Raw genomic sequence first — 49,656 nt, 5'->3', positions numbered from 1 at the left:
TTCAATCAACAATGAACAATCTGGTGTCATTCTGAACAAAGTGAAGAATCTCACAAGGTAATGGCTTTCGCATCTTGCTTCGACTTCCTGACCATCCGGCAGGCAGGTGCTCAGCATCTCCACGGAATGACAATGTGGACCTGTTATATCATTTCGAACGCATGTGAGAAATCTAGTTTTTTGGTAAATGTTGAAGGGTGTATGGCAATGTTCAATTAACAATAAATAATAATCGAACAACGAGAAACCGATAACGAACAACTGTTAACTAAGCCACACTAATGCCACCTATTCACTCGAATCAATTAAAACTGAACATTTAGCACTTAAAACTATTTCTTGGCTCCTGGTTCTTGATTCTTCGATTTTTGGAGTGTTGGATATTTGGATTCTTCGTTCTGGTATCTGAAAGGTATCGACACGAATGACACCTATTCACTCGAACCAATTAAAACTGAACATTTAGCACTTACAACTTATTACTTATCACTATTTCTTGATTCTTGATTTTTGGATACTTGGATTCTTGGATTTTCAGCGCCTAATAATAGGTTTATTGATTGTTTGTTTGAAGGTTGGTTTCTTAACCCTTAACCCCAAACTCCGGCTTCTTGATTCTTGGATTTTCAGATTCTTAGCTCTAACATCCAATATCTTAAGTCTCACATCTCACATCAGACGTCTGAGCTATCAACGTTGAAAAACAAAAAACCACCGGTTGCCCAGTGGTTGTTTTCTTAAGGTTCGATGACATTTCATTTTCTACTCTTCCATATACTTTTCTACAATAATAGTAATGGGAATGTCAGTGTGGTTATGGCCATCAAATGCGGTTACCATAATGCTGTGTTGCTCGGCACTGTCAAAATTAAGTTGCTTGCCCTCATCCAGTCTGAGTTCACCTGATTTGCTGATTTTAAATAGGTTATCATCGTTTACGGCAATCGTAAATGACGGTTCTTTGCCTTCCGGGTCACGTGCAAGCACGCTTCCGATAACAGCGGAATCCTTAATATTGTCAACCACATTGAATTCCTGTGGTTCGGCCACGGGAGCCTTGTCCTTTCGGACATGAATGGTAATGTTGGCTGTTGCTTCATATTCATTATCCGATACCCCGACGGTAATGATATGTTGGGAGGCTTCTTCGTAGTTTAAGGATTTGCCCTCGGCCAATGAGATTCTCCCTTTATCCGAAATATGGAAAAGATCGTTGTCATTGTTGATGATAGAGAATTTGAGCTCATCTTGGTTGGCATCGGTTGCTTGTACCAAACCAATTTTATTGGAAGTATCGATACTTTCAATGGTGTTGAAACTTTGATTTTCAATTTTTGGTGCAACATTGGAGAAGTCGACCGGAGTTACCTTAACGGCAATTTGGGCACTTGAGGTAATCTTCCCATCCGACACGGTTATGGTAATCTCATGGATTGCATAACTCGCAAGATCGAATGTTTTTCCCTGAGCGAGTCGAAGTTGACCATCATTTGCAATCTCAAACAACCCATCGTCATTTTGGCTAATACGGTAGGAAAGTGTGTCCCCATCAGCATCGGTGGCCACGGTCATCCCAATGGGGTCGGAAGGGGTAATGTCTGCCAAAACATTGAATATTTGATCCTTGATAACGGGGTAGTTGTTCGGATCGTCCTCCTTTTGGCAGGATAAAACAAGCGCCATTGTGGCTGCAGATAGACATAAATTTCTAATTTTCATGGTAATAATTTTAATTTGGGGGTGCAAGATGCATCGAACAGGAATGGCATCGGCAGGTGATCTTATGGATATCACATTTGGGTTGATGCACCATCTGTTTTTATAGGTGAATAGATGAATGGCATTATTTTAGGCACATTTTATACTTTTGGGGTTCTAAACAGTAAACCTCATACTATGAAAAAATCGCTATTGACCGCTATGGCCTTCTTTGTGCTATTGGTCGTTTCGGCCCAAACTGAAGAAGAACTCAAGGCCCAGATCGGCCCCAAAAAAGATTCCATTGCCGCCATTCAGGGTCGTGTGGATGCCCTTCAAGCCCAATTGGATGCCCTTCCGGGTTGGAAAGTGGGGGCCTTCGGAACCATCGGGGGAAGTCTTTCCCAATTCAACAACTGGTTTGCCCAAGGTATACCCAACAACTCTTCCGGAAATATCGGATTTACCGTGAATGCCTTTGCTAATTTAAAGGAAGAGAAGTTCTTTTGGCGCAACGCTGCCAATGTGAACCTAGCTTGGGTAAAGTTGGATGACAAGGACGATCCGAACGATGATGACAGCTTTCGCCAAGCAACGGATGTGTTCAATATTTCATCCCTGTACGGTAGAAAATTGAGTGAAAAATTTGCGATTTCCACACTTGCGGAATACCGAACCACTTTATTGAGCAATTTTAATGATCCCGGTTATCTCGACATTGGTGTCGGTGCCACGTGGACCCCGATTCCCGATTTGATCGTGGTGATGCACCCACTCAACTACAACTTTGTGTTCAGCAGTGAGGACACCATTTTTGAATCATCGATGGGAGCCAAGATCGTGGCCGATTATACCCGTCAGATCGGCGCTGTAAGTTTTAAGAGTAACCTGTCCATGTTCCAGAGCTACAAAAGCAGTGACCTGAGCAACTGGACCTGGACCAACTCTTTCAGCTACACGTTATGGAAAATGATAGGCGTAGGGTTCGATTTCGGTCTGCGCAACAACAAACAGGAAACCTTGAACTATATTGTGAACCGGGCACCGACCCCAGACCCCAATGCCACTTTCGACACCATCGACAACGAATTGCAAACGTATTGGACCCTAGGTTTGAGCTATAAGTTTTAATTCTCGATACGATTTTTTCAAACTGAAAAAATCACTCGAATAGACAAATTTCAAATTATAGATAAAAAAAGCCCTCTATAAAGAGGGCTTTTTTGTGGGGTTTAATGATTTTTTAAGTTCTTAAGACCATGTGTAAGTAGGTTAAGATCATTGAAGATCGGGGTGGACACTAAATGACTTAAAAACAGTTTGAAAGTAGGTCAAATGTGGTTATCCCCTAAATAATTGTTGTGAACTGCCCGAATTTTGTGGTGCAACCGATATTGGTAGACATGTAATCGAAAAAATGGTGCATTTGGACTTGTACGAATCAAAATTCGTCCAGATGCTCCGGGTACAAAAAGTTATTGTACGGAAAGCGGGTCACATGAATGTCACGCACCTCGTCATACACCCTTTTTCGGAACTCGTCCAAATTTTCTTTGTTCAGGGCCGAAATGAACAACGCCCGATCACCGATCTTGCTGAACCAGGTGTTTTTCCATTCCTCCAACGTAAAATGGGCCGTGGTGCGTTCCGTGGTCAGGTCGTCTTCGGCAATGGTCTCGGGATGGTACTGATCGATTTTATTGAAGACCATGATGGTCTTTTTTTCAGCACAACCGATTTCGCCCAAAATTTGGTTTACGGAGGCAATGTGTTCCTCAAAATTCGGATGGGAAATATCCACTACATGTAGCAACAAATCCGCTTCGCGTACCTCGTCCAAGGTACTTTTAAAACTTTCCACCAGTTGTGTGGGCAATTTTCGGATAAATCCAACCGTATCACTCAACAAAAAGGGCAGATTGCCAATCACCACTTTTCGTACGGTAGTGTCCAAGGTGGCGAATAGTTTGTTTTCCGCAAATACCTCGCTTTTGCTGATCACGTTCATCAAGGTTGATTTGCCCACGTTGGTGTACCCTACCAAAGCCACCCGGACCAGGGCACCACGATTACCCCGCTGGGTTTCCATTTGGCGATCGATCTTGGTAAGTTTCTTTTTTAACAGCGCAATGCGGTCACGCACAATACGCCTGTCTGTCTCAATTTCCGTTTCACCGGGTCCGCGCATCCCGATACCCCCTCGTTGCCGCTCCAAGTGCGTCCAAAGTCCTGTCAATCGGGGCAAAAGGTATTCGTATTGGGCCAGTTCCACTTGGGTACGGGCATAACTGGTTTGGGCCCGCTGTGCAAAAATATCGAGGATCAGACCGGTTCGGTCCAAGATCTTGCACTTGAGCAACTTTTCAATGTTGTTCTGTTGGGCAGGGGTTAGCTCATCATCAAAAATTACCGATCCGATATCATTTTCTTTGACGTAGGCTTCCACCTCTTCCATTTTACCGGTACCGATGTAGGTCTTGGGATTGGGCACATCAATACGCTGAATGAAGCGTTTTTTTACTTCGCCTCCAGCGGTGTAGGTCAAAAATTCCAACTCATCCAGGTACTCGTTTACCTTGGTCTCATCCTGTGTTTGGGTGATGACTCCGATCAGTACCGCATTTTCATAATCTATCGACTTCTTTTCTAACATCAAATGGAATTAAAGTACAAATTTACACAATGTTTTGGTTGCTGTTTTGTACTTTGCCCAAATCAATCCCTTCAAAAAAAGCAACTTGAGAAGATTCGATAACAAATACACAGTAGCTTTTTACAATCTGGAGAATTTTTTCGACACTTGGGACGATCCCCATGCCCTGGATGATGATTTTACCCCGAAAGGTTTCCGGAACTGGAACAAGCATAAGTTTGAAAAGAAGGTGAAGAAAATAGCAAGGGCCATTTCAAAAATAGGGCTGGAGGATAGTAGCCTTCCGCCCGTGCTGGTGGGCATTGCGGAGGTGGAGAACAAAACAGTGATCAAAAGCCTGCTTTCCGCCAAAAGGCTGCGCAACATCGCCTATGATTTTGTCCACTTTGATTCCCCGGATGAGCGAGGCATCGATACGGCTTTGATCTATCATAAAGGACATTTTGAGGTGCTAAATGCCGAAATTGTTCCGTTGATGGTGAACAATACCAATGGTGATCGCGATTTAACACGGGATATTTTGTATGTACACGGAAGGTTGCATGAAGAAGAGGTCCATGTATTTGTGAACCATTGGCCCTCGCGAAGGGAAGGAGCAGATGAGACCAGTTACAAACGAATAAAAGCGGCAGAAACCATCATTGGGAAATTGGACCAATTCGAAAAAGGGCCTAAGAATTTGATCATCATGGGTGATTTTAACGATGATCCAAATTCAGAGAGTATTCAAACCTTGATGAAAACAGGCCTGTTCATCAACCCCATGGAGCAGTTGTTGACCCAGGAAGCCGGTAGTGCCAATTATAAAGGAGCGTGGAGCCTATTCGACCAGATTTTGGTTTCCCATAGTTTTTTGAACGTTGAGCCCGGAACGCACTCCTTTGTTAAGGCAAAGGTTTTTGCACCTCGTTTATTGCGGGAATGGAAGGGGCGTTATCGCGGAAATCCGTATAGAACCTTTGCTGGCAAGAAGTATTTGGGAGGGTATAGCGATCATTTTCCAGTTTATATGGTCCTAAAGGAACATAAATAATAAAGTAAGAAAAAAGATACACCACATAAAAGTTAATTATCACAACAACTTACAGCAAAACACTATGTATTTCATCGAATAAAGTAGGAATTATACCGATGATTTAGCTCTTCAATAATATATTCGTAGTACAAATCTTACCTAAACTTAATTTATGGACTACGGATATCCTACAGGGGCTAAGGGAGCGATCTTAACCATTACAATTGCGGTTTTAGGCATTTTTTCTGTAAACGGCCAATCCCAAAAAGCCAAACAGCACATCAAATCTTCCAACAAGACAGAAAAGATAGTTTCCCTTATTTCGGAATGGGAAACGGAACACAACATTACAGCTCAAAAAATCGGACAGCTTACTTCCAAGGGAATGAAGAAAGTGGAAAAAGCTGCCAATGGTTCCCAAATTGAGTTGAAAGCCATCGGAGCAGATGGTACTCCTTTGTATTTTACCACATTGAACGACCCTGCGTCCCAAACATCCAGGGCCCATACACTATATAACAATGGCCTTTTGAATCTCGGCTTGAGTGGTACTGGAATGGAAGTGGGCGTCTGGGATGCCGGGGTGGCCCTTACTTCGCACCAAGAATTTGATGCCCGCGCCAAAAATGCGGATGGCTCCACTGAAATTAGTTTGCACTCCACTCTTGTTACCGGAAATTTGATTTCTGCAGGTGTAGAGCCCAATGCCAAAGGGGTTGCCTTTGGTGCCAAGGCCATGACCCACGATTGGACCCGTGACAAGATCGAAGTGGCCGAAGCGGCCGCCAATGGGTTGTTGTTGAGCAACCATTCTTACGGGATTCTATCGGACAGGGTACCAGATTGGTATTTTGGAGCCTACATCAAAATTTCCCAGGATTGGGACAAGATCATGTACAATGCGCCCTATTATTTAATGGTGACCGCGGCAGGAAATGCCCAAAATTCTTTTGACAATGCCACGCCAAATTTCGGAAAATCTGCCGATGGGTTTGACTTGTTGTTGGGGTTTACCACTACGAAAAATGGATTGACCATAGCCGGTGCAAATACAGAAATTGACAGCAAAGGTAATTTGACCAAGGCCAGTGTGGCCGGCTATAGCAGTTTTGGTCCCGTGGATGATGGTCGTGTAAAACCTGATTTGGCTGGTGACGGTTCCAACATCCTATCCACCAGTTCGGCCACCAACAGCAGCTATCAGGTTTCTTCTGGAACATCTATGGCTGCCCCCGGGGTTACAGGCGCACTTTTGTTGTTGCAACAGTACCATGAAGAACTTTTTGGCACGTACATGAAGGCAGCAACCCTTAAGGGTTTGGCTTTGCATACCGCTGATGATGTGGATGCAAAGGGTCCCGATTACAAAATGGGCTGGGGCGTTATGAATGCCAAAGCAGCTGCTGAATTGCTTCAAAACAAGGAGTTTACCTCTTTGGTGAACGAGGAAAACTTGACCAATGGCGAAACCTATTCCATTACCGTAAAAGCCAATGGTGATGGTCCCTTGATGGCTTCTCTATCTTGGACCGACCCAGAAGGCACCTACGTGAACCGAGGCGAGTTGAACAACAGCACTGCAGCATTGATCAACGATTTGGATATCCGTATCACCAAAAACGGTGAAACGTACATGCCTTGGAAATTGAATCCTGCCAGGGCCAATGATGCGGCCACCAAAGGGGATAACCAGGTAGATCCGTACGAGCGCATCGAGATTGCCAATGCCTCCGGCGAATATACCATAACAATTTCCCATAAAGGTTCCCTGACCCATGGCATCCAAGACTTTTCCCTGATCGTTTCCGGTGCACAAATTTCGGCATGTTCGATTGATGTGCCTTCCAACTTGGAATTGGGAACCACTACTGAAGAAAGCGCCCAAATATTGTGGGACCAAGCGGAAGAGACCCTTTTTGAAGTTCAATATAGAAGTATCGATTCGGATTCATGGACCAGTGAGCTGACCTGGGAAAACACGTTTGACCTTTCTGGTTTGGAATTCGGTAAGGTTTACGAGGCCCGTGTCCGTTCCATTTGTACCGAAAATGCCGTATCCGAATTTTCTGAGACTTTGGAATTTGAATTCAACGGTACAGCAACGCAACTTATGGAAAATGCGCCCTTAAGCATTCCTCAAGAACTAAATATTGCCGTGTACCCCAATCCTACTGTGGATTATTTGAACATAAAGGCCGAACTGTCCAAAGACGCCCAATTTTCCATTGTAACAACCTCAGGCAACATTATCCGAAAAGGAAAAACACAGGGGTCAATCAATGTGTCTTCCTTGGCTTCAGGATTGTATGTGTTGGTGGTTCAGGATTACGCCGGTATCAAGAGCACCAAATTCTACAAAAACTAAAAGGTCATGAAATTGCCAAAAACCAATCCATCATTTACGGGTGAGGAAAGACGGTTGGAACGGTTGGTGAAGCTGCTATTCCTGCCGATCATACTTTTTTGATCTCCTCGTCCTTGAGTAAGTCCTCGTTACGCATACGCAAGAATACTTGAGCGGTAGTGACCACATCCAATTCGCAATAGGTAATGATGCGGTCCAGGTCATTTTCCTCATAGTACACATCCTTAACCATGCTTCCGTCCATATCCTCCTTGGGAGAAGGGATGCCCAACACATGGGCCAGCAGTTTTAGCGAAGTATAGTGTTTGTAATCCCCGAATTTCCAAAGTTCCATGGTGTCCAAATGGGGTACTTCCCATGGTTTTTTTCCGAATAGATCCAATTTGTAGGGTAGGTTGATTTCGTTGATCACCATACGTCTGGCGATGTAGGGAAAATCGAATTCCTTGCCATTATGGGCGCACAATATGTGTTTGGCTTGGCCAAAATGGTCTTTCAGCAACTGTTTGAACTGTTTCAGAATATGGACCTCGTCCCCGTGAAAGGAAGTCACTCGAAAGGTCCGTTGTTCGCCTTTCATGTTGAAATAGCCCACGGAAATGCAAACAATTTTTCCGAATTCGGCCCAAATACCGGCCCGCTCGTAAAATTCCTCCGCAGTGAACTCTTCCTTCCGCTGATATTGGGATTTCAGTTCCCAAAGTGCCTGTGATGTTTCATCCAGTTCGGAGAATTGTTGTTTTTGGGGTACGGTCTCGATATCCAAAAAGAGGATATGTTCCAGGTTAAGTTTATAAAGCATGGTAGCCAATTAAAAAAGAGCGGTCTGTTTTACAGGGCTCTCGTGTTCCAATAACCATTTTTTCCTATGCAGTCCACCTGCATAGCCTGTGAGGTCTCCATTGGTTCCTATAACGCGATGACACGGAACCACAATCCAAAGTGGATTTTTGCCATTGGCCGAGGCTACTGCGCGAATGGCTTTGACATCGCCGAGTTGTTTGGAAAGGTCCAAATAAGAAATGGTTTTTCCAAATGGAATTTCTTGAAGGGCTTCCCAGACTTTCTTTTGAAAATCGGTGCCCTCAGGATTTAATTTGAGATCGAATTCGGTACGTGTTCCTTCAAAATATTCCTGAAATTGCTTTGCTGCACTTTCCAAAATACCAGGAATAGTACCAATTGGTTTATTTTTGTCCAAAACCGAAACGGATGCAAGGCCGTTTTCATCTCCTTTGAGCTCTGCAATTCCTATAGGCGTTTGTATGTAAGCTATTTCCATCATTCCACTTCATCTTTACCTTCAATAATACCCAATCGCTTGGCGCGGCTATGCCAGTTCTTTCTGGCTAGGGACTGCAGGTCTTCCACGTTGTCACTTTCGTCCATGATCTCCAATCCGAGCAAGGTTTCGATCACATCCTCCATGGTCACCAAACCACTTACGGAACCATACTCATCCACCACCAACGAAACATGCTCCCGCTGCTTTACAAACTTGTCAAACAGTTCGGGAATGGGCTTGGTTCTGCTGGTCACCAAAATTTCCCTTTTGAGTTCCGCCAATTTGCGGTTTCCCTTTTTGTTGATGATGGCTTCCATGAGCTCATCCTTTAAAAAGAAACCGGTAATGTTGTCCATTCGATCTTTATACAACGGAATACGAGAAAAGCGCAAGGGCCTATTGGCGTCAAAAAATTCCTTGATGGTCATGTCCTCGGAGGCGATTTTCATCACTGTTCTGGGAGTCATCACATCTTTGGCCAATATTTCGTCAAATTTCAACAGGTTTTTGATCACTTTGGATTCCGATTCCTGGAAAACCCCTTCTTCATGGGCAATATCGGTCATGGCCGTAAAGTCTTCCCTACTCAATACACTGCCGTGTTCACCTTTGGCACCAATCAATTTGGTGAACAACTGCAAAACCCACAAAAGTCCCGTCCACTTTAAAAGAAACACCATAATATTGAGCGCCTTACCCGTAAAGTTGGCCAATTGTTTCCAATAGGTGGCTCCAATGGTCTTTGGAATGATTTCAGAGGCCACTAAAATGAGAATCGTCATTAGTGTGGATACAATACCCACCATAAGATCCTCGGTGAGTTTAAATCCAAGTATGCTTCTTTCTGAGGAACCATATAGTTCGGCATAAGCGGCTTTTGCTTGTACCCCCACTAAAATTGCCCCAACGGTGTGGGCTACGGTGTTCAGGGTCAGGATGGCAATCAAGGGTTTGTCCACATCCTTTTTAAGGTTTTCCAAAGTGGAGGCATATTCTTTGCCCGCTTGCTTCTTAACATTGATAAAGGTTGGGGTAATGCTGAGCAGAACCGCTTCCAAAATGGAGCAGAGGAATGAAAAGAAAATGGAAATAAGGGCGTAGAATAATAGTAGTCCCATGAATCTAAGTATTGATTCAAAAGTAGCTAAAATTCCACATAGCCAAAGGTTAGCCTCCCTTCATTTTTTTATCTGGTTATTTTATGTCAAGAAAAACACCCACGGCAAACGATGGGTCGGCATAAATGATGCGGCCATCCACTGCACCTCCATAAGCGGCCGAAACACCAAATTTTTGGGTAAAGTAATAGGCCGCTTCTGCTCCCAAACCTATAAATTCCACATTATTGGCAAAAATACTGCCTTGGTTGTTCTGGGCACTTAATGCACCATTTTGAAGGGATTGTACCACGTCAAGCTTACCGGCAATCCAAAGTTTTTTGAAAAATTGCATCCCTAACTCGGCCCCAGTCCTGAATTCATCGGAGAAGTTTTGGGTACGATTGTTAAAACCAACATAAACTTTGGCATAGGCAGGTAGTTTGGCAAAGGTGAACGGGCTGCCCGCAGCTACCCGAAGCATTTGATTAAACTCTCCATCCCCTGTTTGATAGCTACCATCACTTCCTCCCGAATCATTGCCGGTTGGTAGCCCCAAAAGCAATGTGGCCGATAGGGCCAACTTTTCACTTTGTAGCAAACCGTAGGTAACCCCTAAGTCGATATCTCCAATGGAATTTACAGACTCACCTTCTGTGATGAGTTCATTGGTGGTCCTTGAAAAAATGTCGTTTTGGTAGGTCCTTGAGAAAAAAGGAATATACCCCACCAAATTCCATCGATTCGTTAGGCCATATTCTGCATACAGGTTTATATTGAATTGGCCACGGGTGGCGTTGGGCTCAATTGCCCCCGTGTCAGTATAATGTTGGTCGGCCTCAAGGTACCATGCCGATAATTTGTAGTAGCCATTGCCGCTTTCCCGTGTCCATTGTCCAAAAGAAAGGTTAGATAGAATCAAGAAAGCAACTAAAGAAAATTGATATTTTTTCATCACTGGTTTAGGTGTTGTAATTAATTGATTTGGCCTTCGCCGACCTTTACGCTGAAAGGTTTGCACCAATACAGTAAATATTGAAAGTCATTGATGCCGGTGTCTTTAATGGTGTAGGTATGTGCGCCTTCAAAAACGGTTACAGGGCCAACTTCCAAAGCGTCTTTCACCGAGTTGGGATTGTTGGTAAGATATAGATAGAGCCCAGGCAAGCTGGACGATGCAGCATAATTTTCACTAATGGACAAAACTAGGTCGCTACCATTCGCTTCTAGGGTAAAATTGCCTTTCAATGCGTACCCACTGGTGGACATAATGGTACCGCTTTTGCCTGATTCGTCATTGTTTTGGATTTCAATGGGGGAGATAATGATCATATCTTGATCCGAAATGGTTTTGCCGGCCATAGTGACAGATACGCTAATAGTGGCCTCACCTTCCTCAATTGCCGTGGCCAAACCTTGTTCATCAATGGTTACTACTGATTCATTGGAACTGGACCAATTGATGTTGGCATTTTCCGGTTGGCCAATGTTGTTAAGATACGTGGCCATGTACGAATGGGTGGTTGAGACCTGTAGTCCTGTGATGGGATTGTTGATACGGACCGTTGGTTCCACAAAATCATCAATATAATCCTCACCAATGCATCCTGATAAGAGCAATACCAATATCACCGATACAAAACGGGATTTCAATGTAATAGAGGGCATCTTTAATTTTTTTTGAATGAATTGTCCCTCCTTTAGTTAGCACTTGGGCAAAAGGCTTACAAAATTTTCAACAAAAAGGTGAAAAGTGAACAGAATTATGGTTGTTTTCCCAATTCCTATACGAGAAAAGTAAAAAGTGAAGAATTTATCGATTGGGTAAATGCGCCCGATAAAAGACATCCATCAATGCTGTTCGGATATTCAGGTCGTAGAGTAGGCGATGTTCGCGGGAGGGATACACCCGATTGGACAAAAAGATGAAGGTGAGTCTTTTTTCTGGGTCGGCCCAAACAAAGGTGCCGGTAAATCCGGAATGGCCAAAACTGGAGGCACTGGCCATGGGTGAAGGATAGGCCTCTTCCAAGGGAAGCTCTGCATTGTCCAACAGTGGTTTATCGAATCCCAAACCACGCCTATTTTCATTTTCTGGAAACTGAACGGTTGTAAATTCCTTTACAATTTCTTTGGAGATCAGCTGTTTGCCATCCACGTACCCAAAATTTTGATAGAACAACATGATCTTGGCCAGATCATCCGCAGTACCAAAAAGTCCTGCATTGCCCGAAACCCCGCCCAATAGGGACGCATTTTCGTCATGCACCCATCCTTGCACCAAGTTTTTGCGGTACAAAGTATCAACTTCGGTAGGTACTATGGCATTCACATACTGTTTTTGAGTCGGTAAATAGCCCAATGTGTGACAACCCAAAGGGTGATAGAAATTTTGCTTCAGATAGGTTTGGTAGTCCGTTTCAGTGATTTGTTCGATCAAACGGGGGAAAATGAGAAAGGTGAGACCTGAGTACACGTATTTTTTCTCTTCTGAGACTTTTGAACGATTGATGATGCGGTCCATTTTCCGCTCAAACCGCGCATTGACAAAAAGGTCGATATACGCTTGTTTTTGGAATTTACGATGTTGTTCGTGTCGCACAAATCGCTTTTTGATGGTACCGTTTTTGTGCAGCACCTTTTGAAGAAAGACGATATAAGGCACCAACCCTGCTTGATGTGCCAAGATTTGCCGTAAGGTAAGGTCTTTCTTGTTTTTAACGTGTTGCCATGGCTTCCAATAAGTGCTGAGGGGAGCATCCAAATCCAGTTTTCCTTCGTCCACCAATTTCATTAAAGCAGGAAGCGGACCAGTTATTTTAGTGACGGATGCCAGATCGTACAAATCATTGGTGGCCACCGGTTGCACACTATCGAAGGTGTGAAATCCATAAGCTTTGTGGAAAATGACAGTATCATTTTTGGCCACCAAAAGCTGAGCACCGGGAAAGGCCAGACTATCAATGCCCATTTGCATGATGGAATCCACCTTTTGGTTCAGGTAAGTTGTATCAAAACCCAGTTTGGAGGGAAGGGCATGGATGAGTTCACGTTGACCAAAGGCAAATGGCACAACGAAAATGGAAATCAAAAAAGCTATAACAACCTTTTTCATGCGTTTTGGCTTATCCCAAGGTTCGGATAAAATCCTTCGCAAAATAGCTGGCAATGATATCGGCTCCCGCCCTTTTGATAGCGGTCAATTGTTCCAACATCACGGCATCGTGTTCCAGCCACCCTTTTTCGGCGGCAGCCTTTACCATGGCATATTCCCCGGAAACCTGGTACACGGCAACGGGCACGTCCACTTCATTTTTAATTTCTCTAACGATGTCCAAATAGCACAATCCGGGCTTTACCATCACAATATCGGCACCTTCATCAATGTCCATTTGGGTCTCGCGAAGGGCTTCATACCGATTGGCATAATCCATTTGATAGGTTTTTTTGTCCTTGGGTATATTGGCCATGTCCACGGGTGCGGAATCCAGTGCATCACGGAACGGACCATAAAATGCACTGGCATATTTGGCCGAATAGGCCATGATGCCGGTGTTGGTGAATCCTTCATCTTCCAAGGCTTCGCGAATGGTGAGGATGCGGCCGTCCATCATGTCGCTGGGCGCCACAAAATCGGCTCCTGCTTGGGCATGGGTAACACTCATTTCGGCCAAAACCTCGGCGGTTTCATCATTTAAGATCTGGCCATCGGCCACTATGCCGTCATGCCCGCAGGAAGAAAAGGGATCAAGGGCCACATCGGTCATCACCAACATTTGCGGACAGGCATTTTTGACGGTTTTTATGGCACGTTGCATCAATCCGTTCGGGTTGATGGCCTCGGTTCCTTTGTTGTCCTTCAGTTTGTCATCCACCTTGACAAAGAGTAAAACTGCACACAGCCCCATTTTCCAAAGTTCCTTTACTTCCTTTTCCAAATGGTCCAAGCTCAACCGAAAATAGTTGGGCATGGAAGGGATTTCCTCTTTAATGCCCTTGCCTTCGGTTACAAAAAGAGGCACCAAAAAATCATCTGGGGTTACTAGGGTCTCGCGAACCAATCGTCGAATCGATTCCGAGGCGCGAAGTCTTCTGTTTCTTATGAGTGGATACATGGTAATTGGTTTTAAGTTCTAAGTAATCCGTTTTAAGCTTTCGGCTTATCACTAAATTTCAATTTCTCCGGTTAAATAAAGCGCTCCTTTACCTGATATTTTTACACGGTCGCCCAAATATTCGCAAACCAGGTCGCCGCCCCGTTTGGAAAGCTGCTTGGCGGTCATTTTGGTTTTGTCCAACGCCGCTGCCCAATACGGTGAAAGCGTAGTGTGGGCCGAACCGGTCACGGGATCTTCGGGAATGCCACATTTGGGGGCGAAGAAACGTGAAACAAAATCCACTTCATCTCCCGGAGCGGTAACAATCACCCCCCTACAATCGAGTTGGTCCAATAAATGAAAGTTGGGTTTCAGGTTTTCAATATCCTCTTGGGATTTATAGACCATCATATAATCTGTTTTGCCCTTAAAGGTTTTGATGGGGGATTTGCCAATGGCCTCGTCCAAGGCCTCCAAATTCTTTATGGCCACAGTTTGGTCGGTCGGGAAATCCAATGTTAGCCAGCCGTTGTTGCCCTTGGTAACGGTAAGGTCACCGCTTCTGGGTGAAAAAAACCGAATAGTATTTTCTTTAAGGTCATAAAAGTGAAAAAGCACAAAAGCAGTCGCCAAAGTCGCATGTCCGCAAAGGTCCACTTCCACTTCCGGGGTAAACCAGCGCAATTCGTAAACGTCTTCCTTTTTAACCGCGAAGGCTGTTTCAGCCAAGTTGTTCTCTTCTGCGATTTTTTGCATCAACTCGGGTTCCAACCAAGCATCCAAAATGCATACCGCAGCAGGGTTCCCCCCAAAGGGTTTGTTAGTAAAGGCGTCTATTTGATAAATTTTCTGTCTCATAGGTATAGTGTCAGTACAAAACTATGCATTAAACCCAGTTTTTGGGCGATTGCAGCACTTCAATCAATTTTTCCTCTTCACTTCCTTTTTCAGGATGATGGTCGTAGCGCCATTGCACATGTGGGGGCAAGCTCATAAGGATACTTTCGATCCTGCCATTGGTTTTTAATCCGAACAGGGTACCCTTATCATGCACCAAATTGAATTCCACGTATCGACCGCGTCGTATTTCCTGCCAATCCCGCTGTGCTTGGGTGTATGGTAGCTCTTTTCTTTTGGAAACGATGGGCACATAGGCTTCGAGAAAACTATCGCCCACTTCGCTTACAAAGTTATACCAATCTTCCATGGTCATTTCGTCGGTTGCTTTGCAATAGTCAAAGAACAATCCGCCCACACCCCTGGCTTCATTGCGATGGGCATTCCAAAAGTAGTCATCACATTTCTTTTTGTAAATGGGATAAAACTCCGGATTATGGGCATCACAGGCTTTTTTGCATATCCTATGAAAGTGTTCGGCATCTTCTTCAAACAAATAGTAGGGCGTAAGGTCTTGCCCACCGCCGAACCATTGGTCCACGATATTGCCTGATTTGTCATACATTTCGAAATAGCGCCAATTGGCATGCACGGTGGGTACCATCGGACTTTTGGGATGAATGACCAAACTTAGGCCACAAGCAAAAAAATCGACATCCTCCACACCAAAATAGGCTTGCATGCTTTTGGGCAACGGACCGTACACTTTGGAAATGTTCACGCCACCTTTTTCAAAAACGGCCCCATTTTCAATTACGCGAGTTCTTCCTCGACCACCTTCGGAGCGTTCCCAGAAGTCTTGTTGGAATTTGGCTTTTCCGTCCAATATTTCCAATGCTTCAGTTATGGTATCTTGAAGGTTTTCTATATAGCTATAAAATTTATCTTTCATGACTTAATTCGTAAAGTTCCATATCCAGAATTTTTTCATTTGGAGGCCGGTATGCTTTATGTAATGTTTTTTTCCAATGAAAACCTGCTTTTTCAGCAACCCTTATGCTGGACAAATTACTTTTATTAACAATAATTTTGAGTTTTTTGAGACCAAGTTTGTCAAAGGCAAAGTCAGACACATATCGTACACTTGAGGTAGCCAAGCCTTTTCCATTAGCATTCTGATCAACACAGTATGCCAATTCTCCCTGTAAATCGTCCCAGTCTATGTCTTTTAATATTACCAAACCTTTTATCGAATCAATTTTCACATTCCGAATGGCAAAAGTGTATTCTGATTTTTGATCAATTTCTTTGATCTTTTTCGAAATGAACAGACGAGAGTCCCCCACATTAAGATTTTGGGACAAGGTTTTGGGAAAAAATCGCTCAAAGATTTCAATGTTGGATGTCATCAACAAGCATAAACTTTCTGCATCACTTTCCTTTAGATAATCTATGTTGAAGGTTTTTGTCATTTAATTTTGTGTCGAAATAATATGTACCAATTGGTTTTTTAACTGTGACAAATCAGAATTTGTATCAATTTTCGTGGAGTCCTTGGTCATTTTTTTGAACAATTCAATGGCATCTGCTTCTGAAATGGTTGGATTTTCCTGAAATATTTGACGACCAACCCAATTATTGTGCAAGTCCATTCTTCGCGCCAATGCGTCATTTGGAAAGGCATCTTCATGCCAATCGGTAATTTGTTTCGTCCAGTCCAAAACCGATGTTTCCTTTGTGGCCCATTTCAAACATCTTTTGGCGATCATGTAATTCCAAAGGGCATGTCGAAAAGCATTGGCAGGACCGTTTTTTTGATGGAGTTTCCCATAATTTTTGGTTGAAACCCGAATACAATCCTTGGTGGCCTTCATTGTTGGTCCAATAAAAAAGGGTCTTCGTATTGCCAGCAAAATACCTTTCAGTAAATGTTTAATGCTCACCCGTTTTAAGACCGATATAAGGTTCACTCCTTGTATTCTTTTACCGCATCAACAAAAGCCTTCGCATTTTCCAGTGGGATATGGGGAAGTATGCCATGGCCCAAATTGACCACATATTTATCCTTGCCAAATTCACGGATCATTTGCGCAACCATTTCTTTAATTTTTTCAGGAGGTGACAACAATCTTGCAGGATCAAAATTTCCTTGTAGGGTAACATTGCCTCCGGTAAGATACCTTGCATTTTTTGGGGAACAGGTCCAATCGACCCCAACCGCAGATGCACCGGATTCGGCCATCTCCTTCAAGGCGAACCAACAGCCTTTGCCAAAAACGATGACCGGGGCCAAGTCTTTAAGGGCATCCACTATTTGCTGAATGTATTTCCAGGAAAATTCTTGGTAATCGGTTGGGGAAAGCATTCCTCCCCACGAATCGAACACCTGAACCGCATTAACTCCGGCTTCCACTTTTGCCTTTAAATAGGCAATGGTGGTATCCGTAATTTTTTGAAGTAACCCATGGGCCGCTTCAGGCTGCGTAAAGCAAAAACCACGTGCTTTATCAAAACTTTTACTGCCCTGTCCTTCCACACAATAGCACAGAATGGTCCATGGCGAACCTGCAAACCCGATCAACGGGATTTCATCGTTCAATTTTTCCTTGGTCATGGCAATGGCATCCATCACATAGCCCAAAGTGTCCTGAATATCGGGAACAATTACCCGGTCCAAATCTGCTTTGGAACGAATCGGATTTGGCAGATAGGGGCCAAAGTTGGGTTTCATTTCCACCTCTATGTCCATCGCCTGGGGAATCACCAGAATGTCGCTGAACAAAATAGCTGCATCCATGCCATATCGGCGGATGGGCTGTACCGTGATCTCGGAAGCCAGTTCCGGGGTCTGACAACGGGTAAAGAAATCGTATTTTTTACGGAGTTCCATAAATTCGGGCAAATAACGTCCGGCCTGGCGCATCATCCAAACGGGTGGGCGTTCCACGGTTTCGCCTTTAAGTGCTTTAAGGAACAAGTCGTTTTTAATCATAAATTTTAATTTGTCATTCCTGTGAAGACAGGAATCTTTCTATGTTTTTTTTGAATTTTGTTTGGTGCTTCGACTCCGCTCAGCATCCGTTTGTATTGATAATTCTTTAATCGCCTGTACCAATACATTTTCTATGGTTGGTTTGTTGGCTATTACACTATTTTTTGAATGTTTATTGGCTTCCTTTGCTGTAGTTTCTCCAATGCAGAACAATATCGTTTCCGGAGCAATTTGGTTTTGGGTGAAAAAGCTCGTGATGCCACTGGGACTGAAGAAAAGAATACCATCAAAACTACGGTTGAACACCTTGGTGCTCAGTTCGGTACGGTAAACCTCCAGTTCTTTGTACCGAATGTTATATTTTGATAAAATGTCTGGCAGCTCTTCCCTGCGTTTGTTTCCGCAAAGAAACAGAAATTCCTCCCCACTATGGTCCTGGACAATCGAGTTGGCCAAGGTTGCTGCGTTGTCAGCTGTTTTCAATACGGTAAAACCATTGGCTTCCAAAAAGGACTTGGTGTTGGAACCCACGCAAAAAGCCCTTAATCTGGGCAGTTTTTTGTTCTTGGCCTGTCTCAAAAAGGCCTTCACTGCATTTTTACTGGTGAAAATATAATTGGGGTGATCCAAAGGAATTGGCACATCCAAAAAATCGATATGAATGGCATTGTACTCCACCAATCCCAAACCGGAATTTAGGAACAGTTCCCTTTGCGGCTGCGTCAATATTTTAGTGGAGAGCACTGTTTTCATTTCGGATAGCCTGCATCAATTTATCACCACCGTTTTGCAACACTTCCAAGGCACAGGCTTCCCCGAAGCCTTTTGCTTTGCCTAACGGGATTTCTTTTTTTACGGAAAGTTTATCCTTCCCATCCAACGAGAACAGTACCCCTTCGAAATAAACCGTTTGATCTTTAATTTGGGCCAAGGCTCCAATGGGGGCGGTACAGCCGCCCTCCAAAGTCCGCAAGAATTCGCGTTCAATGGAAGTGGTCACCTCTGCTTCTGTGTTGTTCAGTTTGGACACTGCTTTTCGTGTAAAATCGTCTTCCTCTTTGGCCACCACCAGCATGGCGCCCTGTGCCGGAGCTGGCACCATCCAATCCAATTGTACCGCATCTTTCGGCAATAATTTGATACGCTGCAGGCCGGCTTGGGCAAAAATGGCCCCTTGCCAATCGTTTTCAATGAGTTTTAAGAGGCGGGTGTTCACGTTGCCCCTAAGATCTACTACAGTGTGGTTTGGATATTTGTTGAGCCACTGGGCCTTTCTACGCAAACTTCCGGTGGCAATGGTCACCGGTGCATCCGATTCCAAAAACCCAAGACCCTTGTGCACCAAAATGTCATGGGAAACAGCCCGTTCCAACACGGCAGCCTTAACAATGCCCTTCGGCAATTGGGTGGGTACGTCCTTCATGGAATGTACGGCAATATCAATTTGCCCTTCCAAGAGCGCAATGTCCAGTGTCTTGGTAAAAATGCCAGTCACCCCCAATTCGTACAACGGTTTGTCCAACACCTGATCACCGATGGATTTGGTGGGCACCAATATAGTGTCGAACCCCAATGCTTCCAACTTTTCTTGCACGGTGGTCGCTTGCCACAGCGCCAATTCACTGTCGCGGGTTCCAATTCGTATGATTTTGCTCATTTGGAGTGGGGTTCTAGCTGGAAGACTTTTTGAATGAGCTCCAAACTATCCTCCGTATCCACGTCTGACTTTTTCAGGTGGTTGGCAAATTGCTTGGTAATCTTTTGGATGATGCGCTCAGAAATCATCTCGGCCTGATCTTGGTTAAAATCGGACAGCTTTTTGGAATGAAAGTCGATTTCCTCTTCTTTCATGGTCTTCAATTTTTCCTTGAGGGCGTTGATGACCGGTGCAAATTTTCGGGTTTCCAACCATTTGAGGAAGTCCTTCTTAACTTGATCAATAATGGCTTCGGCCTTGGGCACATCCGCTTTTCTGTTGGCCAAGGTTTCATCCGTGATCTGCGAAAGCTGGTCCAAATGCACCAAGGATACATTGTCCAGTTCCAAAACATCGTCCGATACGTTTTTGGGCACGGAAAGGTCCAAGATCAACAATGGTTTTTTCGGATAGATCAGCGCTTTGGATACTGTTGGCAATTGCGCACCGGTGGCCACCACCAAAATATCCGCTTTGCGGATTTCCGTTTGTAGGTCGCCGTAATCCTTCACGGTCAATTTGAACTTGCCCGCAATGTCCTCTGCCTTTTCCCGAGTACGGTTGATCAGGGTAATGTGGGAGTTGTTGGAGTGCTTCACCAGGTTTTCGCAGGTGTTCCGTCCAATTTTACCTGTTCCAAAAAGGAGAATGTTCTTTTCGGAGATGTCGGGCACATTGTCCAGAATGTATTTCACCGAGGCAAAAGCTACGGATGTAGCCCCGGAAGAAAGCTCCGTTTCGTTCTTGATGCGTTTGCTGGCCTGTATCACCGCATTGCACAAACGCTCCAAAAACGGATTTGCCATATCTTGCTTTTTGGCCCTATAAAATCCTTGTTTGATCTGGCTGATGATTTCAAAATCCCCCAATATCTGGCTGTCGAGACCTGTACCCACTTTAAACATGTGGGAAATGGCTTCATGGTTTTTGTACACATACGCTACCTCTTGGAACTCTTCAACGGTTCCATTGGTTTGGTCGCATAACAATTTGATCAGTTGATAGGGGTGTTGGGCAAAACCATACAGTTCGGTTCTGTTGCATGTGGAAATGGCCAATAGACCATCGATGCCCAATTCCTTTGCCTTGCCCAGAATATGGTCTATAGCGGGAACATCCAGACTGAACTTTCCTCTAACCTCTGCATCCGCCTTCTTATAACTCAACCCAACGGCATAGAAGGAATTATGTTTTGAAATATGGTAGTTCCTCATAAAGGATAAAATCGCAACACAAAATTAACAGTGTTGTACGTCATAAAATAACGCTAGCGGTACCGTAGCACCAGCGGTGGCAAAATCTTCATTTAAATTTGTGTAAAAAAGCTTCAATGCATTGATATTATTGGTAATTTTGATGATATACCATGCAATTTAGAGCCATTCTAAATTAATGGATCACAAAAGCACAACAAAAATCATACATGAAAAATATCGCTAAAGGTTCGTACGATGAGATATTGGTGGAAGACGGCATTTTTATTCTTAAAATCCAGAACGATGCCAAAGAACCAAAGGTTATTGAGCGGGATATCGACAGTTCCTACATTCAATTTCACTTTTGCCTGAAGGGAAAATCCCGTTTTAACTTTAATGAGGGCAACTATTATTTAGAGGTGAACGAGGAAAATTCCCTGTTGCTGTACAATACCCAAAAGGATTTGCCCTTGAATTTGGTAGTTTCACCGAATTCGTGGTTGCTTTCCGTGGTCATGACCATCAGAAAGTTTCATTCCTTGTTTTCGGACGAGGCCAATTACATTCCTTTTTTGAGCGAGGACAATAAAGAGAAGAAGTATTACTCACAAGAAATGGTGTCTCCGGCCATTGCCGTGGTGTTGAGCCAATTGATGAACTATAATCTGCATCCATCCATCAAGAAATTGTATTTAAAGGGCAAGGTGTTCGAACTGATTTCACTCTACTTCAATAAAACAGAAGATGCCGATTTGGAACAATGCCCCTATTTGGCCGACGAAGACAATGTGCGCCGCATAAAAATGGCCAAGGAAATCATGATCGCCCGTATGGCCGAACCGCCAACCTTGGCCGAACTTTCCGATGAGGTGGGACTGAGCCTTAAAAAGTTAAAGGAAGGGTTCAAACAGATCTATGGGGATTCGGTATATGGCTTTCTGTTCGATTATAAAATGGAGTATGCCCGCAAAATGTTGGAATCGGGCAAGCACAATGTGAACGAAGTGGGCTTGAAAGTGGGGTATAGCACAGCCAGTCATTTTATCGCCTCCTTCAAAAAGAAGTTCGGGACCACCCCAAAAAAATATGTAACTTCCAATGTGTAAATCCCATCTTATGAAACATATTGTTGCCCTTTTGTTGGTCTGTTTTTTTATGGCCGGCGGTCAAGCCCAAAATGAACCCTCCAAAGATTTGGCGGACAACACCATGCCCGATCTGGTTTTGATATTTACCAAAACTGAAGGCTATCGGCATAAGTCCATAGAAAAGGGAGTACAAACCTTTCGCGAATTGGGCCGGCGAAACCGGTTTGTGGCACTGCAAACCGAATTCAGCGAAGATTTTAATCCCCAAAGCTTGAAGAATTACAAATTGGTGGTCTTTTTAAGCACTACCTTGGATGTGCTCAACGAAACCCAACAAGCCGCCTTTGAATCCTACATTAAAAATGGAGGCAGTTATTTGGGTGTCCACGCGGCAGCCGATACAGAATACGATTGGCCTTGGTACGGTAAATTGGCCGGGGCGTATTTTGATAGTCATCCGGAACAGCAAGAAGCCAAAATAGACGTGATGGACAACACCCATCCTTCAACGGCACATCTGGATAAGGTGTGGATGCATTTTGATGAATGGTACAATTTCAAAAACCTGAACCCTAAGGTAAATGTGCTCCTAAAGTTGGATGAAACCAGTTACAAAGGCGGTACCAATGGTGCCAACCATCCTATTGCGTGGTACCATGAATTTGATGGGGGTCGGGCTTTCTATACAGGTTTGGGACACACCGAAGCTGCTTTTGACGAGCCGGATTTCAGACAGCATTTACTGGGGGCGATCGAGTGGTGTTTAAAGCGGAAGTAAAGTGGGTCTTGCCACTATAATGCCGATATTACTCTTGATGTTTTTGAGATAATCTGCCAAAGGCAGTTCACTGATTTCCACTTCGCCATTTTTACTGGAGGCATGCAACAAATGCAAACGTCCGTCGGGCCGGTGGATGGCGATTCCGGTATGGGTCACATCCAACCCTTTAATGGAGGTGGCCAAGGCGATAATGTCCCCGGATTGGATCAGATGTTCCTTGTCTGCAATTTGATTTTGGGGCAGGTAACACAATGTTTCCTTAGCTAGTTGGGATTCCACCTGCTGCATAGCTTGAAAATTGGCATCACTGGCTAAAAAAGGATACAGATCTCTGTGGGTTCCCATGAAATTGATGGGTTTTTCAAGCTCGATACCGCCCAAATCCTTGGTGATATCCTTTACTAAACCCTTCTTCTCATTGTTTCGAATCCACTCCGTAAAATAGTGTAAACGTGATGGATAACCTTTCATTTCCCCATTGCGATACCGAATGGTTTCCAATTCACTTGCAAAATCTTGAAAATCGTTTTGTTGTTTTTTCAAAAGGGCAGTGAATGCCAGTACATTTTCCACAAAAGTGGTACAATCCAACCCGCTAAAATTGACCACAAGCGTTTCGGTGTCGCCCACTTCCAATGTTTTTTCCACATAGGGTGTTCCCAAAAAAGATTGGCCGACCAACGAAATGGTGTCTCCCAAATTGGAAGCTTCAATGGTTGCCAACGCATGCATTTTGGTGTCAAACAGGGGTCGGTCTTTTGGCGAACAGGTAATTTGTTGGGCCTGGCCCAGCCAACCGAACAAAAGAATCAGTAGGGAGATATTTTTTGATTTCATTTTTGATGGTCTTGATCAATTCTTATCCGTGTCCTTGCAATACTTTCAGGATAATTTTCCTGTAAATAAACGATTAATTTTTCACGGACATGCACCCGAAGGTCCCAAGCGGTGGGCGAATCTTTGGCACTCATTAAGGCCCGGACCTCCACATGGTTGGGTTTGCTATCGGTTACCTGTAACACGTTGACTTTGCCGTCCCAAAGGTCGGTTTCGTTCAAAACCCGGGTCAATTCTTCCCGCAGTTTGTCAAAAGGCACATTGTAATCCACATATAAAAAGACAGTCCCCAAAATATCGGCCGAGGTCTTTGTCCAGTTTTGGAACGGTTTATCAATAAAATAGGGCGTGGGCACAATCAATCTGCGCTTATCCCAAATGGCCACCACAACATAGGTCAAGGTAATTTCTTCAATGCGACCCCATTCCCCCTCTACGATCACCACATCATCCAGCTTAATGGGTTGGGCAATGGCAATTTGGATACCGGCCAAAATGGTCCCAATGAATTTTTGGGCCGAGAATCCGATAATGATTCCTGCAACACCGGCAGAGGCAAAAATACTCAACCCCAATTGTCTGATTTCCGGAAAGCTCATCAGGGAAAACCCGACGGCCAACAAAATGATAATGAAAATGAATATCCGCTCCAAAATGGTGAACTGGGTGTACACCTTTCTTGCTTTCAGATTGTCTTCGACCCCTACGTCATAATTCCGGATCACAATTTGTTTAACAATTTTCAGAAGCGCAATCATCACCCAGGTCATCGCGAAAATGAACAAAAGGGTACTTGCCTTGCGAAACCAAAAACCAGCCTCTTCCAAATTCAACACATCGCGAAGGGACTTTAAACGAATCAGAATACTCAGAAAAATAAGTACTAAAGGGGTGGCCAGTTTTCGGAAGGATCCCGTTGGCAATAAGTACTTCGGATTTTTGCCCAGTCGCTTTAAAATAACGGAGGTGCTCCAGTACAGAAAGATCAGAACAGCAAGGGCAACACTCAAATAAATGAGCGATTCTTTGGAAACATTGTCGTAAAAAGACTCCATAGCTTCAAAAATAGGGAGAAAAGTCCACAGGTGAAGGACTTGAACAAAATCGAGAATCATTATTTCATCATAAGAAAGTATTTGGAAGGGGCACCTGCAAAGTCGGTAGGGTGTATTATTTTTGCCCTTTAAACCAGGTAGCCGTGAAAAAAGGAGTTTTATTGGTCAATTTGGGATCGCCCGACAGTCCGACCGCAAAGGATGTAAAACCGTATTTGGATGAGTTTTTGATGGACGAGAGGGTCATCGATGTGAATCCTATCTTGCGAAATATCATCGTACGTGGCATTATCTTGAACACACGTCCCAAGAAATCGGCCGAGGCCTATTCCAAAATATGGTGGGACGAGGGGTCTCCCTTGATCATCATCTCCGAACGCTTTATGGAAAAGGTAAAGCAGCAAACCAATCTGCCCATAGCTTTGGGCATGCGGTACGGTTCCATGTCCATACACAAGGCCTTCCAAGAATTGAAGGACCAAGGAGTGGATGAGGTGTTTTTGGTACCGCTGTATCCGCATTACGCCATGTCGTCCTATGAGACGGTGGTCGTTAAAGCTTTGGAAGTGCAGGCAGCCCACTTCCCTGAAATGCATGTGACCACTCTGCCCGCATTTTATAGCAACCCAGAGTATGTTAAAATACTTTCCAATAGCATTGCCGAAGGCTTGAAGGAGTTTGAATACGATCATATCCTGTTTTCCTACCACGGAATTCCAGAACGCCATATCCGAAAATCAGACCCTACCAAGTTCCATTGCAAATTGAACGGCCAATGTTGTACCACCAACTCGGCGGCACATCATACATGTTACCGCCACCAATGCATGGATACCACCGAAAGGGTCAAAAAGGAACTGGGATTGCCGGAGGATAAAGTAAGTACATCGTTCCAATCCCGATTGGGCAGCGACCCCTGGTTGCAACCCTTTACCGACAAGGAATTTGAGCGTTTGGCCCATGAAGGCAAAAAACGTTTGGCTGTGGTTACCCCAGCTTTTGTAAGCGATTGTCTCGAAACCCTGGAGGAGATCGCCATGGAAGGTAAGGAGCAGTTCGAGGAAGCCGGCGGGGAACACTACGTACACATTCCTTGCTTGAACGACAGTGATGACTGGGCCGGACTGATGGCACAATGGATCAATGAATGGAAGGAAAAGGGAACCCTGCCCGAATACAACGTTCAGTAATTTTCAAAATATAGCTATGCATATTGAAAAATTGGAACACCACTTGCAAGGGGTGCGGAACCAACTGAAACACCATCCGTTGTACGCACAATTGGAATCTGTGGAGGATATTAAGATTTTCATGGAAAGCCATGTGTACGCCGTTTGGGATTTTATGTCCCTGTTAAAAGCTTTGCAACAACACCTTACTTGTACCACCTTACCTTGGCAACCTGCCACGGATGCTTCAGTGGCCCGGTTCATCAACGAAATTGTACTGGAGGAAGAAAGCGATTTCAATGAGAAAGGGGAGGCCAAAAGCCATTTTGAAATGTACCTCGATGCCATGCAGGAAGTGGAAGCAGATACATCCAAAGTGCTAAATGTCATTGCTAATTTCACAGATCTGCAACACATTCAACAACAGATAGACCAAGCCAACTTGGACCCGTCTGAAAAGAATTTCCTAAGCTACACTTTTGAGGTCATCAATACCCAACAACCCCATATCATTGCAGCCGCATTCACCTTTGGGAGGGAAGATTTGATTCCCGATATGTTCTTGAGCATCATAGAGCAATCAGGCGAAAACGGACCTGGAAACTATGCTAAACTATCGTATTACTTGAAACGGCACATCGAGTTGGATGGGGATGACCACGGACCGTTGGCCGTTAAAATGATCCAGGCCCTTTGTGGTTCCGATGACCACAAATGGGGAGATGTGTTCCAGTATAGTAAAAAAGCATTGGAGCAACGCATCGCCCTCTGGGATGGCATTGCCAAAAAATTAGCGGAGAACAAGGGTAATTTGGTGGATGCGTTGTAGCTTTGAGGAACAGTACCGCACGAATTTAACTTCAGTAGAATAGAACAATCCTTGGCATGGCCAAAGTAACCTCAGACGATCTTGGGCAGGAACCCATCGGAAAATTGCTGATCAGACAAGCAGTTCCAGCTTCCATTGGTATTTTGGTGATGTCCCTCAATGTATTGGTCGATTCCATTTTCGTGGGAAACTGGATTGGATCCATTGCCATTGCGGCCATCAATGTGGTGCTGCCCGTTTCCTTTTTCATTGCGGCCTTGGGCATGGCCATCGGTATCGGGGGTTCCAGCATTATTTCCCGTGCCCTGGGGGCCAATAACAAGGAAAAAGCACTCAAAACCTTTGGAAATCAGATTACCCTGACCCTTTTGGTCACCGTGATCATGGTGGCCTTGGGGCTGTACTACGTGGACAGTCTTATTCCCGCTTTTGGTGGCAAGGGAGGCATTTTTGAACCTGCCAAGATTTATTACACCATCATTTTGTATGGGGTGCCCTTTTTGGCCCTTTGTATGATGGGCAATACGGTGATTCGCGCCGAGGGCAAGCCCAAGTTTGCCATGATCGCGATGATCATTCCATCCGTGGGGAACCTGTTGATGGACTATATCTTCATTTATGTGTTTGATTGGGGCATGCACGGTGCCGCTTGGGCCACAACAATTGGCTACCTACTTTGTTTTGGGTATATCCTGTATTTCTTTCTTTCCAAAAATTCCGAATTGAAGATAAGTCATACCCATTTCGGATTGGACAGACCCATTTTGCGTGAAATCGGCTCGTTGGGTTTTGTGACCTTGGCCAGACAAGCGGTAACCAGCATCACTTATTTGATCATGAACAATATCCTGTTCAATCTCGGAGGAGAGCCTATGGTAGCGGTGTATGCCATCATCGGCCGCATGTTGATGTTCGCCCTGTTTCCTGTGTTTGGGGTCACCCAAGGCTTTTTGCCCATTGCAGGCTACAATTACGGTGCGGCTTACTACGACCGTGTAAAGGAATCCATTTATACGGCCATTAAGTATGCCGCTCTGGTGGCCACTCTGGTTTTTATCGTATTGATGGTTTTCCCTGGAGAAATTGCTTCCCTGTTTTTAAGTGATAGGCCCGATTTGGCCGTTGAACAATTGGCCAGTAATCAATTTGTGATTGAACATACGCCTTTGGCCATGCGAATGGTGTTCGCTGCTACGCCCATCATTGCCATCCAGTTGATTGGTGCAGCCTATTTTCAGGCCATTGGAAAGGCAACCCCGGCCCTTTTGTTGACCCTCACGCGGCAAGGGTTTTTCTTTATTCCGTTGATTTTGATTCTACCAAAAATCATGGGTGAAACAGGGGTTTGGATTTCATTTTCCATTGCCGATGTTTTGGCCACGGTCGTGACTGGCTATTTTTTGGTGAAGGAAATCAACACAAAATTGTTGCCCAAATGATGCATTCCGCAAGAATGCGTAATTTGCTGCTGTAACTGAACAACCATGAAGAAAACCATTTTTGCGGTGATGGCATTGGCCTCCCTATTGGCCTGCACCGATAAACCCGAAGAAAAACCCATGTACACCCTTTTTGTTGGCACCTATACCGATGGCGAAAGTGAAGGTATCTACACCTACTCGTTTGATAGTGGAACTGGAACCCTGTCCCATAAAAAATTGGAGGCCAAACTGACGAATCCGTCCTATTTGGCACTATCTGAGGACAAGAAGCATGTATACGCCGTTCAGGAAACCGATAACTTTGATAGTTTGGGCGGGGGGGTTACGGCCTTCACATGGAACAATGGTGTTTTGGAGCTACAAAACAGCATGGGTACACATGGGGCGCATCCATGCCATGTCTCTTTATCAGGAGATGGACAATTGACCGTAGCTAACTATACGGGAGGTAACGTGGCGGTTTTCAATTTGAATGATGATGGTTCGTTGGAAAGCGACCCCCAAATCATAGACCATAAAAGTTTGGACACGACCAAAACGGCCCATGCCCACATGGCCCAGTTTACCGCAAATGGACTCTTTGTAACCGACCTTGGTTTGGATGCCGTAAAACGCTATCAGCAAAAAGAAGGGCAATTTGTGCCAGGAACACAACCTTCCTTACCTTTTGAGGATGGCGCGGGACCACGACACTTTACCTTTGGTAAAAACGGCCAGTTCCTATATGTGATCAATGAGCTGAACAGTACCCTTTCCGTTTTCGAGAAGGATGCGAATGGCGATTACCAAGAAATCCAAACCATTGGCACCTTGGCTACCGATTTTGAAGGCGAAAGCTTCTGCGCAGATATCCATTTGTCACCCGACGGTAAGTTTTTATATGGCTCCAACCGCGGGGAAAACACCATTGTGGTATTTGCAGTGGATGAAAAATCCGGTAGACTTTCGGTGGTGGGTCGGGAGTCTGTACGTGGCGATTGGCCGCGAAATTTTACGTTAGATCCAACCGGAGACTACCTTTTGGTGGCCAACCAACGCAGTGAAAATATTGTGGTTTTTAAAAGGGATGCGGAAAAAGGCACCTTGACCTTTTTGAACGAGACCAAACACCCCATTCCTGTATGTTTGGTATTTGTTGATTAAATCTTGTTATCAAAGTTTCTTTCGAATCAATCGGTAGTTTTCAAGTTTGGTAGGGTCATTAATCTGATTGGTAATATCGTCCAATAGATCCATTTGGGAATCGGCCACAAAGAACATCTCGTCATTATTAATGGAAAAGGTGGTGGGGATATCCGTAGGATTTTCAAATACCATCAATTTGGAAGCACTCATAATTTCTGTGCCTTCAGGGATCAACTTAAATTGAAATATCCCATTTTTTTCAGAATCACGCCTTGCATTTACAATGGCGACCAATGAGTTTTTATAAAACTTGAGACCATCAATACCTTTATAATCATTGGGTCGGTTGATCAATTTTTTAGTGGCAATGTCCAAAACACGGAGGCCACTCCCCAATGAGGCCAAGTAAAGTAGTCGCCCATCATCAGAAATGGCTATACCGTTGGTGTGTGCAATGGTTTTATGTGAAAAGAATACTTCCAAATGGTCCGTTTTCCCATTTGAGGAATAAATGCTGGAACCTTCAGAGTCAGAAATGAAAAATTGACCTTTGGAATTAACAGCAATGTCGTTCAGATACGTTTTTTCCAAACTTTTTAAGACATATCTTTTGACCAATTGTCCAGAAGGAATGTCCAATAATAACAAAATGGATTGGTTGCTCGGGGTATCATGACTGTTCCCCAGCGCAAAAAGCGTATCCCCTTTAATGGTCATCCCAAAACCTGGCAGATAGCCAAATTTGTTATTCTCAATAAAGATTTCAGGATTGCTTCCATCCAAATTGGACCTTACAATCTTGTTATTGAAAAGACTGTTGAGGTAAACTTTTTCAGAGACAGGGTCTATAGCGATGCCTTCAGGAATCAAATCTTTTTCAAATTGCAGTTTGATGGTGGAGCTTTGTTTGGAGCAAGAGGCTAATAGAACAAACAAAAGCATAAAATGAACTCTCATGATGCTTACTTTTTAGATAAGAAAACAATCACTCCAATAATGATTAACCCAAAAAGCACAGCAAAGAAAATTTTCCAAAAGCTGTAGGGCCTTGAGCCAGAGATTTGCCCGTTTTCCCCGTTGATGAAAAAGTTGTATTGCTTGCCGCTGTATCGGTAGGCACTTACATAAACGGGTAAGAGAATATGTTTAAACGTTTCCTCGGACAGTTGCATATCCATCGACAATACCCTTTGGGTATCGCCTCCAATATCCTGTTTGCACCATCGGGTGGCAATGTCTCGGGCGACTTCCTTGGAGTGCAGGTGCCCTTCTTTAAGTGGAATCGTATATTTTTCGGTCACGAATCCCGATAAAAATCCCGAGTCGAACGGCTGTAATTTTTTCAGGTTCCAATAAGCGATTTTACCCGGAATCCGACCAGATTTTTGATGGGATGCCTTGATCAAGGTATCGTCCACGAAGCCCGAAACCTGACCCGAAGCAGGATACCAACGTGTTTTTCGCACCTGTTGGGTCACCATTTTGCCATTGGCGTTTCGAACACGCCTAGTTTCGTAATAGTATTCCCCACGTTGTCCTGTATAGGAGGCAAAGAGTTGGGCATCAAAGGTCCAATAGGGCAGGTAGAGTCCCTTGGTATATTGGGGGTCCAGGGCGGCCTTTTTCAAATTGTTCGGGGCAAACCACAAGCCCTTTACCCATTTCTGAAATATTCGGAACGATTCCTTTTTGTCAATTTGAAAGGGCAACACGGCCCCCGGCAAGATCCAATTTTCTTTGTAGGCATCCTCTATCACCAAGGGCTGGCCACAATACACACAATGCAGCGATTTGTAGTTTTCCTCCACATGTTGATCGGCGCCACAGTTTTTGCAATGCAGCATGGAAATTTCCTCACTGTGCTTTTGGGAGCCCATTTCTTGGAGGTAGGGGTACAGTTCCAGTTCTTTGAACCCACTTTCATCCACGGGAATGGTTTCCGAGTGCCCACAATATTCGCAAGTAATACTTGTGGTACCCGGCTTGTATTTCAGCTCTGCGCCACAGTTGACGCAGGCTTTTTTGAGTTCCGTTTTTTGGATCGTTGGTTCTTCCATACTTTCATTTCCGCAAAGGCGGAAATCTAAACAAATTGAAATGGACTGTCATTTCGAAGGAGCTTGCGACTGAGAAATCTAGCCATAAATTAACCGAGCTTTCTCACTCATTGCTTTGCAACTCATTTCGAAATGACATCTAGTGTATTTACTCCGTTGGTAACGGCGGTGGGGTATTACCACCCAAGAACGATTTCAGTTCTTCCACATCCTTTAAGGCCGACCAATTGGCCATCCCTTGTTTCCAGACCAAGCTATCGCGGTTAATGGTCCGTGATGCAAAGAGGGATTGCATTTGTTCAAAGGTCACTGGGCCATGTTGCGTACCGTTTGTGGCATAGAAATATAGCGTTTGGGCAGGCATCGGGGGCGGCATGGCCCCTCCGGTCTGTGCAGCACCCATTTGGGGTTGCGCTTGGGTCGTACCACCCATCATGCCACCCATTTGTTGGGCCAAAACAAAGCCCATACCCATGCCCATTCCGGCACCGGCGGTTCCACCTTCATTTTGGGCAGCGGCTTCAATAGCTTTTGCCGTTTTGAATTTGGTCAGCTTGTCCAGATCCAATTTATCGATACGGCTGTATTCGAATATTTCTTTTTTGAGTTCTTCGGGCATGGAAACGTTCTCGATGTAGAATTTCTCCAAGGAAATCCCCACCGTTTGAAATTCCGGGGCCATCACTTCGCGACAGGTATCCGAAAGTTCGGTGGTGTTAGCCGCGTACAGTTCAATGGGCAAATTGGCCTTGCCCACAGTATCGGTAAAGCGGGTGGCGATCAAGCTTTTTAAATGCTCGTTGATCTCGAAATTGGTAAAGTTGCTGTCGGTGCCCACAATGTCCTTGATGAACTTGCCGGCATCTGAAATTTTATAGGCGTAGGTGCCGAAGGCCCTGATTTCTACTAAACCGAATCGGTCATCGCTCAACGTAATCGGACTTTTGGTGCCCCATTTTTCGTCGGTGAAGAGGTGGGTGTTCACAAAATACACCTCCGCTTTAAAAGGGGAATTGAACCCGTATTTCCATCCTTTTAACGTGGCCAAAATGGGCAGGTTTTGGGTGGTGAGGTCGTAGGTGCCTGGTGTGAACACATCGGCCAGTTGGCCTTCGTTGATAAACACGGCGGTCTGCCCCTCGCGAACGATCAGTTTTGCCCCGTTCTTGATTTCATTTTGATAGCGCTCGAACCGATACGCAATGGTGTCGTCGGTGTAGTCGAGCCACTCGACAATATCGATAAACTCGTTACTGAGTTTCTCCTTGATCTTTCCAAAAATATCCATGGTAGTGTTTTTTAACTTGTTTGCTCCTTAAAGGTAAAAAAAGTGTGGAAGCTTTCCGATGGATTAGTATGAAATGAAGGGAGTTTGTTACAGATGAATGAATTTAATCCATCCTGCCTGCGGCCTTCAACATCTCCAACACCTTTTCCTTGGGCAATGCTTCCATTTTATGTCCATCCCTTCCTGTCATGGTCTCGCTGGCAAAAAGGGAATTGAGAATGGCTTCCTCCGTAGCCTCGATGGTGGCCAAAAACAAGGGGGTCATGGCCTCGTTACGCAAAGTCGGGGCGTTTTGAACAGGATTTTCGCTTTCGTAGGGAATGCGGCAGGCTTCGGCTGTGGAAACGGCAATCACATAATCGCCGCTGCCGTTGCTGGCAATACCTCCTGTTCGTGAGAGGCCCAGCATGGCTCGTTTCGCCAAGCGCTCCAGGTTTCGGGCATCCAAAGGGGCATCGGTCATTACCACCATCATACAGGAACCATCTGGTGAATACTTGAAACTGTTGGAGTAGTGCCCCAGTTTTTTGCCCACTTCAACACCGGCCACTTGCAACACCCCGCCAAAATTGGTCTGCACCAAAACGCCCACGGTATATCCGCCGGATTGTTTCGGCACTACTCGGGATGCGGTTCCTATACCGCCCTTAAACCCAAAACAGACCGTGCCCGTTCCGGCACCCACATTGCCTTCGGCCACAGGTCCCGTCTTTGCATTTTGGATGGCTTGCAGTACATCAGTTTCGGTCACATGACGGCCACGGATATCGTTGAGGTAGCCATCATTGGTTTCCCCCACCACCGCATTCACGGAACGGACCGCTTCATTCCCCTCTTGATTCAACGTATAGCCAATTACCGCATTCATCGCGGTGGGCACACTCAAAGTATTGGTGAGGATGATCGGCGTTTCCAGATTGCCCAATTCCTTTACTTGGGTGTAACCGGCCAACTTTCCGAATCCATTGCCCACATAAATGGCCGCAGGCACTTTATCTTGAAAGAGATTCCCGCCGTGCGGCAGTAGGGCCGTAACCCCGGTTCGGATGTTTTCCCCTTTGATCAAGGTGGTGTGCCCTACCTGTACCCCTGGCACATCGGTGATAGCGTTCAAAGCACCCGGTTTAAGCACTCCAATTTCAACACCATGATCGCGAAGTCGGTTTTGGGAAAGCATCAGCAACGGGAATAGGATAAACACATAACAAAGGCCCCGAGTTGGTTTTGACATAACATCAGATTTATTGTTTGACCGCACTCACGGTTACCAACAATTGCCCTACATGCCGTTGACTATGCTCGGCGGCATGAAAAAGCAGACCGATCACCGTTGAGGGCAATTTTTTTCGTCCCACATAACGCGCTTCGGTAAGCGTATTTTCCGGGATGGTCTTAAAATGGTTCAAGGCTTCGTTGACCTTTTCTTCAAAATGGGCAATCAATTGTTGGGTTGATGGAGCGTCTTGTCCATTCCCCTCATTTTTTAAATACGCCAGTTGGTTCGTAGTCAGAACATCCCCTTTCGCATAGGTGAGCAAACGATCCAACACACCTGTTAAATGTCGCAAGTGAAACCCCACGGAAGCCCTATCCAAAGGATTTTCCCAAAGTTGCTCTTCGGGAAAATCCGTCATATAGGTTTTTACATCACGCACCGATTGCAGCAGCGCATGGGCCGCTGGTTGCAACAGAGGTGGTATTTCGGGGATTGGACCACTCAACCAATACTCCTCTTGAGGTGTTGTTGAAGGTTGTTTTTCCATTTTTAAAAATCCCGATAATCACCCGCCAAATATTGGTTGGCCTTGTCTTCTTTAAATCGGGCGGTTTCCGCATCCCAATGCAAGGTTTCACCAGGGAAACGCCCCGCAATGGTTCCCAATAGAATGGTTTCGGTCAAACGGGCGGCATAATCAAAAGGCGCTGTGGTTTCCCCTTTGCCCAAGCACGCATCTACAAATTGGTGATAGTGTTTCGGACCTTCCGTTGCATAATTTCGAATGGGTTCACCCAAATTATGCTCGGCGGAAACTTTTGCAATTTCTTTGGAAATGTCCACGTACTTGCCCTTTCTGATTTTCTTGGGCAATTGCATAAAGTGCGGCAACAACAATCGTCCCTTTTCACCCACGAACATGGCACCTTGTTCTGGTAGCTCATTTTCAGCAGCGACTTTGGCATTGAGGGACATTTTGTCCTTCATGTTTTCTGAGGCGGCGGCTTTACCGGTTTTATCCATGGTCATACCCGGTAGCAATAAATCTTCGTGCATGGCCGGTGCACCTGGTCCATCATACCACACCCATTTTAAGGTCTTGGTGGTGTAGGGCGTCTGTGGAAATTCGTAAGTGACCGTGTTGTGTTCCGGATAGCCAAATCCGTTGGTAGGCCTACATTCTGTTTTGATGGTTCTGGGGACATCCAGTTCCAAGGCATTGTAGGGGGTGTCAAAAATATGAACGCCCATATCGCCCAACGTGCCGCACCCGTAATCCATCAGTTTTCGCCAATTACCGGGGTGATACATCCCCTCTTTGTAGGGACGTTCCTTGGAAGTGCCCAACCAAAGGTTCCAGTCCAATTGTGCCGGTACAGGGTCCTCGCCTTCGGGTAACGGACCATCGTACCCCCAGTTTTTGGGAGACCAGGCATGCACGGTATGAACCTTGCCAATAATCCCAGATTGGATCAACAATGTGGCCAGCTTATAATCGTAAAAGGAATGTACTTGAATGCCCATTTGGGTCACCAACCCTTTTTCGGCGGCCATTTTTTTCATGGCGCGGGATTCCGACACATAATGCGTCAACGGTTTTTGGCAATAGACGGGTTTGTTCATTTCCATGGCCATCAACGAAGCAGGGGCATGGGTATGGTCGGGGGTGGAAACGATCACCGCATCGATTTCATCGCCCATTTCTTCCAACATGGCCCGATAATCAAAAAATACTCGGGCACCAGGGTGCATTTTATGGGCTGTGGAAAGGTTGACGGCATCCACATCACAAAGGGCAACCACATCCACCGAACCGTGGGATGAAATGGCCTTAAGGTCTTCCATGCCCATATTGCCGACACCGATATGTGCGGTGCGCAGCTTTTCTTTGGGCAAACCTCCTTTTAATATGGAAGGTGCGAGCATGATGCCCAATGCACCAACACTACTTTTCTTTAGAAATTCTCTTTTATTCATGGTTGGGTGGGTTATAATTTTTTGATTTTGATATTTCTGAACCAAATGGGGCTCGCATGATCTTGAAGGGCAATGTAGCCAGTTTTGAATTTTCCATAGTCAGGGGCATTGTCCCATTTTCCGGAATTCTTTTTGGCCTGCCATTCTTCTGACCAGGGTACAAACTCCAATAATTTTTTGCCGTTGAGCCAGTGTTCCACTTTTTCAGGGGTAAAAACGATTTTGGAGGAATTCCATTCCATGACTGGATTCAGTTGTTTTTGGGATTCATCGGCCACATGCATGGCATAATCGGCACCTGTTTTTTGCCAATCCTGAAGCAACTCCGGATGTTCGGCACCAAATTGGGAATTGTAGCCTACCAAATCGTGGATGTTGGCGTAGTTTTCGTCGTCGATCAATTGGTATTCGGGTGCCACAACTGGAGGACCATCATAGCCTTCCTTCACATGGTAAAAAATGCCACTATTACCACCTTCGGGGATTTTCCATTCGAGGTACAGTTCGAAATTATCGAACTCTTCAGCACCATAAAGAATGTCTTTGCCGCCGGTATAGTTTTGTTCCAGACCAAGTTCGGTGTCAAAGGTGAGAGTGCTGTCCTTGATGGTCCATCCGGGAGGAAGCGAGTCCATGTTGTAGCCCCGCCAACCCTCCAAACTGGTACCATCGAAAAGATAGATCCATTCTGAGGTTTCGGTCGTTTCGTTTTGTGGAGTGGTTGTTTCTTCGGATTTGGGCGCTGTGTTCTTGCAAGCGGCAATCAGTAGCAATACCATCGCCAACTTTAAAAGTTTGTTCATTGTTCAGATATTGGTTTTTTATGAAGGGTTAAAGTACAAAATATTGAAGAACTTTTTTTGCGTCATTTTCACTACATTTAAGGCTGACTAACTCAACATTAAAAAAATGAAGACTTGCTTTTTCAGGTTCGGCATGCTCTTGCTTGCCGCAACGTTATTTGTTACTCCCACTCACGCACAAAGAAAAAAGAATACCCAAGCGGCTCCGGCCTATCCCCAAGATCTGTATTCCAGCTTGGAATATCGATTGATCGGACCGTTCCGAGGTGGACGTTCTGCTGCGGTCACCGGTGTGCCCGGTGAACCCAACCTGTTCTATTTTGGAGCAACGGGTGGGGGTGTTTGGAAAACCACCGATGGTGGTCGCACTTGGGACAACATTTCCGATGGCTATTTTGGTGGCAGTATTGGTGCCGTAGAAGTGGCACAAAGCGATCCCAACGTAATTTATGTGGGCGGTGGCGAGGTTACCGTTCGTGGAAACGTATCCAGCGGGTATGGCGTTTGGAAAACGGAAGATGCCGGAAAGACTTGGCAAAAGGCAGGTTTGGAAAAAAGTAGGCATGTACCGCGCATCCGTGTGCACCCTACTGATTATAATACCGTTTATGCGGCCGTTTTGGGCGATATCTACAAACCCACCAAAGAAAGAGGGGTATATAAAAGTACCGATGGTGGAAAATCTTGGAAGCAAATCCTATATGTTAACGACCATGCCGGTGCGGTGGATTTGACCTTCGACCCGAACAACCCACGTATCTTGTATGCATCTACTTGGAGAGTGCAACGTACCCCTTACAGCTTGAGCAGTGGGGGCGACGGATCTGCACTTTGGAAAAGTACCGATAGTGGAGAAACTTGGACAGAGATTTCCAAAAACGAAGGATTCCCAAAAGATACTTTGGGGATTATCGGGGTTGCCGTATCACCTGTGAATAGTGACCGCGTTTGGGCCATTGTGGAAAACAAGGACAAGGGAGGGTTGTACCGGTCGGAAGACGGCGGAAAAAAATGGAGCTTGGTCAACGAAGAGCGAAAAATTCGTCAACGGGCCTGGTACTATACCCGAGTATATGCCGATACCAACGATGAGGATTTGGTGTATGTACTCAACGTTCAGTACCACAAAAGTACCGATGGCGGTAAGACTTTTAGCACTTTCAATGCGCCGCATGGCGATCACCATGATTTATGGATCGCCCCAGAGAATTCCCAACGGATGATCATTGGTGATGATGGGGGAGCCCAGATCAGTTACGATGGTGGGGAAACCTGGAGTACCTATTACAACCAGCCCACAGCACAATTTTATAGAGTGACCACGGATAACGCGTTTCCGTATCGCATTTATGTGGCCCAACAGGACAACTCTACCTTGCGTATCAATTACCGAAGTGATGACAACTCCATTGGTGAGGACGATTGGGAATCAACCGCAGGGGGTGAGTCTGCCCACATTGCGGTGGATCCAGAAGATAACGACATCGTGTATGGAGGTAGTTACGGCGGCTTTTTAACACGCGTCAACCATAAGAACAAAACTGTTCGAGGCATCAATGTGTGGCCCGATAACCCTATGGGTTATGGTGCAGAAGGAATGAAGTACCGTTTTCAGTGGAACTTCCCCATCATATTCAGCAAACACGACTCCAATAAGTTGTACACCTTCTCCAACCATGTGCACATGACCACCAATGAAGGGCAAAGCTGGGAGTTGCTCAGTGGGGATTTGACCCGAAACGATCCCACCAAGTTGGTGTCCAGCGGGGGACCCATCACCCAGGATAATACCAGTGTGGAATACTACTGTACCATTTTTGCGGCCAACGAAAGCCCGTTGAAAGAAGGGTTGCTGTGGGTAGGTAGTGATGACGGCCTGATCCATGTCACGAAAGATGGCGGAAAAACTTGGGAAAATGTGACCCCGACCAACATGCCGGAATGGAACATGATCAACAGCATTGAACCCTCCACGTTTGATGAAGGCACCTGTTATGTGGCAGCTACCCGTTATAAGTTGGGCGACTTTAAACCCTATTTGTACAAAACCACAGATTATGGAAAATCCTGGACCTTGATCACCAACGGTATCGAGGATGAGCATTTTACCCGAGTGGTTCGCGAAGATCCCAAAAGAAAGGGATTGTTGTACGCAGGTACCGAAACTGGAATGTATATTTCATTTGATGATGGAAAGAATTGGGAAAAATTCCAGTTGAATTTACCGATTGTGCCTATTACCGACCTGACCATAAAAGACGATAATTTGATTGTGGCCACCCAAGGTCGTAGCTTGTGGGTCATTGATGACCTTACCCTACTGCACCAGCTGGACAATGCCAAGAAATCCGCAAGTGCTGTGTTGTACAAGCCAAAGGACAGCTATCGTACCAAAGGCAACAAATCCAGAAGACCTTCCAAGACCGAAGGTGAAAATTTGGCCAACGGGGTAATTACCCATTTTTATCTGAAGGATGTTGCCGATAAGGACAGCATTGCCCTTACCTATACCAAAATGAATGGGGATACCTTGGCAACGTATAGCACCTACAGCAAGGAAAAGGACAAAAAACTGGAAGTCAAAAAAGGTGGAAACACTTTTGTTTGGGATACCCGAGGCAAAGGAGCCGAGCGTTTGCAGGGCATGATCTTGTGGTGGGCGAATTTGAACGGCGCCAAAGCCGTACCCGGTTCGTACAAGGTAAGTCTGAACGTTAACGGGGATAACCAAATCGAACAGTTCACCATTTTGCCCGATCCAAGAGCCGAGGTTTCGGTGGCCGATATGCAAACGCAGTTCGATTTTATCACGGACATCAACGAAACGGTTGATCGCGCCCACCAATCCATTAAAAAGATCAGGGCCATCAATGGTAAATTGGACGAATTTGTGAAAAAGTACAAGGATAACGAGACCACCAAAGACTTGGTTGCCAAAGCCAAAAAGATGAAGGAGGAATTCAGTGAAATCGAAAAGGCATTGTATCAGACCAAAAACCGAAGTAACCAAGATCCCTTGAATTTCCCGATCAGATTGACCAACAAACTCGCCCACTTGAACAGTTTGGTTTCCATTGATGATTTCCCGCCCACCGAGCAGGACATTGCCGTGAAGAATGAACTTTCCGGAAAGATCAAAGAGCAGTTGACTGCTTTTGATGCTTTGGTGGATAAAGAAATCTCAGCCTTCAATGATGAGTTCAACAAGCTCCAATTGGATTATTTGAGCATCGAAGAATAATTTTGAAATGCCCTTTTGCTTCTCGTAAAAGGGCATTTTTGATGATACACCTAAAGAACGCCATTACATGAAAAAAGTAGTATTGTTCCTGTGTTCCATGATGGGGACACTGGTTTTTGCCCAGACCGCCAACGAGTATTTTCAACCCCTTAAATTCAGGAACATTGGTCCGTTTCGCGGTGGCCGTTCGGTAACCGCAAGTGGTGTGGTGGGGGACCCAATGACCTATTACATGGGAACCACTGGAGGGGGCCTATGGAAAACAACCAATGCAGGAGGGCGATGGGACAATATCTCCGATGGTTTTTTTGAAATGGGTTCCGTGGGAGCGGTTTCCGTTTCCCCGTCCCACCCCAATATTGTGTATTGTGGAATGGGGGAACATGCGCCTCGTGGGGTGATGACCTCCTATGGCGATGGCATGTACCGTTCCAACGATGCGGGGAAGACCTGGACCAAATTGGGTCTTGAAAAAACCCAACATATCTCACGGATCATCATCCATCCGACCAATCCCGATGTGGTATATGTGGCTGCCCAAGGAGCACTCTTTGCCCCCAATAAGGAAAGAGGGGTATACCGTTCCAAGGACGGTGGCAAAACTTGGGAAAACATACTTTTTGTGGATGAAGGAACCGGTGCCGTGGAGCTGTCCATGGACGCCAACAACCCCTTAACGCTCTACGCAGCCATGTGGGACTACCAACGCAAGCCCCATGTAGTGATCAGTGGGGGTCCGGGCAGCGGATTGTACAAATCAACCGACGGCGGGGATACTTGGACCGAATTGACGGAAGGTCTTCCAAAGGAAAAAGGGAAAATGGCCATTGCGGTCAGTCCTGCCAATTCAGATAAGGTGTATGCCCTGATCGAAAGTGATTCCAATCAAGATAAGGGCGGTTTGTTCGTGTCCAACGATGCGGGCAAAAGCTGGAGCATGGTAAGTGGCGACAATCGATTGGTGCAGCGTGCCTGGTATTATATCGAAGTGTTTGCCGACCCCAATGATGAGGATACGGTATATGTATTGAGTGCCAATATGTTTCGATCGGAAGATGGCGGTAAAACCTGGAAAACCATTTCGGTACCCCATGGTGATACGCATGATCTTTGGATCAACCCCAGCAATTCCAAAAACATGGTACTGGCCGATGATGGAGGGGCCACCATTTCCTTTGATTATGGCGAAAATTGGACCCTTCAAGACAACATGCCCACGGCGCAGTTCTACCGCATCAATACCGACAATTTGTTTCCTTATAATATTTATGGTGGCCAACAGGATAACACCTCAGTTAAAATAGCAAGCCTTTCCGTAGGACGATGGAGTATTAGCCAAGAAGACTGGCATTACTCCGCAGGTGGTGAAAGTGCCTTTTTGGCCTTTGACCCCGACAACCCCCGTTACGTGATGGGAGGCAGTTATTTGGGAACCATCGAACTATTGGATATGGAGTCCAAAATGTCTACCGATGTGATGGCCGCACCTATCCAATATTTGGGCAGGGAGGCCCGCAACATGAAGTACCTCTACAACTGGAACGCACCGATCATTTGGTCCCAACACGAACCGGGTACCTTTTACCATGGTGCCCAATTGGTGTTGCGCACCCGCGACAATGGGGTCACTTGGGAAGAAATCTCACCGGACCTTACCCGTGATCAGGATGATAAACAGGGCAATGGAGGCGAGCCCTATACCAATGAGGCAGTAGGCGCCGAGAACTATGGTACATTGGCCTACATCATCGAATCACCTCACGAAAAAGGAGTTATGTACACCGGAAGCGATGATGGTTTGGTACATGTGACCAAAAATGGAGGCGAATCTTGGCAAAACATCACCCCAAAAGGATTGCAGGAATGTTTGGTGAACGCCATAGAAGTATCGCCCCATGACCCGGCTACCGTTTACATCGTAACTACCCGGTACAAGTTCAACGATTACACCCCGGCTTTGTACAAAAGCACGGACTATGGAAAAACATGGGCCAACATCAGCAGCGGACTCCCGTATGGTGCATTCACACGAGTGGTCCGTGAAGATCAAGAACGCAAGGGGCTGTTGTATGCCGGAACCGAAAAAGGACTCTTCATTTCTTGGAACGATGGAAAAAATTGGGAATCCCTCCAATTGAACCTGCCCAAAACGCCCATCACCGATCTAAAAGTGCATCAAGGTGATTTGATCGTTGCCACCTCGGGTAGGTCGTTCTGGATTTTGGACAATATCACCACCTTGGCTCAACACCAAGGCAATGCCAACGAATTAATACTTTTCAAACCTGAGGATGCCCTTCACGGTTTTTGGGGCAGCCCGATGAACAGCAGTTCCAAAAGTGTGGATGGCACCAATCCATACGAAGGGGTCAATCCTGCCAACGGAATGGTGCTCTACTATAATTTGCCGAAGGCGATGGACAGTAGCGAGGTGAACTTGGAAATCAAAAACAGTCAAGGAAAAGTGGTACGATCTTTCAGTTCCAAAAAGGATGAAAGCTATGTGCCCCATAACGGTGGCGGTCCACCGCCGGCCCCGGTTTTGGGAACCGAAAAAGGATTGAACCGTTTTGTCTGGGATTTGAAGACCCCCATTTTGCCCGGCATCCCCGGAGTGTACATCGAGGCCAATTTTACAGGACACAAAGTGCCGCCCGGAAATTACATTATCAATTTGATGGCTGAGGGAAAAACGGTTTCTACCCAAGGCATGGTCATACCAACGCCGAATACCGGCATGACCCAGGAACGTTTTGAGGAACAAGATCGGTTCATGAACGAATTGGAGGCGAACCTCACAGACATGCACAACAAGATAAATACGTTGTACAAAGTTCAGGGACAACTAAAGGATTTGATGAAGGAATTGGACAATGCCGATCTTAAAAAGGAGGGTCAGGCCCTTTTGGACAAACTGAAAACATGGGACGAAGAAATGGTACAGCGTAAATCGCAAGCGTATGACGATGTGGAGAATTTCCCGAACAAGTTTACGGCAGAGTACCTATTTTTGATGAACCAAAGCAACAGTTCGTTGCCCAGGGTCAATCAATCTTCCATAGATCGAAGGAACGAATTGGACGCCCAGTGGGTGGGATTGAAACAAAGGGCAGAGACTTTGATGAAATCCGATATCCCCGAATTCAACAAAAAGCTTTGGGATAATGGCGTAGGTGCCATCCGAATGTAAAATTTAAAATACCAAGCAATTGCTGTACGCATACATCAAATCGTTGCACTTGATCTTTGTGGTCACCTGGTTTGCGGGCCTGTTCTATATCCCCAGGTTATTCATTTACCATATTGAGGCATGGCAAAAACCATCTCCCGATAAAGAGATCCTGTCCGAACAATTGAAACTGATGACCCGTCGCTTGTGGTATATCATCACCTGGCCCTCGGCCATTTTGTGCACTATTTTTGCCCTTTGGTTGATGGTTTTGATGCCCAGCTGGATCCAACAGCCGTGGATGCATGTTAAGTTGGCCTTTGTGGTATTGTTGTTTGTTTACCATTTTAAATGCCACCAGATCTTTAAACAAATGCAGCGGGACGATATTCGGTACACATCCCAGTTTATGCGGATTTGGAACGAGGTGGCCACCATAATCCTGTTTGCGGTGGTGTTCTTGGTAATCCTGAAAAGCGCCTTCAACTGGATTTACGGCCTCGTGGGTATGTTTGTGCTCATGATCTTGTTGATGTTGGGCATAAAGCTGTACAAACGCTACCGGGAGAAACACCCGAACGCATAACACGTGCAAAGACAAGTACAAGTCCAAGTTCAAAAAGGAACAATTTTAATTTTTACCTTGAACCCTGCTCTTGAAATAGCGGGTTGTTTGGCTCGATAATTGATTAAATTTAGCATCAAATCAGGCTGTTTTGTTCAGAAAACTTTCATTGCGATCTCGTATTTTCTTTGCCATGATCACTTTGGTGGTCGTTGCGTCGGTATTGATTGCCGGGGTCACGATCTATCAATACAAGGAACAGGGCAAGGATTATCACCAGGATCGCCTCGAACGCAAAGAGGAGCAATTGATCAAAAGCGTGCAGTACGTACTGCGGGAGACCACCTTTCCCGTAACCACCGAAAATTTGGGATTGATCTTTCGGGACGAGATCTACGAGATCGCCGATGTGCAGAACGTGAATTTCAACATCTATGATCTGGAAGGCAATTTGATCAAAAGTTCCAGACCCAGTTTTGAGTCAGATTCCATTTCAGCTTGTTTGGATGCCAATGTACTCAACTATTTGCTGGAAACCGGTGAAAGCAGGTATGTAGAGGAAAAACGGGCAGCTGGGGACACTTATCAGGCCACCTACACCTACATTACCGATTTAAAATTTAAACCGATCGGCATTCTCAACCTGCCCTATTTTGAGGACAACAGTTTCAACAATATGGAACTCAAAGAATTCCTCTTCCGATTGGGAGTGGTGTATTTGTTGATGCTGTTGGCCGCCATCATTTTGGCCTACTTTATTTCGAAATACATCACCCGTTCGCTTCAGACCATTTCAGATAAGATAAACAGGACCAACCTGACCCGACAGAACGAAAAAATCTATTTAGAGAGTCCGGGGGAGGAGATCAGCATGTTGGTGGATTCCTATAACCGAATGATCGATGAGCTGGAAGAGAGTGCCATAAAATTGGCCCGTAGTGAAAGGGAACAGGCGTGGCGGGAAATGGCCAAACAGGTGGCGCACGAAATTAAGAATCCATTGACCCCGTTGCGACTGACCGTACAGAGCTTTGAGCGCAAGTTCGATCCCAACGACCCCGATATCCAGAAAAAGGTGAACGAATTCTCCAAAACATTGATCCAGCAGATCGATACTATGAGCAATATTGCCACGGCCTTTTCCAGTTTCGCCGATATGCCGGCACAGCAGAACGAGACGTTGAACGTGGTCAAGGTGGTTAAATTGGCACTGGAAATCTTTAACGAGGATTATATCCATTTTATAGCGGATGAAGAGGAAATCATTGCCAAATTGGATCGTACCCAATTGATCCGTGTGATCACGAACTTGGTCAAAAATGCCATCCAGGCCGTTCCAGATGTGGAATCGCCCCGTATTCTGGTCACTGTTGCATCCGAAGGGGAACATGTAAAAATTTCCGTGGCCGATAATGGCGTGGGCATCTCGGATGAAAACCGGCATAAAATATTCGAGCCCAAGTTTACCACCAAATCCAGCGGTACGGGCCTTGGATTGGGTATGGTAAAAAACATCGTGGAAAACTATGGCGGAACCATTAACTTTACTTCACAAATGGGAAAGGGCACCGTATTTTGCATCAAATTTCCCAAAGAACATAAAAAAGCATCTGCTGTTGGCGCATAATGCCAAGCACCAAAAAAAGCAACAACATGGATTTCGAGAACATCTACATTGAGGAAGAGAACAATTTTGCCACCATTACCATAAATCGGCCCAGCAAACTGAATGCCCTGAACAAGCGGACCATTGAGGAATTGCAAGTTGCCATTGCCGAATTGGATGAGGATGCGAACATCAAGGTCATCATCTTGACCGGAAGCGGTGAAAAGGCCTTTGTGGCCGGGGCCGATATTTCCGAATTTGCCCATTTTTCCGTAAAGGAAGGTCGCCAATTGGCGGCCTTGGGTCAAAAAAATCTTTTTAACGCCATCGAGAATCTCTCAACCCCAGTTATTGCTGCTATAAACGGATTCGCGTTGGGGGGTGGGCTTGAATTGGCCATGGCCTGTCATTTTAGGGTAGCCAGCAGTAATGCCCGAATGGGACTGCCCGAAGTGTCTTTGGGGGTGATTCCCGGGTATGGGGGTACGCAACGTTTGCCGCAGCTCATTGGAAAAGGCCGTGCCATGGAAATGATCATGACCGCGGGCATGATCGATGCCGATAAAGCCTTTGCCTATGGATTGGTAAATCACGTGACCTCCCTGGAGGAATTAGTGCCGCTTTGTGTCAAAATTGCGGGCAGGATATCGAATAATTCTTCCGTTGCCATAAAACATGCAATAAAAGCGGTAAATGCAGGTTTTAAGTATGACGTCGATGGCTATGCCGTGGAAGTCGATGCTTTTGGCCATTGTTTTGGCACGGACGATTTTAAGGAAGGCACCACTGCTTTCCTGGAAAAGCGCAAGGCAGACTTTCCGGGTTCATGACCTTCGGCCCTAACCCATCCAAACCATGACTAAAAAACATTTTGTCCTTCTTTTTATCCTACTGTCAGGATGGGCCCTATCGGCACAAAAAATGCCGGTGAGCTATGATTTTGGAGAAAAATACAACGATCGCTATCGCTATTCCAACCTCATGACTATTGATGAAGATGGTTCCGGGGGGTACATTTTAGTACGCGCCTACTATCAGGGCTTGATCTTGAAGCCCAAGGGCTATTTGATTGAACACTACAACAGTGATCTGGAACTGGTTTCAGAATTCAATTACAAAGTAAAGGGGCTCGATTTTATCGATGGTTTTTTTAAGAACGGCCAGTTGAATCTGCTGTTCCTGAACTACAACTATGACCGTGGGGAATACGAGTATTGGGTGCACACCAGTCCCATCATCGCCTTCAATTTCCGAACGGTGAAACTGCTCTCACTCTCTTCCGAAGAAGTGAACAACCCAGTGGACAAAAACTATTTCAACCGAAACTTTTCCAATGGGTTCACCACATCGATACTTTTCGATGAGGACAAAAGGGGATTCGTGATCAGCACGCACCACAAAAAGGGAAAGAGTGAAAAACACATGATCCATTTGTTCGACACCGCCCTTAACAAAAAGTTTGAGTTCGACTTTTCGGATGAGATCGAGGAAAAGAACTATGCCTTTGAAAACGTGACCTTCTCACCCGACCTGCAATCCATCTATTTGGTGGGCAAGGCCTATTTTAAAAAGCGACGATTTCAAGTGGACGAACGCAAGTTTCAGTACGAATTGGTCAAAATTTCCCAATTTGGAAGTCAATCCCAGTCTTTTGTTGACCCGGGCAAATATCCGGAAGCGCTGTATCCCATTTTGCTAAACGACAGACTGGTCTGTGTGGGCTTCTACGCCGATAGAAAGGACAATCGCTACAACGGCATTGCCTATTTCAACCTAAATCCATCCACCTTGGATATCAAATCCCAGAAATACAACCCGTTTTCCCAGCAATTTATGGACGATAAATTTGGCAGGGAAGACGATAAGGATATCAAGAACCTGGTGTTCAAGAATGTGGAAGTGACCCCCAAAGAGGAAATTTTCTTCAATGCGGAGGAATATTTTGTGACCTCGGGCCTTGAGGTGACCGGTGCTGGGCAACGTGTCCGTATTGAGCGTTACCACCATAATGATATCGTCAGCGTGAAGTTGGATCCGTCCGGTGCAATGGTCTGGGCCCGGAACATCAACAAAACCGAAGTCACCCAAGGTGATGGGGCCTATGCGTCCTACAGCTCTTATTGCAAGGATGGAAACACCTATTTCTTTATTTGTACGGCTGCGGAAAACCCCCAATTGATCAATAACGAACGGTTGATCTTTAAACAAGGGTTGAGCCGCAACCGGAACGTGTTCCTGATTTCGTTGGATGCCAATGGGGTGATGGATTATGAAAAGATCATTGACCAAGAAGAAGCCCGCTTGCCTTTAATGGTCTCCAAACCCTTAAAGGATGAAAAGGACAACGAAATGCTCTTCTATGCCAAAAGGGGGAACAAAAAGCAATTGGTGAAGGTAGATTTCAATTAAGACTTCCATTCTTAAAAACATAAAAGCCTCTATTTTAGGGGCTTTTTTATTTAATATTTTCAAAAAAGTAAGAAAATACTTATGCTATTATAGCATTCATCAACTCCAATTCCGCATCCATCAATCCATAGGCCGTGTTGGTGAGTTAGGGCAAAAATGTGCCATTGGGTCACCCTACATTTGGCGCAGAAATAACCCTAATTTAATCATTATGAAAGCGTTAAAAGTAGTTAGTTTGGCCATGGTTTGCATGGCAATGGTATTGGTTTCCTGTTCGGGCGACGATGGGGAACAAGGCCCACAAGGTATCGCCGGTGTTGATGGAGTCGACGGACAAGATGGTGTGGACGGTGTTGATGGGAATGCTAATGTGCAACAGTTTAGTTATAATCTTGAGGTATTTACAAATTATGGCAACCTCCAGTTTGATTTATTAAATATTGTCAATCAACCTGAGAACTTTGCATTTCTTTATTATATCGTAGATAACAATGGATTGGTATATTCGATTCCTGGACCAATTTATAATTTATATTATACATCGGTTTATTCTGATGTAATTTCAGGTGGTAACACCCTTTTTATTGATTTCTACAATTCATCTGACGATACCCCTGCTGTTGTCCCTGGTGGGACATTTACCCAAGTAATTGTTGTTGCTATTGAAAAAACTTCTTTGGCAAATAAAAATGGCAATGCTGATATTATAGCAGAACTCAAATCAGCTGGCGTCGACACTTCCGATTACCATGCTGTGGCGGCCTACTTCGGATTGGAATAAAAACCTTTTATCCTAAAAGGATAAGCTAACCATGAACAGGAAAAGCCGGGCTTTGCTCGGCTTTTTTTAACCACAAAAAGGGTTAGCCAAGAATAAAATTTCAACTAAAAGAGTTATCACATGAAAAAAATAAAATTTTTTGCATTGGCCATGATAAGCATGGCAACGCTATTGGTTTCCTGTTCTGGCGATGATGGGGAACAAGGCCCGCAAGGTCCACAAGGTGTACCCGGGGTAAATGGCAATGCCAATGTACAGGCCTTCTCCGTAGATGTATCAAATTGGGATGGAGGCTCCACCTTGATTTTCAATATTCCCGATCAGCTGGACAAATCGAAATTTACCTTTCTCTTTTATCTCAAGACTTCGGTTGGGGGATATGTTTTTCCAGTTCCCGGTGCTTCATTAGAAGGTGGATTTAATACCACTCTCTTTTATTTAGCAGAAGAAGAGGACCAATTGGGAGATGCCAGTATCCTATTTTTTGACAGTGTGGATGGGTTGCCCTTTAATATGCCATCAAATGTTTTTAGTGAGGTGCTCATTGTGGCCATAGAAATTGGAACATCCGCCAAAAATGGAAATGTCAATGTATTGTCAGAACTGAAAGCCGTAGGCGTGAACACTTCCGACTACCATGCCGTGGCCGCCTACTTCGGATTGGATTAAAAAATAGTTTCTCTTGAGTTTTGTTTGATTCAACATAGGCCGGCCCTCGAGCCGGCCATGTTTTCAAGTCGTCAAACCGAATAGGGCAACCATCAATTCAAAACAGGGTTGAGTCAATTTAATCCAAAGAAAATTCTTACATAGATTTAATTTTATATATAAAAACATTGATTTGGGAGCCAAAAATATGGCCAATAACACCAAAGCAAAAGTTTGGGACAATATGACCTACGAAGAGCAAATGGCCCCTTTGTTCAACTTTTTGGAAATAAAGAACCATTAAAATACGAATCCCTTGAGGATATCACTAACCATGAACAAGGAAGCCGAGCCTAGCTCGGCTTTTTTCATGTATTTGTTTGCTGTTGTCTGTTCGGTCTGTCACCCTGAGCGCAGTCGAAGGGGAAGTCGAGAACAATTGTAAGTGGTAGAATGCATTTGTGACAATTCGTGGAATTCGTTTCAAACAATTGACTGTTGTTGGTTTTTGTTCGATGGTCAGATTATTGGATTATTGGATTATTGGATTGTTGGAAAGCTCAATGCTTATTGTCCATTGTTAATTGAACATTGCCATACACCCTTCAACATTTACCAAAAAACTAGATTTCTCACATG

43 protein-coding genes are annotated in these 49,656 nt (G+C 45.1%); 17 read left to right on the top strand and 26 right to left on the bottom strand.

Annotated features, from left to right (window positions below; all coding sequences use genetic code 11):
• Positions 1 to 762: 762 nt before the first annotated feature.
• On the bottom strand, positions 763 to 1,719 hold the full coding sequence (locus EO131_RS06690) for a cadherin domain-containing protein (protein WP_127020173.1): 957 nt from the start codon (positions 1,717 to 1,719) through the stop codon (positions 763 to 765).
• A 177-nt stretch (positions 1,720 to 1,896) separates the two neighbouring features.
• Between EO131_RS06690 and EO131_RS06685 the strand changes: the two genes are divergently transcribed.
• On the top strand, positions 1,897 to 2,829 hold the full coding sequence (locus EO131_RS06685) for a DUF3078 domain-containing protein (RefSeq protein ID WP_127020171.1): 933 nt from the start codon (positions 1,897 to 1,899) through the stop codon (positions 2,827 to 2,829).
• Between the two features lie 310 nt (positions 2,830 to 3,139).
• Here the strand turns inward: EO131_RS06685 and hflX are convergent, their stop codons facing one another.
• Positions 3,140 to 4,351: a GTPase HflX gene (hflX, locus tag EO131_RS06680; protein WP_127020169.1), complete on the bottom strand. Its 1,212-nt coding sequence runs from the start codon at positions 4,349 to 4,351 to the stop codon at positions 3,140 to 3,142.
• An 85-nt stretch (positions 4,352 to 4,436) separates the two neighbouring features.
• Here hflX and EO131_RS06675 point away from each other — a divergent pair, with 85 nt between their 5' ends.
• Both EO131_RS06675 and EO131_RS06670 read left to right on the top strand, forming a co-directional pair.
• Positions 4,437 to 5,384, top strand: coding sequence for an endonuclease/exonuclease/phosphatase family protein (locus EO131_RS06675; RefSeq protein WP_127020167.1), 948 nt, complete (start codon positions 4,437 to 4,439; stop codon positions 5,382 to 5,384).
• A gap of 154 nt (positions 5,385 to 5,538) precedes the next feature.
• Positions 5,539 to 7,731, top strand: a complete 2,193-nt coding sequence (locus tag EO131_RS06670; RefSeq protein ID WP_127020165.1) for a S8 family serine peptidase — start codon at positions 5,539 to 5,541, stop codon at positions 7,729 to 7,731.
• Between the two features lie 88 nt (positions 7,732 to 7,819).
• Here the strand turns inward: EO131_RS06670 and EO131_RS06665 are convergent, their stop codons facing one another.
• From EO131_RS06665 to hemA, 15 genes are all read right to left on the bottom strand, one after another.
• Positions 7,820 to 8,533 carry a 3'-5' exonuclease gene (locus tag EO131_RS06665; protein ID WP_127020163.1) on the bottom strand — a complete coding sequence of 238 codons (714 nt, stop codon included), beginning with the start codon at positions 8,531 to 8,533 and terminating at the stop codon, positions 7,820 to 7,822.
• A gap of 9 nt (positions 8,534 to 8,542) precedes the next feature.
• Positions 8,543 to 9,013: a methylated-DNA--[protein]-cysteine S-methyltransferase gene (locus EO131_RS06660; protein ID WP_127020179.1), complete on the bottom strand. Its 471-nt coding sequence runs from the start codon at positions 9,011 to 9,013 to the stop codon at positions 8,543 to 8,545.
• Positions 9,013 to 10,134: a CNNM domain-containing protein gene (locus tag EO131_RS06655; protein ID WP_127020161.1), complete on the bottom strand. Its 1,122-nt coding sequence runs from the start codon at positions 10,132 to 10,134 to the stop codon at positions 9,013 to 9,015. The genes EO131_RS06660 and EO131_RS06655 overlap by 1 nt, the downstream gene beginning before the upstream one ends.
• Positions 10,135 to 10,210: 76 nt before the next feature.
• Positions 10,211 to 11,068 (bottom strand): hypothetical protein, encoded by an 858-nt coding sequence (locus EO131_RS06650; RefSeq protein WP_127020159.1) that lies wholly within the window; start codon positions 11,066 to 11,068, stop codon positions 10,211 to 10,213.
• 20 nt (positions 11,069 to 11,088) lie between these two features.
• Positions 11,089 to 11,781, bottom strand: coding sequence for an Ig-like domain-containing protein (locus EO131_RS06645; protein ID WP_127020157.1), 693 nt, complete (start codon positions 11,779 to 11,781; stop codon positions 11,089 to 11,091).
• A gap of 145 nt (positions 11,782 to 11,926) precedes the next feature.
• Positions 11,927 to 13,228: a serine hydrolase domain-containing protein gene (locus EO131_RS06640; RefSeq protein ID WP_127020155.1), complete on the bottom strand. Its 1,302-nt coding sequence runs from the start codon at positions 13,226 to 13,228 to the stop codon at positions 11,927 to 11,929.
• Positions 13,229 to 13,238: 10 nt separating this feature from the next.
• A complete protein-coding gene (gene hemB, locus EO131_RS06635; protein ID WP_127020153.1) occupies positions 13,239 to 14,228 on the bottom strand; it encodes a porphobilinogen synthase in 990 nt (329 codons plus the stop codon).
• A gap of 51 nt (positions 14,229 to 14,279) precedes the next feature.
• The gene (locus EO131_RS06630) at positions 14,280 to 15,068 is read right to left on the bottom strand and encodes a PhzF family phenazine biosynthesis protein (RefSeq protein ID WP_127020151.1); all 789 of its coding nucleotides are present in this window, start codon (positions 15,066 to 15,068) and stop codon (positions 14,280 to 14,282) included.
• 28 nt (positions 15,069 to 15,096) lie between these two features.
• Entirely contained in the window at positions 15,097 to 15,999 is a 903-nt protein-coding gene (gene hemF, locus EO131_RS06625) for an oxygen-dependent coproporphyrinogen oxidase (RefSeq protein ID WP_127020149.1), read from the bottom strand.
• Positions 15,989 to 16,519 carry a GNAT family N-acetyltransferase gene (locus tag EO131_RS06620; protein ID WP_127020147.1) on the bottom strand — a complete coding sequence of 177 codons (531 nt, stop codon included), beginning with the start codon at positions 16,517 to 16,519 and terminating at the stop codon, positions 15,989 to 15,991. Before EO131_RS06620 ends, hemF begins: the two co-directional genes overlap by 11 nt.
• A complete protein-coding gene (locus tag EO131_RS06615; protein WP_417935629.1) occupies positions 16,520 to 16,990 on the bottom strand; it encodes a DUF6973 domain-containing protein in 471 nt (156 codons plus the stop codon).
• Between the two features lie 23 nt (positions 16,991 to 17,013).
• Positions 17,014 to 18,039, bottom strand: coding sequence for a uroporphyrinogen decarboxylase (gene hemE / locus EO131_RS06610; RefSeq protein WP_127020143.1), 1,026 nt, complete (start codon positions 18,037 to 18,039; stop codon positions 17,014 to 17,016).
• A gap of 39 nt (positions 18,040 to 18,078) precedes the next feature.
• Positions 18,079 to 18,792, bottom strand: a complete 714-nt coding sequence (locus EO131_RS06605; RefSeq protein WP_127020141.1) for a uroporphyrinogen-III synthase — start codon at positions 18,790 to 18,792, stop codon at positions 18,079 to 18,081.
• Entirely contained in the window at positions 18,770 to 19,696 is a 927-nt protein-coding gene (hemC, locus tag EO131_RS06600; RefSeq protein ID WP_127020139.1) for a hydroxymethylbilane synthase, read from the bottom strand. The genes EO131_RS06605 and hemC overlap by 23 nt, the downstream gene beginning before the upstream one ends.
• A complete protein-coding gene (hemA, locus tag EO131_RS06595) occupies positions 19,693 to 20,949 on the bottom strand; it encodes a glutamyl-tRNA reductase (protein WP_127020137.1) in 1,257 nt (418 codons plus the stop codon). Before hemA ends, hemC begins: the two co-directional genes overlap by 4 nt.
• A 209-nt stretch (positions 20,950 to 21,158) precedes the next feature.
• Between hemA and EO131_RS06590 the strand changes: the two genes are divergently transcribed.
• Together EO131_RS06590 and EO131_RS06585 are read left to right on the top strand one after the other, a co-directional pair.
• Positions 21,159 to 22,037, top strand: coding sequence for an AraC family transcriptional regulator (locus tag EO131_RS06590; RefSeq protein ID WP_127020135.1), 879 nt, complete (start codon positions 21,159 to 21,161; stop codon positions 22,035 to 22,037).
• Positions 22,038 to 22,047: 10 nt separating this feature from the next.
• Positions 22,048 to 22,797: a ThuA domain-containing protein gene (locus EO131_RS06585; protein ID WP_127020133.1), complete on the top strand. Its 750-nt coding sequence runs from the start codon at positions 22,048 to 22,050 to the stop codon at positions 22,795 to 22,797.
• Here EO131_RS06585 and EO131_RS06580 read toward each other — a convergent pair.
• Both EO131_RS06580 and EO131_RS06575 read right to left on the bottom strand, forming a co-directional pair.
• Positions 22,783 to 23,637 (bottom strand): N-acetylmuramoyl-L-alanine amidase-like domain-containing protein, encoded by an 855-nt coding sequence (locus EO131_RS06580; RefSeq protein ID WP_127020131.1) that lies wholly within the window; start codon positions 23,635 to 23,637, stop codon positions 22,783 to 22,785. The genes EO131_RS06585 and EO131_RS06580 overlap by 15 nt on opposite strands.
• A complete protein-coding gene (locus EO131_RS06575; protein WP_164731637.1) occupies positions 23,634 to 24,692 on the bottom strand; it encodes a mechanosensitive ion channel family protein in 1,059 nt (352 codons plus the stop codon). Before EO131_RS06575 ends, EO131_RS06580 begins: the two co-directional genes overlap by 4 nt.
• Positions 24,693 to 24,835: 143 nt before the next feature.
• On the opposite strand from EO131_RS06575, the gene hemH reads away from it, so the two are divergent.
• Genes hemH through EO131_RS06555 form a run of 4 tightly spaced genes read left to right on the top strand, consistent with a single transcriptional unit; the run spans position 24,836 to position 29,275 of the window.
• The gene (gene hemH / locus EO131_RS06570) at positions 24,836 to 25,882 is read left to right on the top strand and encodes a ferrochelatase (RefSeq protein ID WP_206512861.1); all 1,047 of its coding nucleotides are present in this window, start codon (positions 24,836 to 24,838) and stop codon (positions 25,880 to 25,882) included.
• 16 nt (positions 25,883 to 25,898) lie between these two features.
• Positions 25,899 to 26,690: a DUF3050 domain-containing protein gene (locus EO131_RS06565; protein WP_206512860.1), complete on the top strand. Its 792-nt coding sequence runs from the start codon at positions 25,899 to 25,901 to the stop codon at positions 26,688 to 26,690.
• A 56-nt stretch (positions 26,691 to 26,746) separates the two neighbouring features.
• The gene (locus EO131_RS06560) at positions 26,747 to 28,129 is read left to right on the top strand and encodes an MATE family efflux transporter (protein WP_127020123.1); all 1,383 of its coding nucleotides are present in this window, start codon (positions 26,747 to 26,749) and stop codon (positions 28,127 to 28,129) included.
• A 45-nt stretch (positions 28,130 to 28,174) separates the two neighbouring features.
• On the top strand, positions 28,175 to 29,275 hold the full coding sequence (locus EO131_RS06555; protein ID WP_127020121.1) for a lactonase family protein: 1,101 nt from the start codon (positions 28,175 to 28,177) through the stop codon (positions 29,273 to 29,275).
• Positions 29,276 to 29,284: 9 nt separating this feature from the next.
• Here the strand turns inward: EO131_RS06555 and EO131_RS06550 are convergent, their stop codons facing one another.
• The 7 genes from EO131_RS06550 to EO131_RS06520 all read right to left on the bottom strand — a co-directional run bounded on the left by EO131_RS06550 (position 29,285) and on the right by EO131_RS06520 (position 36,598).
• Positions 29,285 to 30,214 carry an SMP-30/gluconolactonase/LRE family protein gene (locus EO131_RS06550; RefSeq protein WP_127020119.1) on the bottom strand — a complete coding sequence of 310 codons (930 nt, stop codon included), beginning with the start codon at positions 30,212 to 30,214 and terminating at the stop codon, positions 29,285 to 29,287.
• Between the two features lie 5 nt (positions 30,215 to 30,219).
• A complete protein-coding gene (locus EO131_RS06545) occupies positions 30,220 to 31,314 on the bottom strand; it encodes a TFIIB-type zinc ribbon-containing protein (protein WP_127020117.1) in 1,095 nt (364 codons plus the stop codon).
• A gap of 148 nt (positions 31,315 to 31,462) precedes the next feature.
• On the bottom strand, positions 31,463 to 32,602 hold the full coding sequence (locus tag EO131_RS06540) for an SPFH domain-containing protein (protein WP_127020115.1): 1,140 nt from the start codon (positions 32,600 to 32,602) through the stop codon (positions 31,463 to 31,465).
• A gap of 103 nt (positions 32,603 to 32,705) precedes the next feature.
• Complete coding sequence (locus EO131_RS06535) at positions 32,706 to 33,833, bottom strand: DmpA family aminopeptidase (protein WP_206512859.1); 1,128 nt, start codon at positions 33,831 to 33,833, stop codon at positions 32,706 to 32,708.
• Positions 33,834 to 33,843: 10 nt separating this feature from the next.
• Complete coding sequence (locus tag EO131_RS06530) at positions 33,844 to 34,365, bottom strand: DinB family protein (RefSeq protein ID WP_127020113.1); 522 nt, start codon at positions 34,363 to 34,365, stop codon at positions 33,844 to 33,846.
• A 2-nt stretch (positions 34,366 to 34,367) separates the two neighbouring features.
• The gene (locus EO131_RS06525; RefSeq protein ID WP_127020111.1) at positions 34,368 to 35,795 is read right to left on the bottom strand and encodes a Gfo/Idh/MocA family protein; all 1,428 of its coding nucleotides are present in this window, start codon (positions 35,793 to 35,795) and stop codon (positions 34,368 to 34,370) included.
• An 11-nt stretch (positions 35,796 to 35,806) separates the two neighbouring features.
• On the bottom strand, positions 35,807 to 36,598 hold the full coding sequence (locus EO131_RS06520; protein ID WP_127020109.1) for a 3-keto-disaccharide hydrolase: 792 nt from the start codon (positions 36,596 to 36,598) through the stop codon (positions 35,807 to 35,809).
• 106 nt (positions 36,599 to 36,704) lie between these two features.
• Between EO131_RS06520 and EO131_RS06515 the strand changes: the two genes are divergently transcribed.
• The 8 genes from EO131_RS06515 (at position 36,705) to EO131_RS06480 (ending at position 49,038) form a co-directional block, all read left to right on the top strand.
• On the top strand, positions 36,705 to 39,839 hold the full coding sequence (locus EO131_RS06515; RefSeq protein ID WP_127020107.1) for a VPS10 domain-containing protein: 3,135 nt from the start codon (positions 36,705 to 36,707) through the stop codon (positions 39,837 to 39,839).
• Positions 39,840 to 39,906: 67 nt separating this feature from the next.
• Complete coding sequence (locus EO131_RS06510) at positions 39,907 to 43,029, top strand: VPS10 domain-containing protein (protein WP_127020105.1); 3,123 nt, start codon at positions 39,907 to 39,909, stop codon at positions 43,027 to 43,029.
• Between the two features lie 19 nt (positions 43,030 to 43,048).
• Positions 43,049 to 43,594 carry a CopD family protein gene (locus EO131_RS06505; protein ID WP_127020103.1) on the top strand — a complete coding sequence of 182 codons (546 nt, stop codon included), beginning with the start codon at positions 43,049 to 43,051 and terminating at the stop codon, positions 43,592 to 43,594.
• A 172-nt stretch (positions 43,595 to 43,766) separates the two neighbouring features.
• Complete coding sequence (locus EO131_RS06500) at positions 43,767 to 45,200, top strand: sensor histidine kinase (RefSeq protein WP_127020175.1); 1,434 nt, start codon at positions 43,767 to 43,769, stop codon at positions 45,198 to 45,200.
• Positions 45,201 to 45,226: 26 nt separating this feature from the next.
• Positions 45,227 to 46,009, top strand: coding sequence for an enoyl-CoA hydratase-related protein (locus EO131_RS06495; protein WP_127020101.1), 783 nt, complete (start codon positions 45,227 to 45,229; stop codon positions 46,007 to 46,009).
• Between the two features lie 25 nt (positions 46,010 to 46,034).
• On the top strand, positions 46,035 to 47,588 hold the full coding sequence (locus EO131_RS06490) for a hypothetical protein (RefSeq protein ID WP_127020100.1): 1,554 nt from the start codon (positions 46,035 to 46,037) through the stop codon (positions 47,586 to 47,588).
• A gap of 211 nt (positions 47,589 to 47,799) precedes the next feature.
• Positions 47,800 to 48,369 carry a collagen-like protein gene (locus EO131_RS06485; RefSeq protein WP_127020099.1) on the top strand — a complete coding sequence of 190 codons (570 nt, stop codon included), beginning with the start codon at positions 47,800 to 47,802 and terminating at the stop codon, positions 48,367 to 48,369.
• Positions 48,370 to 48,489: 120 nt separating this feature from the next.
• Complete coding sequence (locus tag EO131_RS06480) at positions 48,490 to 49,038, top strand: hypothetical protein (RefSeq protein ID WP_127020097.1); 549 nt, start codon at positions 48,490 to 48,492, stop codon at positions 49,036 to 49,038.
• Positions 49,039 to 49,656: the final 618 nt, after the last annotated feature.

The sequence above is a fragment of the Flagellimonas beolgyonensis genome, from assembly GCF_003992615.1.
Lineage (GTDB): Bacteria > Bacteroidota > Bacteroidia > Flavobacteriales > Flavobacteriaceae > Flagellimonas > Flagellimonas beolgyonensis.
The sequence above is the reverse complement of the archived record's forward strand: the minus strand, read 5'-3'. Positions and strand labels throughout refer to the sequence as shown.

What these genes read in the sequence shown, in the direction of transcription:
- EO131_RS06690 (WP_127020173.1), bottom strand. Translation starts at nt 1,719, where the DNA reads ATGAAAATTAGAAATTTATGTCTATCTGCAGCCACAATGGCGCTTGTT.
- EO131_RS06685 (WP_127020171.1), top strand. Translation starts at nt 1,897, where the DNA reads ATGAAAAAATCGCTATTGACCGCTATGGCCTTCTTTGTGCTATTGGTC.
- hflX (WP_127020169.1), bottom strand. Translation starts at nt 4,351, where the DNA reads ATGTTAGAAAAGAAGTCGATAGATTATGAAAATGCGGTACTGATCGGA.
- EO131_RS06670 (WP_127020165.1), top strand. Translation starts at nt 5,539, where the DNA reads ATGGACTACGGATATCCTACAGGGGCTAAGGGAGCGATCTTAACCATT.
- EO131_RS06665 (WP_127020163.1), bottom strand. Translation starts at nt 8,533, where the DNA reads ATGCTTTATAAACTTAACCTGGAACATATCCTCTTTTTGGATATCGAG.
- EO131_RS06660 (WP_127020179.1), bottom strand. Translation starts at nt 9,013, where the DNA reads ATGGAAATAGCTTACATACAAACGCCTATAGGAATTGCAGAGCTCAAA.
- EO131_RS06655 (WP_127020161.1), bottom strand. Translation starts at nt 10,134, where the DNA reads ATGGGACTACTATTATTCTACGCCCTTATTTCCATTTTCTTTTCATTC.
- EO131_RS06650 (WP_127020159.1), bottom strand. Translation starts at nt 11,068, where the DNA reads ATGAAAAAATATCAATTTTCTTTAGTTGCTTTCTTGATTCTATCTAAC.
- EO131_RS06645 (WP_127020157.1), bottom strand. Translation starts at nt 11,781, where the DNA reads ATGCCCTCTATTACATTGAAATCCCGTTTTGTATCGGTGATATTGGTA.
- EO131_RS06640 (WP_127020155.1), bottom strand. Translation starts at nt 13,228, where the DNA reads ATGAAAAAGGTTGTTATAGCTTTTTTGATTTCCATTTTCGTTGTGCCA.
- hemB (WP_127020153.1), bottom strand. Translation starts at nt 14,228, where the DNA reads ATGTATCCACTCATAAGAAACAGAAGACTTCGCGCCTCGGAATCGATT.
- EO131_RS06630 (WP_127020151.1), bottom strand. Translation starts at nt 15,068, where the DNA reads ATGAGACAGAAAATTTATCAAATAGACGCCTTTACTAACAAACCCTTT.
- hemF (WP_127020149.1), bottom strand. Translation starts at nt 15,999, where the DNA reads ATGAAAGATAAATTTTATAGCTATATAGAAAACCTTCAAGATACCATA.
- EO131_RS06620 (WP_127020147.1), bottom strand. Translation starts at nt 16,519, where the DNA reads ATGACAAAAACCTTCAACATAGATTATCTAAAGGAAAGTGATGCAGAA.
- hemE (WP_127020143.1), bottom strand. Translation starts at nt 18,039, where the DNA reads ATGATTAAAAACGACTTGTTCCTTAAAGCACTTAAAGGCGAAACCGTG.
- EO131_RS06605 (WP_127020141.1), bottom strand. Translation starts at nt 18,792, where the DNA reads ATGAAAACAGTGCTCTCCACTAAAATATTGACGCAGCCGCAAAGGGAA.
- hemC (WP_127020139.1), bottom strand. Translation starts at nt 19,696, where the DNA reads ATGAGCAAAATCATACGAATTGGAACCCGCGACAGTGAATTGGCGCTG.
- hemA (WP_127020137.1), bottom strand. Translation starts at nt 20,949, where the DNA reads ATGAGGAACTACCATATTTCAAAACATAATTCCTTCTATGCCGTTGGG.
- EO131_RS06590 (WP_127020135.1), top strand. Translation starts at nt 21,159, where the DNA reads ATGAAAAATATCGCTAAAGGTTCGTACGATGAGATATTGGTGGAAGAC.
- EO131_RS06585 (WP_127020133.1), top strand. Translation starts at nt 22,048, where the DNA reads ATGAAACATATTGTTGCCCTTTTGTTGGTCTGTTTTTTTATGGCCGGC.
- EO131_RS06580 (WP_127020131.1), bottom strand. Translation starts at nt 23,637, where the DNA reads ATGAAATCAAAAAATATCTCCCTACTGATTCTTTTGTTCGGTTGGCTG.
- EO131_RS06575 (WP_164731637.1), bottom strand. Translation starts at nt 24,692, where the DNA reads ATGGAGTCTTTTTACGACAATGTTTCCAAAGAATCGCTCATTTATTTG.
- EO131_RS06565 (WP_206512860.1), top strand. Translation starts at nt 25,899, where the DNA reads ATGCATATTGAAAAATTGGAACACCACTTGCAAGGGGTGCGGAACCAA.
- EO131_RS06560 (WP_127020123.1), top strand. Translation starts at nt 26,747, where the DNA reads ATGGCCAAAGTAACCTCAGACGATCTTGGGCAGGAACCCATCGGAAAA.
- EO131_RS06555 (WP_127020121.1), top strand. Translation starts at nt 28,175, where the DNA reads ATGAAGAAAACCATTTTTGCGGTGATGGCATTGGCCTCCCTATTGGCC.
- EO131_RS06550 (WP_127020119.1), bottom strand. Translation starts at nt 30,214, where the DNA reads ATGAGAGTTCATTTTATGCTTTTGTTTGTTCTATTAGCCTCTTGCTCC.
- EO131_RS06545 (WP_127020117.1), bottom strand. Translation starts at nt 31,314, where the DNA reads ATGGAAGAACCAACGATCCAAAAAACGGAACTCAAAAAAGCCTGCGTC.
- EO131_RS06540 (WP_127020115.1), bottom strand. Translation starts at nt 32,602, where the DNA reads ATGGATATTTTTGGAAAGATCAAGGAGAAACTCAGTAACGAGTTTATC.
- EO131_RS06535 (WP_206512859.1), bottom strand. Translation starts at nt 33,833, where the DNA reads ATGTCAAAACCAACTCGGGGCCTTTGTTATGTGTTTATCCTATTCCCG.
- EO131_RS06530 (WP_127020113.1), bottom strand. Translation starts at nt 34,365, where the DNA reads ATGGAAAAACAACCTTCAACAACACCTCAAGAGGAGTATTGGTTGAGT.
- EO131_RS06525 (WP_127020111.1), bottom strand. Translation starts at nt 35,795, where the DNA reads ATGAATAAAAGAGAATTTCTAAAGAAAAGTAGTGTTGGTGCATTGGGC.
- EO131_RS06520 (WP_127020109.1), bottom strand. Translation starts at nt 36,598, where the DNA reads ATGAACAAACTTTTAAAGTTGGCGATGGTATTGCTACTGATTGCCGCT.
- EO131_RS06515 (WP_127020107.1), top strand. Translation starts at nt 36,705, where the DNA reads ATGAAGACTTGCTTTTTCAGGTTCGGCATGCTCTTGCTTGCCGCAACG.
- EO131_RS06510 (WP_127020105.1), top strand. Translation starts at nt 39,907, where the DNA reads ATGAAAAAAGTAGTATTGTTCCTGTGTTCCATGATGGGGACACTGGTT.
- EO131_RS06500 (WP_127020175.1), top strand. Translation starts at nt 43,767, where the DNA reads ATGATCACTTTGGTGGTCGTTGCGTCGGTATTGATTGCCGGGGTCACG.
- EO131_RS06495 (WP_127020101.1), top strand. Translation starts at nt 45,227, where the DNA reads ATGGATTTCGAGAACATCTACATTGAGGAAGAGAACAATTTTGCCACC.
- EO131_RS06490 (WP_127020100.1), top strand. Translation starts at nt 46,035, where the DNA reads ATGACTAAAAAACATTTTGTCCTTCTTTTTATCCTACTGTCAGGATGG.
- EO131_RS06485 (WP_127020099.1), top strand. Translation starts at nt 47,800, where the DNA reads ATGAAAGCGTTAAAAGTAGTTAGTTTGGCCATGGTTTGCATGGCAATG.
- EO131_RS06480 (WP_127020097.1), top strand. Translation starts at nt 48,490, where the DNA reads ATGAAAAAAATAAAATTTTTTGCATTGGCCATGATAAGCATGGCAACG.